This is a genomic window from Varibaculum vaginae (genome assembly GCF_900604285.1).
GTDB classification, from domain to species: domain Bacteria; phylum Actinomycetota; class Actinomycetes; order Actinomycetales; family Actinomycetaceae; genus Varibaculum; species Varibaculum vaginae.
Map to the genome: position 1 here is coordinate 634,387 of NZ_UWNY01000001.1, position 56,504 is coordinate 690,890.

The 56,504-nt window shown below is 51.5% G+C and carries 63 protein-coding genes and 1 tRNA gene (2 of these 64 only partly in view); 54 read left to right on the plus strand and 10 right to left on the minus strand.

What is annotated here, in order from left to right:
* The 7 genes from lysS to EFB02_RS02690 form a co-directional block, all read left to right on the plus strand.
* Positions 1 to 510 carry the end of a lysine--tRNA ligase gene (lysS, locus tag EFB02_RS02660; RefSeq protein WP_122820057.1) on the plus strand. Its footprint begins 1,032 nt before the window's first position, so only the last 510 of its 1,542 coding nucleotides appear in the window; its start codon lies off the left edge, out of view; the stop codon is at positions 508 to 510.
* Between the two features lie 72 nt (positions 511 to 582).
* Positions 583 to 1,770, plus strand: a complete 1,188-nt coding sequence (locus tag EFB02_RS02665) for a cobalamin-independent methionine synthase II family protein (RefSeq protein ID WP_200831529.1) — start codon at positions 583 to 585, stop codon at positions 1,768 to 1,770.
* 19 nt (positions 1,771 to 1,789) lie between these two features.
* A complete protein-coding gene (gene manA / locus EFB02_RS02670) occupies positions 1,790 to 2,974 on the plus strand; it encodes a mannose-6-phosphate isomerase, class I (RefSeq protein ID WP_122820059.1) in 1,185 nt (394 codons plus the stop codon).
* Complete coding sequence (locus EFB02_RS02675) at positions 2,974 to 3,741, plus strand: TIGR03089 family protein (protein WP_122820060.1); 768 nt, start codon at positions 2,974 to 2,976, stop codon at positions 3,739 to 3,741. The genes manA and EFB02_RS02675 overlap by 1 nt, the downstream gene beginning before the upstream one ends.
* Before the next feature lie 130 nt (positions 3,742 to 3,871).
* Positions 3,872 to 4,165 (plus strand): WhiB family transcriptional regulator, encoded by a 294-nt coding sequence (locus tag EFB02_RS02680; protein WP_122820061.1) that lies wholly within the window; start codon positions 3,872 to 3,874, stop codon positions 4,163 to 4,165.
* 4 nt (positions 4,166 to 4,169) lie between these two features.
* On the plus strand, positions 4,170 to 7,616 hold the full coding sequence (locus EFB02_RS02685; RefSeq protein ID WP_122820062.1) for a glycosyltransferase: 3,447 nt from the start codon (positions 4,170 to 4,172) through the stop codon (positions 7,614 to 7,616).
* Positions 7,613 to 8,941, plus strand: coding sequence for a DUF5719 family protein (locus EFB02_RS02690; RefSeq protein WP_122820063.1), 1,329 nt, complete (start codon positions 7,613 to 7,615; stop codon positions 8,939 to 8,941). The genes EFB02_RS02685 and EFB02_RS02690 overlap by 4 nt, the downstream gene beginning before the upstream one ends.
* Positions 8,942 to 9,026: 85 nt before the next feature.
* Here the strand turns inward: EFB02_RS02690 and EFB02_RS02695 are convergent, their stop codons facing one another.
* Positions 9,027 to 9,437 (minus strand): metallopeptidase family protein, encoded by a 411-nt coding sequence (locus tag EFB02_RS02695; protein ID WP_147471017.1) that lies wholly within the window; start codon positions 9,435 to 9,437, stop codon positions 9,027 to 9,029.
* A 71-nt stretch (positions 9,438 to 9,508) separates the two neighbouring features.
* On the opposite strand from EFB02_RS02695, the gene EFB02_RS02700 reads away from it, so the two are divergent.
* From EFB02_RS02700 to hpf, 6 genes are all read left to right on the plus strand, one after another.
* Positions 9,509 to 9,985 (plus strand): DUF3499 domain-containing protein, encoded by a 477-nt coding sequence (locus tag EFB02_RS02700; RefSeq protein ID WP_122820065.1) that lies wholly within the window; start codon positions 9,509 to 9,511, stop codon positions 9,983 to 9,985.
* A 93-nt stretch (positions 9,986 to 10,078) separates the two neighbouring features.
* Entirely contained in the window at positions 10,079 to 10,762 is a 684-nt protein-coding gene (gene mtrA, locus EFB02_RS02705) for an MtrAB system response regulator MtrA (RefSeq protein WP_122820066.1), read from the plus strand.
* Between the two features lie 6 nt (positions 10,763 to 10,768).
* Positions 10,769 to 12,739: an MtrAB system histidine kinase MtrB gene (gene mtrB, locus EFB02_RS02710; RefSeq protein ID WP_122820067.1), complete on the plus strand. Its 1,971-nt coding sequence runs from the start codon at positions 10,769 to 10,771 to the stop codon at positions 12,737 to 12,739.
* Positions 12,736 to 14,517, plus strand: a complete 1,782-nt coding sequence (locus EFB02_RS02715; protein ID WP_122820068.1) for an LpqB family beta-propeller domain-containing protein — start codon at positions 12,736 to 12,738, stop codon at positions 14,515 to 14,517. The genes mtrB and EFB02_RS02715 overlap by 4 nt, the downstream gene beginning before the upstream one ends.
* A gap of 285 nt (positions 14,518 to 14,802) precedes the next feature.
* Positions 14,803 to 15,387 carry a ComF family protein gene (locus EFB02_RS02720; RefSeq protein ID WP_122820069.1) on the plus strand — a complete coding sequence of 195 codons (585 nt, stop codon included), beginning with the start codon at positions 14,803 to 14,805 and terminating at the stop codon, positions 15,385 to 15,387.
* 152 nt (positions 15,388 to 15,539) lie between these two features.
* Positions 15,540 to 16,208: a ribosome hibernation-promoting factor, HPF/YfiA family gene (gene hpf, locus EFB02_RS02725; RefSeq protein ID WP_122820070.1), complete on the plus strand. Its 669-nt coding sequence runs from the start codon at positions 15,540 to 15,542 to the stop codon at positions 16,206 to 16,208.
* A 77-nt stretch (positions 16,209 to 16,285) separates the two neighbouring features.
* Here hpf and EFB02_RS02730 read toward each other — a convergent pair whose 3' ends face one another.
* Entirely contained in the window at positions 16,286 to 17,737 is a 1,452-nt protein-coding gene (locus tag EFB02_RS02730; protein WP_122820071.1) for a threonine/serine exporter family protein, read from the minus strand.
* Positions 17,738 to 17,877: 140 nt separating this feature from the next.
* Complete coding sequence (locus tag EFB02_RS02735) at positions 17,878 to 19,479, minus strand: aspartate:alanine exchanger family transporter (protein WP_122820072.1); 1,602 nt, start codon at positions 19,477 to 19,479, stop codon at positions 17,878 to 17,880.
* 378 nt (positions 19,480 to 19,857) lie between these two features.
* Between EFB02_RS02735 and EFB02_RS02740 the strand changes: the two genes are divergently transcribed.
* The 6 genes from EFB02_RS02740 to ilvD all read left to right on the plus strand — a co-directional run bounded on the left by EFB02_RS02740 (position 19,858) and on the right by ilvD (position 27,748).
* A complete protein-coding gene (locus tag EFB02_RS02740; RefSeq protein ID WP_122820073.1) occupies positions 19,858 to 21,642 on the plus strand; it encodes an acetolactate synthase large subunit in 1,785 nt (594 codons plus the stop codon).
* 5 nt (positions 21,643 to 21,647) lie between these two features.
* Positions 21,648 to 22,160, plus strand: a complete 513-nt coding sequence (gene ilvN / locus EFB02_RS02745) for an acetolactate synthase small subunit (RefSeq protein ID WP_122820630.1) — start codon at positions 21,648 to 21,650, stop codon at positions 22,158 to 22,160.
* A gap of 2 nt (positions 22,161 to 22,162) precedes the next feature.
* Positions 22,163 to 23,188 (plus strand): ketol-acid reductoisomerase, encoded by a 1,026-nt coding sequence (gene ilvC, locus EFB02_RS02750; protein ID WP_122820074.1) that lies wholly within the window; start codon positions 22,163 to 22,165, stop codon positions 23,186 to 23,188.
* Between the two features lie 272 nt (positions 23,189 to 23,460).
* Positions 23,461 to 24,516 (plus strand): 3-isopropylmalate dehydrogenase, encoded by a 1,056-nt coding sequence (locus tag EFB02_RS02755; RefSeq protein ID WP_122820075.1) that lies wholly within the window; start codon positions 23,461 to 23,463, stop codon positions 24,514 to 24,516.
* A 106-nt stretch (positions 24,517 to 24,622) separates the two neighbouring features.
* Positions 24,623 to 25,780 (plus strand): branched-chain amino acid aminotransferase, encoded by a 1,158-nt coding sequence (locus EFB02_RS02760; RefSeq protein ID WP_122820076.1) that lies wholly within the window; start codon positions 24,623 to 24,625, stop codon positions 25,778 to 25,780.
* Between the two features lie 96 nt (positions 25,781 to 25,876).
* Positions 25,877 to 27,748 carry a dihydroxy-acid dehydratase gene (gene ilvD, locus EFB02_RS02765; RefSeq protein ID WP_122820077.1) on the plus strand — a complete coding sequence of 624 codons (1,872 nt, stop codon included), beginning with the start codon at positions 25,877 to 25,879 and terminating at the stop codon, positions 27,746 to 27,748.
* A 297-nt stretch (positions 27,749 to 28,045) separates the two neighbouring features.
* On the opposite strand, the gene EFB02_RS02770 is transcribed toward ilvD, so the two are convergent.
* Genes EFB02_RS02770 through EFB02_RS02780 form a run of 3 tightly spaced genes read right to left on the minus strand, consistent with a single transcriptional unit; the run spans position 28,046 to position 30,770 of the window.
* A complete protein-coding gene (locus EFB02_RS02770; RefSeq protein WP_122820078.1) occupies positions 28,046 to 28,540 on the minus strand; it encodes a GtrA family protein in 495 nt (164 codons plus the stop codon).
* Entirely contained in the window at positions 28,537 to 30,132 is a 1,596-nt protein-coding gene (locus tag EFB02_RS02775) for a xylulokinase (RefSeq protein ID WP_122820079.1), read from the minus strand. Before EFB02_RS02775 ends, EFB02_RS02770 begins: the two co-directional genes overlap by 4 nt.
* A 2-nt stretch (positions 30,133 to 30,134) precedes the next feature.
* On the minus strand, positions 30,135 to 30,770 hold the full coding sequence (locus EFB02_RS02780) for a TetR/AcrR family transcriptional regulator (RefSeq protein WP_160115357.1): 636 nt from the start codon (positions 30,768 to 30,770) through the stop codon (positions 30,135 to 30,137).
* 259 nt (positions 30,771 to 31,029) lie between these two features.
* On the opposite strand from EFB02_RS02780, the gene EFB02_RS02785 reads away from it, so the two are divergent.
* From EFB02_RS02785 to EFB02_RS02795, 3 genes are read left to right on the plus strand one after another with little or no spacing between them, the layout of a single operon-like run.
* A complete protein-coding gene (locus tag EFB02_RS02785) occupies positions 31,030 to 32,487 on the plus strand; it encodes an aspartate aminotransferase family protein (RefSeq protein WP_122820081.1) in 1,458 nt (485 codons plus the stop codon).
* On the plus strand, positions 32,484 to 33,530 hold the full coding sequence (locus tag EFB02_RS02790; RefSeq protein ID WP_122820082.1) for a class II aldolase/adducin family protein: 1,047 nt from the start codon (positions 32,484 to 32,486) through the stop codon (positions 33,528 to 33,530). Before EFB02_RS02785 ends, EFB02_RS02790 begins: the two co-directional genes overlap by 4 nt.
* A gap of 59 nt (positions 33,531 to 33,589) precedes the next feature.
* Entirely contained in the window at positions 33,590 to 34,999 is a 1,410-nt protein-coding gene (locus EFB02_RS02795) for an aldehyde dehydrogenase family protein (RefSeq protein ID WP_122820083.1), read from the plus strand.
* 102 nt (positions 35,000 to 35,101) lie between these two features.
* Here the strand turns inward: EFB02_RS02795 and EFB02_RS02800 are convergent, their stop codons facing one another.
* Positions 35,102 to 35,587 (minus strand): beta-class carbonic anhydrase, encoded by a 486-nt coding sequence (locus EFB02_RS02800; RefSeq protein WP_122820084.1) that lies wholly within the window; start codon positions 35,585 to 35,587, stop codon positions 35,102 to 35,104.
* Between the two features lie 151 nt (positions 35,588 to 35,738).
* On the opposite strand from EFB02_RS02800, the gene EFB02_RS02805 reads away from it, so the two are divergent.
* Positions 35,739 to 35,811: transfer RNA gene (locus EFB02_RS02805), tRNA-Ala, on the plus strand.
* Positions 35,812 to 35,970: 159 nt separating this feature from the next.
* Here EFB02_RS02805 and EFB02_RS08680 read toward each other — a convergent pair.
* On the minus strand, positions 35,971 to 36,123 hold the full coding sequence (locus EFB02_RS08680) for a hypothetical protein (RefSeq protein WP_160115358.1): 153 nt from the start codon (positions 36,121 to 36,123) through the stop codon (positions 35,971 to 35,973).
* Between the two features lie 156 nt (positions 36,124 to 36,279).
* On the opposite strand from EFB02_RS08680, the gene EFB02_RS02810 reads away from it, so the two are divergent.
* From EFB02_RS02810 to truA, 31 genes are all read left to right on the plus strand, one after another.
* Positions 36,280 to 36,567, plus strand: coding sequence for a hypothetical protein (locus EFB02_RS02810; protein ID WP_122820085.1), 288 nt, complete (start codon positions 36,280 to 36,282; stop codon positions 36,565 to 36,567).
* 47 nt (positions 36,568 to 36,614) lie between these two features.
* Positions 36,615 to 36,899, plus strand: coding sequence for a hypothetical protein (locus EFB02_RS02815; RefSeq protein WP_147471018.1), 285 nt, complete (start codon positions 36,615 to 36,617; stop codon positions 36,897 to 36,899).
* A 58-nt stretch (positions 36,900 to 36,957) separates the two neighbouring features.
* Positions 36,958 to 37,254, plus strand: a complete 297-nt coding sequence (locus tag EFB02_RS02820; protein ID WP_122820087.1) for a hypothetical protein — start codon at positions 36,958 to 36,960, stop codon at positions 37,252 to 37,254.
* 12 nt (positions 37,255 to 37,266) lie between these two features.
* Complete coding sequence (locus EFB02_RS02825) at positions 37,267 to 37,554, plus strand: hypothetical protein (RefSeq protein WP_122820088.1); 288 nt, start codon at positions 37,267 to 37,269, stop codon at positions 37,552 to 37,554.
* Positions 37,555 to 37,610: 56 nt separating this feature from the next.
* Entirely contained in the window at positions 37,611 to 37,886 is a 276-nt protein-coding gene (locus EFB02_RS02830; RefSeq protein ID WP_122820089.1) for a hypothetical protein, read from the plus strand.
* Between the two features lie 315 nt (positions 37,887 to 38,201).
* Positions 38,202 to 38,570 (plus strand): 50S ribosomal protein L14, encoded by a 369-nt coding sequence (rplN, locus tag EFB02_RS02835; protein ID WP_122820090.1) that lies wholly within the window; start codon positions 38,202 to 38,204, stop codon positions 38,568 to 38,570.
* Positions 38,571 to 38,990 carry a 50S ribosomal protein L24 gene (gene rplX, locus EFB02_RS02840; protein WP_122820091.1) on the plus strand — a complete coding sequence of 140 codons (420 nt, stop codon included), beginning with the start codon at positions 38,571 to 38,573 and terminating at the stop codon, positions 38,988 to 38,990. It begins immediately after the preceding gene.
* Positions 38,990 to 39,556, plus strand: coding sequence for a 50S ribosomal protein L5 (gene rplE / locus EFB02_RS02845; protein WP_122820092.1), 567 nt, complete (start codon positions 38,990 to 38,992; stop codon positions 39,554 to 39,556). Before rplX ends, rplE begins: the two co-directional genes overlap by 1 nt.
* Positions 39,556 to 39,741, plus strand: coding sequence for a type Z 30S ribosomal protein S14 (locus EFB02_RS02850; protein WP_022864704.1), 186 nt, complete (start codon positions 39,556 to 39,558; stop codon positions 39,739 to 39,741). The genes rplE and EFB02_RS02850 overlap by 1 nt, the downstream gene beginning before the upstream one ends.
* Positions 39,742 to 39,799: 58 nt before the next feature.
* A complete protein-coding gene (gene rpsH, locus EFB02_RS02855) occupies positions 39,800 to 40,198 on the plus strand; it encodes a 30S ribosomal protein S8 (RefSeq protein ID WP_122820093.1) in 399 nt (132 codons plus the stop codon).
* A gap of 13 nt (positions 40,199 to 40,211) precedes the next feature.
* The gene (gene rplF, locus EFB02_RS02860) at positions 40,212 to 40,748 is read left to right on the plus strand and encodes a 50S ribosomal protein L6 (RefSeq protein ID WP_122820094.1); all 537 of its coding nucleotides are present in this window, start codon (positions 40,212 to 40,214) and stop codon (positions 40,746 to 40,748) included.
* Positions 40,749 to 41,120, plus strand: a complete 372-nt coding sequence (gene rplR, locus EFB02_RS02865; RefSeq protein WP_122820095.1) for a 50S ribosomal protein L18 — start codon at positions 40,749 to 40,751, stop codon at positions 41,118 to 41,120.
* A 15-nt stretch (positions 41,121 to 41,135) separates the two neighbouring features.
* Complete coding sequence (gene rpsE / locus EFB02_RS02870) at positions 41,136 to 41,825, plus strand: 30S ribosomal protein S5 (protein ID WP_122820096.1); 690 nt, start codon at positions 41,136 to 41,138, stop codon at positions 41,823 to 41,825.
* A complete protein-coding gene (gene rpmD / locus EFB02_RS02875) occupies positions 41,822 to 42,007 on the plus strand; it encodes a 50S ribosomal protein L30 (RefSeq protein ID WP_122820097.1) in 186 nt (61 codons plus the stop codon). The genes rpsE and rpmD overlap by 4 nt, the downstream gene beginning before the upstream one ends.
* On the plus strand, positions 42,007 to 42,504 hold the full coding sequence (rplO, locus tag EFB02_RS02880) for a 50S ribosomal protein L15 (protein ID WP_122820098.1): 498 nt from the start codon (positions 42,007 to 42,009) through the stop codon (positions 42,502 to 42,504). Before rpmD ends, rplO begins: the two co-directional genes overlap by 1 nt.
* A 262-nt stretch (positions 42,505 to 42,766) precedes the next feature.
* Positions 42,767 to 43,384 (plus strand): VldE C-terminal domain-containing protein, encoded by a 618-nt coding sequence (locus tag EFB02_RS02885; protein WP_122820099.1) that lies wholly within the window; start codon positions 42,767 to 42,769, stop codon positions 43,382 to 43,384.
* Between the two features lie 335 nt (positions 43,385 to 43,719).
* Positions 43,720 to 43,887, plus strand: coding sequence for a hypothetical protein (locus tag EFB02_RS08685; RefSeq protein WP_160115359.1), 168 nt, complete (start codon positions 43,720 to 43,722; stop codon positions 43,885 to 43,887).
* 82 nt (positions 43,888 to 43,969) lie between these two features.
* On the plus strand, positions 43,970 to 44,398 hold the full coding sequence (locus tag EFB02_RS02890) for an LPXTG cell wall anchor domain-containing protein (protein ID WP_122820100.1): 429 nt from the start codon (positions 43,970 to 43,972) through the stop codon (positions 44,396 to 44,398).
* A 117-nt stretch (positions 44,399 to 44,515) separates the two neighbouring features.
* Positions 44,516 to 44,686 (plus strand): hypothetical protein, encoded by a 171-nt coding sequence (locus EFB02_RS08690; RefSeq protein ID WP_160115360.1) that lies wholly within the window; start codon positions 44,516 to 44,518, stop codon positions 44,684 to 44,686.
* A gap of 35 nt (positions 44,687 to 44,721) precedes the next feature.
* On the plus strand, positions 44,722 to 45,489 hold the full coding sequence (locus EFB02_RS02895) for an LCP family protein (RefSeq protein ID WP_160115361.1): 768 nt from the start codon (positions 44,722 to 44,724) through the stop codon (positions 45,487 to 45,489).
* Positions 45,490 to 45,687: 198 nt separating this feature from the next.
* Positions 45,688 to 46,980 (plus strand): preprotein translocase subunit SecY, encoded by a 1,293-nt coding sequence (secY, locus tag EFB02_RS02900; RefSeq protein WP_122820102.1) that lies wholly within the window; start codon positions 45,688 to 45,690, stop codon positions 46,978 to 46,980.
* Positions 46,977 to 47,546, plus strand: a complete 570-nt coding sequence (locus tag EFB02_RS02905) for an adenylate kinase (protein WP_122820103.1) — start codon at positions 46,977 to 46,979, stop codon at positions 47,544 to 47,546. The genes secY and EFB02_RS02905 overlap by 4 nt, the downstream gene beginning before the upstream one ends.
* A gap of 26 nt (positions 47,547 to 47,572) precedes the next feature.
* Positions 47,573 to 48,466, plus strand: a complete 894-nt coding sequence (map, locus tag EFB02_RS02910; protein ID WP_122820104.1) for a type I methionyl aminopeptidase — start codon at positions 47,573 to 47,575, stop codon at positions 48,464 to 48,466.
* Positions 48,467 to 48,723: 257 nt separating this feature from the next.
* Positions 48,724 to 48,945, plus strand: coding sequence for a translation initiation factor IF-1 (gene infA, locus EFB02_RS02915; protein WP_071129423.1), 222 nt, complete (start codon positions 48,724 to 48,726; stop codon positions 48,943 to 48,945).
* Between the two features lie 45 nt (positions 48,946 to 48,990).
* The gene (gene rpmJ, locus EFB02_RS02920; protein WP_024059744.1) at positions 48,991 to 49,104 is read left to right on the plus strand and encodes a 50S ribosomal protein L36; all 114 of its coding nucleotides are present in this window, start codon (positions 48,991 to 48,993) and stop codon (positions 49,102 to 49,104) included.
* A 127-nt stretch (positions 49,105 to 49,231) separates the two neighbouring features.
* Positions 49,232 to 49,609 carry a 30S ribosomal protein S13 gene (gene rpsM / locus EFB02_RS02925; RefSeq protein ID WP_122820105.1) on the plus strand — a complete coding sequence of 126 codons (378 nt, stop codon included), beginning with the start codon at positions 49,232 to 49,234 and terminating at the stop codon, positions 49,607 to 49,609.
* Positions 49,610 to 49,655: 46 nt separating this feature from the next.
* A complete protein-coding gene (gene rpsK, locus EFB02_RS02930) occupies positions 49,656 to 50,054 on the plus strand; it encodes a 30S ribosomal protein S11 (protein ID WP_022864718.1) in 399 nt (132 codons plus the stop codon).
* 160 nt (positions 50,055 to 50,214) lie between these two features.
* Positions 50,215 to 51,216 carry a DNA-directed RNA polymerase subunit alpha gene (locus EFB02_RS02935; RefSeq protein ID WP_122820106.1) on the plus strand — a complete coding sequence of 334 codons (1,002 nt, stop codon included), beginning with the start codon at positions 50,215 to 50,217 and terminating at the stop codon, positions 51,214 to 51,216.
* A 56-nt stretch (positions 51,217 to 51,272) separates the two neighbouring features.
* The gene (gene rplQ / locus EFB02_RS02940; protein ID WP_122820107.1) at positions 51,273 to 51,821 is read left to right on the plus strand and encodes a 50S ribosomal protein L17; all 549 of its coding nucleotides are present in this window, start codon (positions 51,273 to 51,275) and stop codon (positions 51,819 to 51,821) included.
* A 167-nt stretch (positions 51,822 to 51,988) separates the two neighbouring features.
* Positions 51,989 to 52,747: an ROK family protein gene (locus EFB02_RS02945; protein WP_122820631.1), complete on the plus strand. Its 759-nt coding sequence runs from the start codon at positions 51,989 to 51,991 to the stop codon at positions 52,745 to 52,747.
* Positions 52,747 to 53,613: a tRNA pseudouridine(38-40) synthase TruA gene (gene truA, locus EFB02_RS02950; RefSeq protein WP_122820108.1), complete on the plus strand. Its 867-nt coding sequence runs from the start codon at positions 52,747 to 52,749 to the stop codon at positions 53,611 to 53,613. The genes EFB02_RS02945 and truA overlap by 1 nt, the downstream gene beginning before the upstream one ends.
* Positions 53,614 to 53,635: 22 nt before the next feature.
* On the opposite strand, the gene EFB02_RS02955 is transcribed toward truA, so the two are convergent.
* Both EFB02_RS02955 and EFB02_RS02960 read right to left on the minus strand, forming a co-directional pair.
* Complete coding sequence (locus EFB02_RS02955) at positions 53,636 to 55,261, minus strand: glycoside hydrolase family 36 protein (RefSeq protein ID WP_122820109.1); 1,626 nt, start codon at positions 55,259 to 55,261, stop codon at positions 53,636 to 53,638.
* A gap of 32 nt (positions 55,262 to 55,293) precedes the next feature.
* Positions 55,294 to 56,504, minus strand: the 3' portion of a protein-coding gene (locus EFB02_RS02960) for an ABC transporter substrate-binding protein (RefSeq protein ID WP_122820110.1). The gene runs 139 nt beyond the window's last position; 1,211 of the gene's 1,350 nt are visible here — the last part of the coding sequence; its start codon lies beyond the right edge, outside the window; it ends in the stop codon at positions 55,294 to 55,296.

Genomic DNA, 56,504 nt, shown 5'->3' on the forward strand with positions numbered 1-56,504 from the left:
TCGGCGGCATTAGGACAAGAAATCACCCCGCGCACCCCCCGGGAAGAACTGGTAAAACTGGCCCAGGCGCGCGAGATTGAAGTCGAAAAATTCTATTCTCCTGGCAAACTCGTGGAACTGCTGTGGGAAGAGGAAGTAGGAGACGACCTCTATGCCCCCACTTTCGTAGCAGACTTCCCTGAAGACACCTCTCCACTGGTGAAATCACATCCCGAAAAACCCGGACAGGTACAAAAGTGGGATCTGTATGTACGCGGATTCGAGCTGGCTACCGGCTATTCAGAACTGAATGACCCGGTAATTCAGCGCGAACGTTTCGAAGCGCAATCCCTAGATGCCGCTAACGGCGATCCCGAAGCTATGCAAGTTGATGAAGAGTTCTTGCAAGCAATTGAAGCCGGGATGCCGCCAGCCGGAGGTATGGGAATGGGGCTGGATCGCCTACTAATGGCGATTACCGGCCTCGGGATCCGGGAAACCATCACGTTCCCACTGGTAAAGCGAATTTAGATAAACCGGGCGCGCCGCTAGTCCGTCTGCGCCCTCCAAACTTTTATTTCACTAATTAGGAAGAAAATAATTATGCCCGTAAAAACTACCCACGTGGGTTCCTTGCCGCGAACTCCAGAGCTACTTGAAGCCAATAACCTGCTATCGGCCGGGAAAATCAGTCCCCAAGATTTCGAAGAAATCATCGAACGCGCCGCCGCCGAAGTGGTGGCCAAGCAGCGCGAAATCGGGATCGATATTGTTAACGAGGGTGAGTACGGCCATATAACCTCGGGAGCAGTCGACTATGGTGCCTGGTGGAACTATTCCTTCTCTCGCCTCGGGGGACTTACCCAAACCGATGAGGATCGCTGGGCCAAAACCGAGGTTATTCGCTCTGAACCGGGCAAAATCCGGCTCACCACCTTCACTGATCGGCGGGATCGTAACCTGTTCCGGGAAGCCTACGAGGATCCGGATTCGGGAGTACTCGGCAACCGCAACTCAGTCGGCAACCCGGTGATTACCGGTCCGCTGAGCTATATCGGGGCGGATGCTGCCAGGCGAGATGTGAATCTACTGCTCAAGGGGTTGCAGGCTAATGGTTTAGATGCCTCCTCTGGTTTTATCGCTGCTTTATCGCCCGGATCCTGTGCGCGGGTAGAAAACCGTTATTACCGCACCGACGAGGAAGTGGTTTGGGCATGCGCAGAGGCAATGCGTCAAGAATACAAAATCATCACCGATGCCGGGCTCACGGTACAGATTGATGACCCCTCCATCGCAGAGTCTTGGGATCAAATTAACCCGGAACCTACGCTAGAGGACTACAAAAAGTTTATCGGAGTGCGTATCGAGGCTCTGAACTGGGCGTTAAAAGATATTCCCACCGAACTTACGCGATTCCACGTATGTTGGGGTTCTTGGCATGGGCCGCACACCACCGACATACCTTTCGCCGATATTGTGGAGGACGTGCTGCGGGTAGATGCCAAAGGCTACACTTTCGAAGCCTCATCACCGCGCCATGCCCACGAATGGCGTATTTGGCATGAATACCAATTGCCGGCGGACAAGGTGTTAATCCCGGGGGTGGTTTGCCACTCTACGAACGTGGTGGAGCATCCCCAGTTGGTCGCTGATCGGTTGTCGCGCTTTGTGGCGGCAGTAGGTCCCGAGCGGGTAATCGCCTCTACCGATTGCGGCTTGGGCGGGCGCCTGCATTCCTCGATTGCCTGGGCGAAATTGCAGTCCCTGGTGGACGGAGCGAAGCTGGTTTAGCGCTGTAAGGGTTCGTAAAGTGCGGAAGCTTTCCGGGGCGGTCAAGGATTATGCTTGGGGATCTACCAGTGCTATCAGTGACTTTACCGGGATTGATTTTGGGGGCCAACGGGTGGCCGAGCTATGGTTTGGCGCCCATAATGGGGCACAGACCCTGACGGGAGGACGCCCGCTTTCGGAAGTCATCGCCGCAGATCCAGTCGAGATTTTAGGGGCAGACGTCGCGGCGCGTTTTGACGGACAGCTGCCGTTCTTGCTGAAAGTGATCGCTCCCGAGCAGCCGTTATCTTTGCAGGTACACCCGGGTAAAGAACTGGCAGAGGCGGGTTTTCAAGCGGAAGAAGAAGCGGGGATACCCCTCGAAAGTCCGCGGCGAAACTATCGAGATCGTAACCATAAGCCGGAAATGATTTTCGCGCTTACCCCCTTTGAGGCCTTCGCGGGTTTTCGCGCTCCTCGCCGGGCGATCGAGGTGTTGGATAATCTGAATGCCCCACTAGCGCGGGAAATGCTGGAAATTTTACGTGCTCACCCCGGGTATCGGGGATTGCGGGCAGTGGCGCGTAAGCTGCTCGCACCCTTAGATGAAGAACGCCGAGTTCAAATAGAAGCGGTTATTACCGCCTGTCAAGATCGGCTAGATCGCGGCACCTCGCCCTCGCTCAGGGTTGATCGCCAAGCGGTCGCCCTGGCGCGTACCTATCCGTCCGATCCCGGGGCGGTACTATCTTTGCTCCTAAATCCGGTAACTTTACGTGCAGGCGAGGCGTTATTCATCCCTACTGGTGCGGTGCATGCCTATGTTTCTGGTCTGGGGATCGAAGTGATGTCTTCCTCAGATAATGTTCTGCGTGCGGGGTTAACTCCCAAGCATATTGATGCTGGCGAAGCCCTGCGCTGTATGGATTTTCACGGCGCGCCCCCGGTGCGGATTGCCCCGGAAATGAACGGTCGCGGCACTGGTATCTATTATGCGCCAGTGGATGATTTCGAGCTATCGGTATCGGATGTTAACGGTGAGGAATGGATACCGATTCCCGGGCGTGGACCTCGGATTCTACTGGGAATCTCCGGAGATTTGGAAGTGGGAATTGGTGGTTCCCTAGAAACTATCCGTACTGGCGAAGCGGTTTTTATTGCTGCTTCCGAGGGGGCGGTGCGTGCCCGAGGAAACGGAAAACTAGCGCAAGCGGGAGTGCCGTGATGGATGTTCAATATTGCTGGGATAGCCACTGGGTAAGTGCCCTTGCCGGGATAGCTTCTCCTCGCCTTACCTGGTATGGCGAGCAACGCATCGAGCTATCGGGACAGGTAGTAAGCAACTGGGTAATAAAAACCCAAAATCTTTTAGCCGGTGACCTGGCGGCAGAGCCAGGGGGAGTGCTTGCCTTGGGATTAGGTCTTTCCTGGCGAGATCTGCTCTGGCGAATCGCAGGGTGGGGGTTAGGGTTAACCGTTAAGAATCTGACAGATGCAGAGGCCGGCAACCAGGAAATATCTACTGATCCGGATTTAGTTGCTTGCGCAGTCACTGATCCGGAAAGCGGAGTCTGTTTTCTAAAATCTGGAATCGAAACCTTCCTAGTTAGCCCGTCCCCGTTAGCCTGGCGCTATCCCAGTGCTCTACCTGAGGGGTTTCTTGATGGAAACCGGGAAGTGCTTTCCCAAGCTGATCAACTACTTTTTCCTCTACCTGATCAAGCTAGCCTGATAGGCGATACCTCTTTTGAGGTATGTGAGGATGGGCAGCTAATTTCTGATTTTTCTCGCTGGTGTGAACAAAACTGTCCAGGAAACCGAATCTTAATTAAACTAACCACAGATTCTAATCCGCAGTCTCTCGCTCTGGTTGTCGGGCAGATTTGGAGCTACCAGGGGGCTGCGGTAGTCCTAGAGGCAAATTGTGGTGAAATCGAGAAAATTTCTTCTCTCGAACATATTTCCGAAATCGTTGAACTGAACTGCAGGTAGATAGGTATTTTTTAATCTTCGGAGATAGTGGCAGCCTAAAAAATCTATACCATTTTTTCGACTGACTTCCCCTAATGACACGCTTGTAGTTTATACTCTTAGAGAAACCTATTTTTGCGAGGAGAATAATATGTGGAACATATTTGGCGAGGGGCCCATCTCGTCTAATCCGCAATCCTGGCAAATTGGGCAGGATGACCATGGCCCCCTCTCCTGGCAAGAACAAGCATTATGTGCCCAAACTGACCCCGAAGCGTTTTTTCCTGAGAAAGGTGGTTCCACTCGGGAAGCTAAAGCGGTTTGTGAGCTCTGCGAAGTTCGCGATGAATGCCTCAGTTATGCCTTAGAAAACGATGAACGCTTCGGGATTTGGGGCGGTCTCTCCGAACGGGAACGGCGCAGACTGCGGCGCAATGTAGGTTAGTGTAGTGGCTCCCGCCTCTGAATCTTCCGCTCCTTACCGGCACCCCAGTGTCCAGGTTTTTATTACTACGCGGGGACGTACTCCCTATCTTGAGCAAACCTTAAAATCTCTTCGAGCCAGTCGCTACCCCGTATCATCCCTGGTGGTAGTGGATTCTGATCCTAATAGCGACCTCACTCCCTCCGAATTACGTCCCTATGCACCTTTGCATTACTCTCAGGTAAAAGCCGCCAATCTAGGACAAGCCGTATGTACCGCCCGTGCCGACAATCTGGCGGCAGTGGACTATTTATGGCTTTTACACGACGACTCCGCTCCCGATTCCGCCTGTCTGGGCGAGCTTGTCCAGGCATTCGAAAATTCCACCACTCTGGGAATCGCTGGCCCTAAAGCCTTGGATTGGGATAAACCCAAAACTCTGGCCTCGGTGGGTATTCACGCCACGCGCAGCGGGGAGCGCCTTATTCCTTTCGATCCGGGTGAAGTGGATCAGGGGCAATACGACGGTATTAGTGACGTGCTGGCAGTAAGTACCGCGGGACTCTTAATAAAAGCCCAACTCTGGGATCGCTTGCGTGGAACCAGCCCCCTACTCAGTCGTTTCAGTGAGGCTTTAGAACTGGGGCGTCGCGCGCGAATGGCTGGTTACCGAGTTTGTCTGGTACCGGAGGCGCGGATCTATCACGCCCAAGCCGGCCTCTATCGCCTACGTAAATATTTACAGGATCGGAGCCTGAAGGAAACCGCCGCTGAAAAAGATGCCGAAAACAATCCGAGGGGAAGGTTGAAACAGCTCCCCAAGTCCGAAGCGCAGGCCGATGAACTAGATGGGTCGAGTTTGGACTCAAAGGAACAGCTGACGGTGGATAAAGTTTCCTCGCTGTCTGAAGTCTCTAGTGGCGCTGCAGGTAACCTGGCTAAAGAAGACGATTTACTGGAAGAGAAAAATGATTCCGGTGAAAATGACGTGCAAGAGGAAAACGAAGGGGACAACCGGCCAGAGGATCCGGATGCCCCTGTTCCTCATCAACCGGTTTATGTTTATGATCCGGTTCCGGTTACCCCCTTGGCTGCTAGGGCGCCCCGGGAAAAAAGAAAATCTTGGGCGACGCGACGGGCAGACAGCTATATTTATCGCGCGCTAACTATTAACTCGCTGCTCCTACCGTTGTGGGTAATATTTTTGCCTTTTAAATCAGTGCTGCTAGCACTGTATTGGGTGCTGCAATCGCAGGGGCAGCGGGGAGCAGTTGAGATACACTCCGCTAACCGGGTATGGGGGTTGTTAGGGAAGATTTTTTCGGCACGCCGGATTCAGCGGAGGCAGTCCCAGATTTCCCGGCGAGAACTTTCCCGCTTGGAAGTTCCTGCCAGTCAACTGCGAAAAAATCGCCGTCTAATCCGACGGGTAAATCGGGAACACGGACAGACAGCTCTTAAATTAGGGGCAGTAGCTAAAACCCAACTGGAAAATATTTCCTGGCGCGCCCAAATAATCTTCTGGTCATTATCTCTATTTTTCTTGGTAAGTAGCCTACTGGGGATGCGGGCATTCCTGGGAGGAATGCATGGTGGTTTCTGGAGTGTTTTGCCTGGTAACTGGCGAGACTTTTGGTTTTTGGCAACCAACTCTTGGCGCACCCTCTCCACTGGGGTAAGTGGTTCTCCTGACCCGATTACTTACCCGCTACTAGTTGTCACCGCCCCCTTCGCCATTTTCGGCATAGCCCCCACCGCGGTTTTGCAGTGGTTACTGATCTTCTCTCCACTGGGAGCAGCAATCTGCGCATGGATAGCATCGTCCGCATTCACCCGGGTAAATCCCCTGCGGGCTCTGATCACGCTGAGTTGGGGAGCGGCGTTGCCGCTATTGCTTTCTATGCAGGCTGGTAATGTGCCTGCTGTCCTGTGTCACATCTTTTTACCCCTGGTAGTTTGGGGAGTGCTTTCTTATTACGGTTTACGTCGCCCCTACTTCTTGGCGGGAGTATTGGATACCGAGGAATATCTTCCTAACTATTCGCGCAGATCTGCGGCAGGTATCGGAGCGCTCACGCTAATAATAGTAAGTGCCGCCGCTCCCTGGTTCTGGCTGGTGGCGCTAGCTCTTGTTTTGGGTTGCACCCTAAGCGCGAAGATAAAGAAACCTTTGTCCTTCCGAAGGCTATTTTTGCAGCTAGGGGGCGGAGTGGCAATACTGATTCCTGCTTTGCTCACGCTGCTGCCCTCTTTGATCTGGGCGCTACGGACCCACAGTTTGAGCGCTTATCTGTTCCTAACTCCTTCGACTTTTTCTCCGCTATCTATGCGCTCGCAATTGCAGGTTATGGGGCAAGTTTTATCGGGTCTCCCCCTAATTCTGGGAATAGCCTCTTTTGTCTGCGTGCTGTTGGCTGCTATAGGTGCCTTATTTACCGGACGGGAACTGCTGGGAACCCGCATGGCATGGATGTTTACCCTGGTGGGCATCGTAATTGGAATTGTTTCGGTGACTCAAATAGTTGCTCCTGGACAAAGGCCCTGGCCATTGCCAGTATTTTCCCTTTTGCTAATGGGATTATTGGCTGCGACCGCACTAGGATGGGGCGCGGTGCAACCGGTAAAACCCTGGCGTTACCTGTTAGGTAGTCTGATTGCGCTGGCACTAGTTTTTCCACTGGCGACCATAGCTACTTGGGCGATTCCTGCGGTGAATACTCCTTTGAAGGCTGGCGCTGACCGCGCTCCCGTGGCCTTCTCGATATTATCTGCCTCGGAAAAACGAACTCGGATGTTGCTGATAGATCGGGCAGGGCGCAAGTACCGGCTGGCGATGCGCCGTGACGCTGGTCCGGGGATGCTGGCCACCAACTGGGAAATACGGGTAAAATCACCCAAGCAGATTGCCGCTCCCGAAAACCAGATTTTAGCCTCTCTAGTAGCGGGAAATGATCTTCGGGCCGCAAAAATCTGTGCTGATTTAGCGGTAGAACAATTGTTAATTACCAAGCAAGCTGCCGTCGATGGTTTGAACGCCAGATTAGCTTCCTCCAGTTATTTCCACCCGGTCTTAGCCAATGCTGATTACAGCGTGTGGCGTTTAGACACCTCCAAATTCTCTCCGCCGCGTTCGGATGCCCGGGTGCGAATTGCCGCCGGGAAGCAGCAAGAAACAGTACCGTCAGGGATATTAAACGCCGAAAAAAATATTTCTTCCTCCTCAAAACAACGTCAACTTTTGCTGGCAGAAGCACCTTCTTCTGCTTGGAAGGCTCGGATAGGCGGTCACGCCCTGCAATCCCGATCCGAAGGGGGACTGCAGTCCTTTACGATTCCGGCTGGTAACTCCGGAAAACTGGAACTGTATTTTGCTAATCCAGTACGTTACCTCATGATAGGGATATTCCTACTAGTCTACCTGGGTGCGTTCGCCGCTTGCCTTCCGTTGGCAGAAAGGAGCGAGCGAAAATGAATAAACCGGCTCCTAAATCCGTGATTTCGTTGGTTTCCGCGCTAGTTATTCTCTTGGCTGCCGGGGTGCTCTCACTGGTGTTAGTGAGGAATCTCCCTGCCGTTTCTATCTCTGAGGACACTGGTAGCGAGGTGGCGGTACCGGCGGCTGTCCAGCAAGTGGTGTGCCCAGGAATGCCAGGTGGCGACGCGAAGGCCTGGGTGCAAGGAGCTTCGGCAACAGGAGCAGCCGCGGTGTCCGACACTTCTGGCCGAGTCCTAGAGAGGGGGGTCGCGGCTTCAGTGGGTAAATCCGGCTTGAAGCTGCAGGCAAAACCGGTAGCCGGAAAAAATGTGGCCATTGTGGGATATGTTAGCGGCAGTGGAAAAGAAGGCGAAAATGGATTCTACGCGGATCGTTGCACCGCCCCTACCAATCGTGCCTATTTCCTTACCCCCGGAACTACCACTGGGAATGCCTCTACGCTACATCTGGTGAATCCAGCAGGAGCTCCCGTTACCGCCCGGATTCAAATCTGGACTGAACAAGGACCGCTACGAGCCAAAGTGACACAAAAAATTCCTGGGAAAGGCAGTGCATCTCTGATGCTTGACGGACAAGCCCCCGGGTTTACTCGCCTAGGAGTTTTAGTCGAGGCCGGCGGTGCCGGGGTGGCGTCCTGGGTGAACACCACTTTGGCTACCGGAGCCCAAAAAGCCGGTGCTGTGCATGTGTCCCCTTTGGCGGCGCCGGCAAATCAAGTCCTGATCCCAGCAGCTAAAATTACTGGTAAAGCCAGTTTACGGGTGCTTAATCCCAGTCCCACGGTGGCTACGTTGCAGGTGTCGCTTATGAATGCGAAAGGGGAAACTCCGGTTTCGTCTCCCAAAAAACTACAGGTAGCTAGGGGAGCAATTTTCGATATCCCCTTGGGGGGAGTGAAAGACGGGGTAGCGGCAGTGAAACTTAGGTCCAATCAGCCGGTAGTGGCCGCGGTTTTCGGGGAGGAAACTTTTGCCGGAAAAGGAACTCTGGCGGTGTATCCCTCGGCTGCTGCAAGTACTTCGGGTGCAGTACTAGTTAATGAACAAGCCGCAAACCTGGCATTTGTAAGTAATCGGTCTCAAAAAATTATTTTGACTTCCACGAATAAAACCCAAGAGATTGCTGTCAAGGCTGGTCAGGTATCGCAGGTCAAGCTGGAAAATGGAGTTTGGCAGTGGCAAAGCGAGAGTGATTGCTTCATCGGACAGTTAGTGGGGGATCCCTCTGACGCTTTTCGCACCATTGGGATCGGCAAAGCAGTTCGGGAAGTAGCAGCGATCTCGGTGCAAGTTAATCCCTAGATTCTACATACTCTCGATAACTACGGTAGAGGGCGAGCTACAATTTTTAAGGACTATCTTCGAATAAGTTTTCGCGAACCTTAAACTAATCGCGGATAGGAAAAACATCTTCGGGCAAACACCCGATCTCGCTACTTAAATGCTCTGCGAGTACCGATTTTACCGCGTGTTTGATATCTTCCTGGGTGCGGCAACGCCACTGGATGGGTAGACGATAAACCACAATCCGGGTAGCTAGGTTTCCACTCTTATCTGCCGGAAAAAGTCGTCCAAGTACTGCCCGGGTGGATTCCCATTCAGCCGGATCCGAGGGAGGAATGTCTTCCACCCCGAACTCAATACGGCTGACTGCCTGGTGCTTGCGGGCAGCTAGGGTAGCCAGATCCACTACTAGGTGGTCAAATTTTTCTCGTCGCGTCCTCCAAGCTGGAACTACCGGTAGAAAGGTAACCCCCCGGGCACCTCGTCCGTGGCGATCTCGCCGCTTTCGTGTCAAACCCCTCACGAGAACGCACCCTACCGCGAGTTTGGCTTGGGTTTTATTTCCCGCGCCGCTAACGTGCAATTGTGCGGGTAACTAGATCATGTTCCAAAACCGGCTGCAACCAAGTGGCGGCAGCCACCTTAACTTATGTATATAAAGATTCCACGGTAGTTCTTGGTCCTTTGGCAACCCAGGCGGAACCGCACGCCTACGATCTGTGTGCCGAGCATGCTAATACTTTGACCGCTCCCAGAGGGTGGCAGGTAGTGAGGTTAGCCAGTGAGTTCAGTCCAGCAGAACCCAGTGATGACGACTTAGAGGCACTGGCGAACGTAGTACGAGAAGCCTCTAAACGCCGGCACCTTTCCACCTCAAAAGTTAATAAAAATTGGGATGGGCGTCTCAGTCCCGAAGCTACCAGTGGTGGCAGTGTACATCCCGGACACCAGTATGATGCTAACGCTAAGCAAGGGATAGGCCCGGAAGCTCGGCCTATTCCAGAGCAGCGTCGCGGTCATCTGCGGCTGTTACCGGGAGGGTTGCCCGACCAAAACGAATAGATACAGTACAAATGCAGTTACCAGATTCAAAGAAATGAGAGTAGGCGCGGGCAATACCACTAAAAACCGCTTCGGCATGGCACAATAGAACTTATGACCGTGAAAATTTTGGTAGTAGACGACGATGAGGCACTCGCGGAAATGGTGGGCATCGTAATGTCAACCGAGGGCTATAAATCTGTTTTCTGTCACCATGGTGATCAGGCATTTGAAGTTTTCCAGGAAAGTCAACCAGATTTGGTGCTGCTCGATGTGATGTTGCCCGGCAAAGACGGGGTGGAAATCTGTCGGCAGATTCGGGGGGTATCCGATTTACCGATCATTATGTTGACGGCAAAGTCTGATACCGCCGATGTTGTAGCCGGTCTCGAAGCGGGAGCCGATGACTATATCCCGAAGCCGTTCAAACCAAAAGAATTGGTGGCCAGGATTAAGGCAAGGCTGCGGGGGCGTAGTAGCGACGGAGAAGGTGAAGATGTCGACCTGGGGGATTTGCATATTGACGTAGCTGCGCACGAGGTTTTTCGGGGCGGGGTGCGTGTTGATTTAACTCCTTTGGAGTTCGACCTGCTATTAACCTTGGCGCGTTCACCTTGGAAAGCTTTTAGTCGCGAAGAATTATTGGAGGAAATTTGGGGTTACCGCCACGCTAATACCGACACCCGGTTGGTTAATGTGCACGTACAACGGCTGCGCGCCAAGATTGAAGAAGACCCTGAGCATCCTAAGATTGTGCGTACCGTGCGAGGGGTTGGCTACCGCGCCGGAGGCAATTAGGCGTAGATGGATACGCAAACCCCAACTCAGCCAGAACCAGCAAGAGCACCCAGTAGTTTTTGGGGATTGCTACGACAAAAACGGTGGCGACAAAGCCTAGAAGTTCTGGGAAATAAAATCGCACAGTTTCCGGTTGTCCGATTTTTTCTTTCTTCTATCACTGCGCGGATAACTGCAGTAATGGCGTTGGCCATTGCGATTATGATGGTGATTTTGATTGCCTCAGTAACCGCGCATGTTTCAAACGGAATTTTCCAAAAACGCCTAAATATCGTGTTACAAGATGCTTCTTTGCGTACTCAGAGTTTGCAGACTTCTTTAGATTCCCTAGTAGTGGATTCGGTGAGCGGAGTTCAGGACGCTGCCTACACCCTAATTTCTGATCAACGCGATGCGTCTGCGGGTGCCGGTGGAGTGGGCGCGATGTTGTTAAAAGACCCGAATGAAAGCCGGAACCTGGCAATTAACGAGATTATTGACCCGGAACAGCGGGCTCTGATTACTAAGAGTTTGCGGAAAGCAGTACAACAGGAAGGAGGCATCCACTGGCAGTCGGTTTCCCTAAAAAATTCTCAAGGAGACAAAGTTCCCGGAATTGTGGTCGGAACGCGAGTTGTGCTGCCATTAGTGGGTAACTACGAAACCTATCTGGTTTATTCTTTAGCTTACGAACAGCAAACTATCTATTTGGTTAACCAGGTGTTATTCCTGGGTACTGCGGTGCTGTTAGGAGTGATTACAGTACTAATGGCGGCAGTTTCTTACTCGATTTTGTCACCGGCACGGCGAGCGGCGAAAGCAGCTCGGAAAGTTTCTGCTGGTGACTTTCAAATTGAGTTACCGGTTCGGGGTACGGATGAGTTAGCTCAACTATCTCAAGCTCTGAATAATATGGCGACTTATTTGCGGGAACAGATTAGCGACTATGAAGAATTATCAACTTTGCAGCAGCGGTTTGTATCCGATGTTTCCCACGAATTGCGCACACCGTTAGCTACCATCAGGATGGCAGCAGATTTAATTTACGATGAACGTGATCAGCTGTCGGCTACCAATGCCCGTTCCGCTACTATTCTGCATCGTCAAGTTGATCGTTTTGACAAAATGTTGGCGGATCTAATCGAGATTTCCCGAATAGATGCTTCTGTGGCGCAATTGTCACTGTCGGAAATCGACATTTACTCACTGGTAGAAGCAGTGGTGGAGTCGAATAGGGCGTTGGCTGAAAGTATGGGGGTGGAAGTTAAACTGGAAACTTTCGGCGACACGGTAGCGGAAGTCGACCCCACACGCATTACTCGAATTGCTCAAAACTTGGTGGTAAACGCGATCGAGTTTGCAGAAGGCAAACCTGTGCGAATCAGTGTGGCAGGTTCACGTACGGCGGTAGCTTTCCAGGTTAGAGATCATGGGGCGGGAATGACCGACGGGGTTGCGCAACATGTTTTCGATCGCTTTTACCGTGCGGATCCTTCCCGTAAACGCACCACCGGAGGTACGGGACTGGGGTTGGCGATATCTGCCGAGGATGCAGCACTGCATTCCGGGTTGCTCACAGTCTTGTCTTGTCCGCACCAGGGTTCCGCTTTTACCTTGCTATTGCCCCGCCGTCAGGGGGAGGAAATTGAGGACATTCCGGTGCAGGTAGAAAATCAAGACTTGATCGCTGCCCGCCAGCTATGGGCGAAAGATCATCCCGAGGATATTATTCTGTCCGATAGTTTAGAAGAATCATCTTTCCAGGTACATCAGGTTCGCACGGACGTTCCTTTAGGGGACGAATCTATAGGTGCAGATGAGGGTTTCCCCCGTATGCCAGCTGATTTACCTCCAGAGATTTTGGAGGCCACCCCGGCACATCCTTTGCCGCACCTGCCTGAAAATGACAGCGTGATTGATATCCAGGGAAGAATCAGTAATCTAGATTCTCTTCCAAGGCAGACATCAAAGAATGAATCAGGAGGAGAAACTTTGTGAACTGGATAGGCGGTCAGTTCGTGAAACTGGGAATAGGAAAGGCAAGAGTGGGACAAGGTCATTTACCTGCGCCCTCCGCAAAAATAAAACTTTCCTCCAGAAATGGGAAAAACAAGTTTATAAAGTCAATCCTGCTGGCAATACTGGCAGCTTTCACTACTTCTGTGCTTGTTTCTTGCGCGGCACTACCTGATTCCGGGCCAGTTCATAAAGGGGAAGTAAATATTGATTCCCGAAACCCGTTATCCCAGCTAGCTAGCGGTCCGATGGACGGAGCTAGTCCCGAAAAATTACTTGCGGATTTTCAGCAAGCCTGTGCTGCCGGTACCTACGATGACTACGGGATTGCGCGCCAGTTTTTAACTACCGCGCAAAGGCAGAGCTGGAAGCCGCAAGAGCGTGTAACGGTGCTTAACCCCAAAACGGAACTTAAGATTATTTTTGACCCGGAAACAAACGAGGTAACCGGTGTCGGTCAACCAAGTTTGCGTCTTAATAAGGCGGGAATCAGTCAAAAGTTTCGCACGGAAGAAACCATCAAATATTCCCTGGCTAAAGAAAAGGGACAGTGGCGGATTAGTTCTCTCCCTGATGGGGTAGTTCTCACCAGCTCGGCATTTAAGAATGCTTTTGCAAAACGCAATGTTTACTACTGGTCTAGTGACCATCGTTTTTTAGTTCCCGATCCGCGGTGGATTCCCCGTAAAAATGGGGCTCAGCATCTTTTGGAGTCCTTATTTTCTGGCCCCAGCGAGGATATTTCTCCGGCGGTTAGCGCTTTGGAAACAATGAAAAAAATTCCTTCTAACCTGGTAACACTGCAAAGTAATAAAGCTACGGTAGTGCTTCCAGACACGGTTCATTTGCGTTCAGAACAGGAAACAAGCCAACTTTATCAGCAATTGCGAGCTACTTTGCTGAATGTTTCCGGGATCGACGAGGTAGTACTCTCGCAAAATGGCTCGTCGCTTACAGTTCCTAGTGAACAGTCAGCAGCTTCCCCTAAACCCATCATGTTGGGGATAAAAAATGGTGAGGTAGTTGAAGAATCAGAGTCTCGTAGCGGAGTATTCACTTCACCGGCCAATGCTGACGGGGATATCACCTGGCCGACTCCCAGTAATCCCGTCACCGATTTTCACGTTGCAATTCGGGGTAAAAATGAGCTGGTGCGCCTGCAGCGGGGAAAACCGGCGGCGCTGTTATATCGAGGAAAGGATTTGCGTCCCCCCCAGGTAGATGCTTGGGGTTGGGCTTTTACGGGAGCTTCGGCGCAAAAAGGTGCTTTGGTAGCAGTTAACTCTCGAGGTACTACGGTGGAATTGAAACTGCCCACCGATTCCAAATGGAAAATCCCGTTTTTCGCTTTGGGTTCCCCCGGGGTACGCGGCGTCGTGGTATGGCAGGTTGGCTACAGTTTCCAGGCGCAACTAGTAACCGTGCTGCGGGGAGAAGACGGTACTCCTCGGCAAATCGTTCCTGCTCAAGATAAAACTGAGGTTATGAGGGATGTTATTTCGGTTGCTTGGATAAATCCGGGACAGGTAGCGATTTTGCAAGGTGGCACTTCCTCAAAGGTTCAGGTTGTCGGAATTAACTCCTATGGTGAATCTTTTGATGCTCCCGTGAATGCGCAATACCTGGTGCCTAATCCGCCTGATGGCAATGTAGAAGTAGTTAGTGATCGCGGTTTCCGCTTGGGGCATATCGAACAGTCCTGGCGGATACTGGGCTCTGACATTTTCTATCCAGCCTATTCCCCTCTGTTAGCGAACTAGCTATTGCCGTTGCTGGCTTCACTGGGGGGGGCGAGGGGCTTTATCCTCAAAAGGGTAAGCGAGGAGTTTTCCCGTTGTAATTATTTTTAGGGAGGGATTGTAAGTCTTCCCCGGCATCCTTCAAGTATGGGTGCCCATGCGTTTTCCTCTAGCTCCTCCCCAATTTCGACGTTGGTTAGTGCCTCGGTTGTTAAATCCCTCCGTGCCTTTTCCACCTTGGTATTTCCGGAGACCTGTCCCGGTTGTGGGAAGCTCGACACTTTACTCTGTGACCGGTGTCGAGGAATGTTTTTACGTCCTCCCACCAGTGTTAATGCAGCTATTTCGGTGGGAGTAAACCAGGTGTGGACGCAGAGTCTCTATCAGGGACAGGCGCGGGGAGTCGTATTGGCGATGAAGCATTCGCGATCATATTATTATCAACAACTTCCTTTCTTTTTTGGAGCAGTAGCAGCTAGGAGTCTCGCTGCCCATGTTCAGTGCCCCGTCCTAGTTTGTCCCGCGCCCTCAACTTTTCGGATCGGTAAAACTTCCATATCCTCTACCGCCGGCAGGCTGGCCGCTGGATTAGCTGCGGGTCTTATTTCTCAGGGGGTAAATACGCGTCTTTCTGGCTTGTTACAGTTCAAAGTGGGAGCTAAGAAACAGGCGGGACGGAGTTTCCAGGAAAGAGTACGGGGACGGGCAGGCTGTATGCAACTCGGATCCCAGGCAGATTTGGATTTTAGCGAGGAAGTGCTCCTAGTTGACGACGTTATCACTACCGGCGCCACTATTAGGGAAGCGGTTCGGGTAATAAATGAAGCGCAGGCCCGGGTAAATAGCGTGTTCTCGCTTAGCGTAGCCGAATGCAACCTCAAACGGGGTTAAAAAGCGGATTTTTGAGGTAAAATTTTTGTTACTTGAAAAGCCCAAAGGTGGGTGAGAGGGGGGGGTGATAGCTGCAATCACCGCGACCGGAATGAGCCGGTACGCATCAATCTGGGATCTTTGATCCCCATACTGTGCCCTGGAGGACACCAATGGAAATTATCGTTGAAGCACGAAACGCCGAAATCCACCCCAATTTCCGCCAATATGCCGAGGAAAAAGTCGCTAAGGTCGAGCAATTTTATCCTCGTGTTCAGCGGGTGAATGTGGAGCTAACTCACGAACCGAATCAGCGGCAAGCAGATACCTCCGAAAAAGTGGAATTGACTATTTTCGGTAAGGGGCCGATTATTCGCGCGGAGGCCAGTTCCTCTGACCGCTACGCCTCAGTAGACATTGCTTGCGGGAAGCTCTATGAGCGGCTGCGGCGTGCCCGTGATCGGGCTAAGGATCATCGTCGCCATCGGGATTCACAGCGTCATGAAGAGCCTTTTAAGATTGAGGAACTTAATTTGAAGGATGCTGCTAAGGCAGTTACTCCGGAAGATGGCGACTATTCTCCCGATATTCCCCGGGAACGAAAGATTGGGGTGGCCGATGAAAGTCAGCTAGGTGATTCCCCGGTGATTGTGCGGCAGAAGCTACACGAAGCATCGGTAATGACAGTTAGCGAGGCGCTCTATCAAATGGAGTTGGTGGGGCATCCGTTCTTCGTGTTTATCGATTCTGAAACTATGCAACCTTGCGCGGTTTATCACCGCCGTGGCTGGACATACGGGGTAATTCGCCTGGATGCTACGGCGACTCCCCGGGAAAGCTAATTACTTATAACCAAGGAATCCCCGAAAATGTGGTGGTGGGGCGCTGACAATCGTCAGCGCCCCACCACCAGTTTGTATTAACGCATCTGAAAACGGCGTGCTCCGTCATTCCATCCGGTTTTTTCTAGTATTCGGGGCTGTGCGGTATCGCGGTCAATCCGCCAGCCGGGATCGGTTAGCATCCGGGAAATAGCTAATCCTACGCCGATGGAGAGAACAACAAAGAATACTTGGATAAGAGCCGCGGTAGCCTGGGGAATATCGCCATTAGAAAGGTGAGTAATCGCCGCATAAAGAGGAACTCCAGGAATCATAATGACCACTGCGGGCACCGTCAACGAGGTACGAGAGAAACGGAAACCGCTTAGACGAGAAATAAAATGTGCCACGATCCCAATAGTTAAAGCTGCCAGACCCACTGCCGCCTGCGGTAACATTCCTTGTGCTGCCAGGAATAGTCGTCCCACATTAACAAATCCGGCAACTAGGGAAGCGTAGAATGCTATTTTAGGGCGGATTGAAAACAGCACCGCGAAACCGAAGGAAGCCACCAGCGAACAAATAAATTGCAGCAGATAAAGAGAAATTCCGGTAACGGGAAAGGCTTCGGGGGGATCAATGTGCCACTGAAACAAAGTAGCGATTATCCACACCGAAATCCCGGCTGATATCACAAGCATAAGCACATAGGTCATGCGTGAAATCCCGGCTAGAAAATCCATTCTTACCAGATCTAATATTGCAGTTACTAGGGGAAATCCGGGAACTAAGAACAAGACCGCTGAAATGATACCCTGCGGATGGCCAACTGAAACTAAACCAGTCAGTAGCAAAGTTTGGCTAACTCCCATGTAGATTAGGGAAGCGAGCAGGCCGCATAGCATCCACACTCCGAAATGGTTTGCTCGTCGCTTTATCATCGATCGTCGTAGGATCTGGCCACACAAGGCAGCGACCCCAACTACACTGCATTCGACTAGCCCACCCCGGTTTAGGAAACAGAATCCTGCGCAGGCAATACCGGAGGCCAGGCAGTTGATAACTGCAGGGTAGGGAGGCTTGCGATTGATGATTTCATCTATACGTTCCCGGGCTTCTTCGACTAGTAGCCCCGGCTTTAAAGAATTTACAAATAGGCGTAAATCGTCTAGACGTGCGGCATTAGTGCCAAAGGCTCGCTGCTCATGGGACTCAGTACGGAAAGTCCCGTGCGCATAAACCGAGGTAACTATCTCGGAAAAGGTTACTTGAGAGTGTTGTGATTCAATCCCAATGGCATTGGCTAGTCGAGCCATGGAAAACTTAACCAGGTAAGCGCTAGCTCCTGCTGCTAATAGGGTGCGTCCTAGGTGAGTTACTACCCCGGATTGAGCCGCCAACCGGTCACGCAAGAGACGTAACTGATCATGCTCGCTACCATGCGGGTTAAGAACTTCGCCTTTTGAGGCAGTATCCCCGGAAGAAGTACTCAGGGATATGGACTTTTCATTATGGGTGCCGGGGTCATCTGCGGCAGGTGTCTTCTGCATAGAACCATTATCACTTGCGCTACTGCGGAAACCCGGGACGAAGGAGGCAGATTAAGAGCGATTTTTATTACATGGCGTCAGCTAGTTCAAAGCTGGCGCCGTGTAATAAAAATATTTATTTTGTAGATTTATCTATAGGTTTACAGGCCACCCAGGATTTGGGCGATTAGAATCTTCCCGACCATCGCTAAGGGGTAAACCAGGGAATATCCCAGCGCTACCCGAGCGTCAAAGTTGGTGCGGTTATTCGCATAGGCGAGGACGGCTGGCTGGGTTTGTGCCCCCGCCAACAGGCCGGACAAGCGAGTTCCACCCATCTTGAAGCCATAGCGCATTACGAAGAACAAACCGAACCCTACGGTGAGGGTGACCGCCATACCTACCAACAAAATCCCGAGCCACGCACCGGAGGTGAATGCTTTCTCTATCTGACCGCCAGCGTTATAACCTGCTTGGGCTAAGAAGATTAATAGCCCCAGTTCAGCAAGAACCTGACAGGCAGTGTAAGGCAAAGTAGTGGGGAACGGTCCGATGCGACCAACCTTGCCGAAGATTAGTCCTACCAGCAGGGTGCCTGCCGCTGAACCGATAGAGAAGTACTCCCCGGTAGGAGTAAGAATGGGGAACTCGCCAATCAAAAGACCGAGAACCATGCCAACTCCGAGAGCCACCGGGTTGATAGAGGTGAGACCAGTAGTGGAGTCTCCGAAGTATTTCGAAAGTTCTTTCAGGTTTTTTGTAGGGGCAACTACCCGCACCCGGTCACCAAGTTGTAAGACCAGTTCCGGACGTCCCAACATATCGTTATCACCGCGACGAACCCGGGATACTGTAGCTTGGAAGCGTTCTTCCAGGCCAAGCTCGCCCAGGGTGCGCCCAGACAGCTTGGGGTCAGAAATAGTGATCCGGCGGTAGTCCCAATCGGTACGATCGGCGGAAAGGGAAATAGAAGAGTCGTGTCCTAGCTCGGAGATTACTTCTACTACTAGGTTCTGAGGACCAACTACGGTAGCTAAGAAGCCTTTGCCAAGTCTGGTGTCGGGGGTGGGACGCACAATGGGGCCGTCCTCAGTTTCCCGAAGCCGGGAAAAGCGGACGTTTCCATCTACGTGGGCACGAATATCGCGCACCGAGGGGCGGTCGTCGCGCTCGATCCGCACTGTGCGGGAAACCAAAGCAACCGGCCGATCCTTATCGTTCTTGCCGTAGTTCAGTGCCAGGGTAGCCACAATCAGCATTCCGAAAACCCCAAAAAGGTAAGTAATCGAATAGGCTACGGTCGCTGCCTTCTCGTCACCAGAAGCTGCCCCCGCCGCAGCTAGAGCCGGGGTATTAGTGATGGCACCGGCGAAAGTCCCACCGATAGTAGCCGCCTCCATCCCGGCGATCTTGCCGAGTATGTAGGCTACCACGCCACCTCCTGCCAGGACTGCGAAAGTAGCACCCATAATTCCCAGGGATTTCCTTAGGGAGGCGAAAAAGGAATTACCGGAGTTTATCCCGATGGCAAAGGCAAAGAGGGCAAGCCCCAATTTGCCGAATGTGTGCGGGATGCTCGCAGCCATATTCTCTACGCCTGCAGAAGTACCCCAAGCAGAGATACCTATAGCAAGGAAGAGGACGGCGGCCGCCCCCAAACCGATTCCTTTGATCCGGAAATGACCCAGGTACATCCCAATCCCGATCAATCCGAAAAGTACTAGTACCGGCTGTTCTGCCAGATACTGGAAAACTGTATGCACGCTGCCTCCTTTGAAAGCCTCACAATAATATCTATCATTTCACAGCCGCAAAGAATGCCCCAGACCAAAGTCCATTTCACCGGCGAATTTAGCTAGGGGTAACCGCGTTTTCGGTCAAACCCCAGGTCTAGCGTCTCCGCTAGAACGGTATTGCTGTATCAAAAAGTGAGACGCCACCGCTCTCGGGAAGTGTGGTGCGTAGGGTTTAGCTTGTTATGACGAAACGAATTATTAGCCTAGTCGCCCTAGTACAGCTGGTACCGGGGAGGGCTAGACGCGTCTAAAATCGTTTCGAGACGTAGCAAGCCCTAGGTAAAAACACCTAGGGCTTTTTTATTTAGAAAAATCGAGGAAACATCTACCAGAACGGGGATAACGATGAGCAACAAGGAGCAATCACCGGGCGCGGCTCCTCCTCTCAAAAGAATGAGTGGCGCCGGGGCAGTGGTCGCTACCCTAGAGCACCTGGGGGTAACCGATGTTTTCGGTTTACCTGGCGGGGCAATCATGCCGGTTTTCGATGCGCTCTATGATTCGCCAATCAACCTGATCGTGGTGCGTCACGAGCAAGCCGCCGGACATGCGGCGGAAGGTTACGCACTGTCTAGCGGCAAAACCGGAGTGGCAATCGTAACTTCCGGGCCGGGGGCAACTAACCTGATGACTGCCTTGGCTGATGCCCATATGGATTCGGTACCGTTGGTGGCAATCTCAGGGCAGGTAGCCGCCAGCGCGATCGGTACCGATGCTTTTCAAGAAGCCGATGTGGTGGGGGTATCGATGCCGATTACCAAACACAATTTTTTGGTGACTGATGCTGCCGAGATACCCGCTACTATAGATAAGGCCTTCCATCTGGCTTCCACCGGGCGCAAAGGGCCGGTCCTGGTAGATATCGCTAAGAGTGCTCAAGTCGGCGAACTCGATTTTTCCTGGCCGGTAACAGTCGATCTGCCCGGCTACAAAGTGGCGAGCAAACCAAACGCCAAGCAAATAAAAGCAGCAGCCAAATTGATGGCACAGGCAGAACGCCCCGTCCTCTATGTAGGCGGGGGAGCGCTGGCAGCCGAAGCCACGGAGGAATTACGGGAACTGGTAGAAGTAACCGATTTTCCGGTGGTGCTTACTTTGACCGCGCAGGGTGCATTCCCCTCCTCGGATCCCCATTGCCTCGGAATGCCGGGAATGCATGGTTCGGTGCCGGCGGTAACCGCTTTGCAACGCGCAGACGTGATGGTGGCGCTAGGGACGCGTTTCGATGACCGGGTTACTGGTCGTCTGGATGCTTTCGCCCCTGACGCCAAAGTGATTCACGCTGATATTGACCCCGCCGAAATCTCGAAAAATCGAGTAGCGGACATACCGATCGTGGGAGATCTGCGGCAGACCCTACAGGGACTACTGCCGAAACTTAAAGAGGAAATGCAGCGTAATCCGCATGATATTTCCGGTTGGAAACACCATTTGGGTTATATCTGTGAGCGTTACCCGCTCGCCTATGATGAACCAGCTGATGGTCTCCTCCCTGCGCAATACGTGGTTAAACGTATCGGGGAAATGGTGGGTAAGGATGCTATTTATTGCACCGGCGTGGGGCAGCATCAAATGTGGTCGCAGCAGTTTTTGCCGCACGAAAATCCACGTGGCTTCCTCACTTCCGCCGGTTTAGGCACCATGGGGGTAGCAATTCCCGAGGCACTCGGGGCGCAAGTTGCTAACCCCGGGGCACAGGTATGGGCGATTGACGGGGATGGTTGTTTCCAGATGACCAATCAAGAGCTCGCGGTCGCTACCTTAGAGAATTTGCCAATCAAAGTGGCGATTATTAACAACTCGGTACTGGGAATGGTGCATCAGTGGCAAGAACTATTCTTTGACTCGCGTTTTTCCGGCACCCTGTTGCAGGACGGTGAAGGTGGCAAAGACATTCCCGACTTCGTGAAATTGGCGGAAGCCTATGGGGCGCTGGGGTTGCGGGCGCGCACTAAAGAACAAGTTGACCAGGTAATCGCGCAGGCCATGGAAACTAATGATCGTCCCGTGGTGATTGATTTTCGAGTCTCTACCGATTCTCAAGTCTGGCCGATGGTGCCGGCTGGGGAATCAAATAGCAATGTTATCTACGCAGGCGGGCAGGGCCCGGTCTGGGAAAATGAGGAGTGATCGTGATGGGTAATCGCCACACCCTTTCCATTTTGGTGCAAAACCAGCCCGGCGTCCTCGCGCGGGTAGCTGCCCTGTTCACCCGGCGGGCTTTCAATATTCATTCCCTAGCCGTGGGAGAAACCGAAGAACCTTCGATATCTCGGATAACTGTACAGGTAAATGCGGAAGATATACCTTTTGAACAGGTAACTAAACAGTTAAATAAGCTGGTAAATGTATTGAAAGTGGTGGAGCTCCACCCACAGAACTCGGTGACTCGCAAGTTTGTACTGTTTAAAGTACAGGCAAATGCGGAAAACCGTTCCCAGGTGCTACAGATTGTGGATCTATTCCGCGCTTCAGTAGTAGACGTTCACCGCGAATCCCTGGTCATCCAAGCTGCCGGGGTGCAATCAAAGCTAGAGGCGCTGATGGAGACATTAGCGCCTTACGGTATCAACGAAATTGTGCAATCGGGAGCGGTCGCCATTGGCCGTGGCCCCCGTTCAATCACAGATCAACTAAAGGAGAAGTAACAATGGCTGAAATCTTTTACGACACTGACGCAGATATGGCCGCACTTGCGGGTAAGAAAGTTGCCATTATCGGTTACGGCTCGCAAGGTCACGCTCACGCTCTAAACCTGCGCGATAGCGGGGTGGAGGTAGTCGTAGGGCTGCGGGAAGGCTCGTCCTCGGTAGCTAAAGCTAAAGAGCAGGGGCTAGAGGTCAAATCGATTGAGCAGGCTACCGCCGAGGGCGACATCGTAATGGTGCTGGCCCCTGATCAGGTACAGCGGATGGTTTACGCCGAAAAAATTGCCCCGAATCTGAAACCGGATGCCGCGATTTTCTTCGCCCACGGTTTCAATATCCGTTTCGGTTATATTCAACCGGGGGCAGGTCACGATGTATGCATGGTGGCTCCGAAAGGCCCCGGTCATAAAGTACGTGCCTCCTATGAGGCTGGTTACGGTACCCCGGCGGTTATCGCGGTGGAACAGGACGAATCCGGTAACGCTTGGCAGGTAACGAAAGCCTATGCGAAAGCACTGGGGGCGACCCGGGCAGGGGTAATCAAGACCACCTTTACCGAGGAAACCGAAACCGATCTTTTCGGGGAACAGGCAGTACTCTGCGGCGGGGTATCGCACCTGATTCAAGCGGGTTTTGAGACTTTGACCGAGGCCGGTTATCAACCGGAGATTGCCTACTTCGAGGTCTGCCACGAGATGAAACAGATTGTGGATCTGATCAATGAAGGCGGAATCACTAAGCAGCGCTGGTCCTGTTCGGATACCGCCGAATATGGTGACTATGTGTCCGGGCCGCGGGTAATTACTGAACAAAATCGCGAGGCCATGCGCGGAATTTTGTCCGATATTCGTGATGGTTCTTTCGCCAAGCGTTTCATCAATGATCAAGACAACGGAGCACAGGAGTTTAAACAGATGCGTGCAGCAGAAGAAGCCCACCCCATCGAGAAAGTTGGGCGCGAACTACGTGCCATGTTCTCGTGGAATCAAACTGACGATGACTACCAGGAAGGGCAGGCGCAGCGCTAAGGGCGGACTTAGCCTGGTCAGCACAGCAATAACTGTTGTTGCCGGTTCCCGAAAAGATGTGAGCCAATGGGTTATCTGCTGCTATCCGAATCGGACACGTTGTCTTTCGGTAGTTTTGTAAGTAATCCTTGTTTGTGACAGTGATATGGGCAGACCCTTGTGAAGTTATTTCGCTCCGTTATTCCCGAGCGAAGCAAGGCTCACCGGGGTTCCCCGAACACTTTTCGGGAGCCGGTCAACGGTAGTAGCGCGGAGGAAGGTTAGTGACAACTATGGGTAATACCATTAAGCTCGCGGTTATTCCCGGGGACGGGATTGGCAAAGAGGTAGTGGCCGAAGGTCTAAAGGTCATGGATGCTGCCCTGGCTGGTAGTGGGATTAGCGTCCAAAAAACCGAGTTCAACCTGGGGGCTGCCCGTTATCTGGAGACCAGAGAAATTCTGCCCGCGGCCGAGCTGGAAAGTATTAAAAAGCACGACGTGATTTTGTTGGGGGCGGTCGGAGATCCTGCGGTGCCCTCGGGAGTGTTAGAACGCGGCCTGCTGCTCAAGCTGCGTTTCAGTCTGGATCATTACGTGAATCTACGTCCGGCTCGTTACTATCCGGGGGTTCCCACTCCGCTGGCTAATCCGGGTGAGATTGATTTTGTAGTAGTGCGCGAAGGTACCGAGGGTTTGTACTGCGGTAACGGCGGAGCGATCCGGGTGGGTAGTGATCAAGAAATCGCTACTGAAGTTTCCGTTAACACTGCTTTTGGAGTTGAGCGGGTGGTGCGCTTCGCCTTTGCCCAGGCTGTCAAACGTCGCCGACACGTTACCTTAGTACATAAACATAATGTGCTGGTTCATGCCGGGCATCTGTGGCGACGGATGGTAGAGCGGGTAGCCGAAGAATACCCCGAGGTTACCTGGGATTATGCCCACATTGATGCCGCCACTATTTATCTCGTGCAAGACCCGGGACGGTTTGACGTAATCGTTACTGACAATCTATTCGGTGATATTTTGACCGACGAGGCAGGCGCGATTACCGGCGGTATTGGCTTGGCAGCCTCGGGAAATATTAATCCCGACCGCACCTACCCTTCCATGTTTGAGCCGGTACATGGTTCTGCTCCCGATATCGCGGGTAAAGGTATTGCGGATCCTACTGCCACGATTTCTTCGGTAGCGATGCTGCTAGAAAATGAGGGTGCAGGGCAGCAGGCGGAAAACATCCGCGCCGCGATTTCGGCCGATATGCGCGAGCGCGCCCTCGCTGCCGAGCAAGGTTGCCCCTTGCAACGCAGTACCAGCCAGATTGGAGATGCGATTGTTGCCCGCCTCTAGGGTGGAACTAAAATCTGTCCTCTGTCGAGAAAAACTGGTCACCAAGTGACCTTGAAAAAAGTTTAAACCCCAAAATAGGCTCTCAGGAGCCGGAAAGAACACAATAATGAGCGAGAATGGTTTAACCCATGTGCCAACCCAGTTGGAGGCGGCATCGCAAGTTCCGCTACCAAGTGCGGATCGGTTGGCGGGGCGTTTTGTTTTACAACCTAACCAGCATCCAGCTAGCGAAGACGAATACCGAGAGATTATGGATTCCTTGTCTTTTGGCAGAAAATTTGGCGATCATATGGCGGTTGCTGACTGGAAAACAGGTTCGGGGTGGAGCGGACATCGCGTCCAGGCATTCGAAAACTTGAGTATTTCACCGGGGGCGGTAGTGTTCCATTACGGCCAAGAAATTTTTGAGGGTCTAAAAGCCTACCGTCATAAAGATGGCTCTATCTGGGCTTTTCGACCCCGTTACAATGCAGCACGTTTGAACGCATCGGCGCGGCGGCTGGCGCTACCAGAAATTCCGGAAGAAGACTTTGTGGCGTCGGTAGTTGACCTGGTACGTGCCGATAAACGTTGGGTACCGACTGCCCCCAACACATCCCTCTATCTTCGGCCCTTCATGATCGCAACCGAGTCTTACCTGGGGGTACATTCCGCCAATGAGGTGAAATATCTGGTGATTGGTTCTCCGTCTGGCTCCTATTTCTCGGGGGGAGAAGCAAAAGGGGTATCTATCTGGGTTGACCGTAAATACCATCGAGCTGGTCCGGGTGGCACCGGGGAGGCTAAATGTGGGGGTAACTATGCGGCCTCGCTGTTGCCCCAAAATATGGCGGCTCAAAAAGGTTACGAACAGGTATGTTTCTTAGATACTACCCATACCAACTTGGAAGAACTGGGGGGCATGAACGTGTTTGTAGTGCGTAAAGACGGCTCGGTACACACCCCGCGTCTTACCGGAGTAATCCTCGAGGGTGGAACTCGTTCGGCAATCTGCCGGTTGCTGCGTGATAGTGGCACTCCGGTTTTTGAACGCGATATCTCCCTAGAGTCGCTGGTAGCAGATATTCGCTCCGGTGAAGTGAGTGAAGTATTTGCCTGCGGAACCGCGGCGGTAGTAACTCCGATTGGGCGGCTCGGTTCTGATGATTTCGAGGTGGAAGTGCCTTGCGGACCGGTAACCGCCAGCATTCATCAGCGCCTAGTAGACATTCAAAATGGGGAAGCACCCGATCCTTACGGATGGACTTATCAGCTTTGTGACTAGCTGTGATGAGGGCGCGAATTCTGCTGTATAGGCATGACTGTGCCCTCATCCTGGTAACTTTGCCCCCGCACCGTAGAAAATATTTTTGGGAGAAAAATGGCTTATCCACTTCGTTCAAGAACTTCGACTGCCGGCCGCAATATGGCAGGCGCCCGCTCGCTATGGCGAGCCACCGGCATGAGTGACAGTGATTTTGGGAAACCGATTATCGCCATTGCTAACTCCTTCACCCAATTTGTGCCGGGTCACGTACACCTAAATCAGGTGTCTCCGCTGGTGGCACAGGCTATTAAAGCTGCGGGCGGGGTGGCGAAAGAGTTCAACACCATTGCCATTGATGACGGGATAGCCATGGGGCATCAGGGGATGCTCTATTCTCTGCCCAGTCGGGAAATCATCGCGGACAGCGTCGAATATATGGTGAATGCCCATTGTGCGGACGCCCTGGTTTGTATCTCCAACTGCGACAAAATCACCCCGGGAATGATGATTGCCGCCATGCGGCTAAATATTCCCACAGTGTTCGTGTCCGGCGGCCCCATGGAGGCGGGGCGAGGAATTGACCCCAAAATGATTGTGGGGCCGGCTAAAAGCGGGCACGGCAATCTGATTACAGTCATGAATGCTACTGCTGACCAGGATATCTCTGATCAACAGCTCACCGAGATTGAAAAAGCGGTCTGCCCCACCTGTGGTTCTTGTTCAGGCATGTTCACCGCTAACTCCATGAACTGCCTGACCGAGGCACTGGGATTGGCGCTGCCTGGAAATGGGTCTACCCTGGCGACACATGTTGCGCGGCGGAAACTATTCGCGCAGGCTGGAACACTAATTGTTCAGCTTTGTGCGCGTTACTATGGGCAGGAGGAAGACGCAGTTTTGCCGCGGCAAATCGCTTCCCGAGAGGCGTTCCTGAACGCCATGAGTCTAGATATGGCAATGGGGGGATCCTCCAATACGGTGTTGCACCTGCTGGCAATTGCCCGGGAAGCGGGAGTTCATTTTGACCTGGAAGATATTTCCCGCCTGGGGCGCAGCGTGCCCTGCCTGTGCAAAGCCGCCCCTAACCACAATGATTACCATATGGAGGACGTGCATCGCGCCGGAGGGATTCCCGCTCTACTGGGAGAACTAGACCGGGCGGGTCTGCTTGAGCACGAGGTCACCTCGATTCATGCGCCCTCGTTAGAAAAATGGTTAGCCGATTGGGATGTGCGTGGCGGCTCTGCTACCGCTAAGGCTAAGGAATTATTTAGGGCAGCACCTGGGGGAGTTCGTACTACCGAGCCTTTCTCGACTGCTAACCAGTGGAAAGAGCTAGATACCGATACGGTCAGTGGTTGTATCCGCGATACCGCACACGCCTATTCAGCAAACGGGGGACTGACGGTTTTACGGGGAAATCTGGCAGAAAAAGGCGCCATTATTAAAGCCGCCGGAATAGACAGCGACCTGTACCATTTCCGCGGTAAAGCCATCGTGATGGAATCCCAAGAAGAAGCGATCGAAAAAATCTTAGATCACAGTGTTAAGCCTGGTCATGTAGTAGTAATTCGGTACGAAGGGCCGGCAGGTGGGCCAGGGATGCAAGAAATGCTCTACCCGACCTCTTTTTTAAAGGGGCGGGGTTTGGGCAAAAAATGTGCCCTAATAACTGATGGTCGTTTTTCCGGGGGCACCTCCGGGATCTCGGTGGGGCATATTTCTCCCGAGGCCGCCGATGGGGGCTTAATTGCTCTAATCGAGGACGGGGATGAAATCACTATCGATGTCAACACTGAATCTTTGACCCTGGAAGTTTCAGAAGCAGAACTGGCGCGCCGCCGCGAACAGATGGAGCAGCGTCCTCATCCGTACACTCCGCGCAACCGTAAACGCACAGTGTCAGACGCCCTGAAACTCTATGCTGCCTGCGCTTTAAGTGCCGATCAAGGTGGTGCGCGCGATGTAAGTCGGGTGACAGGTTAAAGTTCTGAATGCCAATAACCTCCGGTATTACTGAGCTGGCTGTCAAAAAGATGCGAATGGGGGCTTGAGTCGAGCGAAGCAAGACTCACCGGGGTTCCCAGAGCGCTTTTGGCGGCCAGCGTCACGATACCATCGTGCGTTACGCAGCCAACCATGACTACAGCAGTAACGACTGAGTAACTGAGCTGGGAGCTGGAAAGATACTCGAGGGGGCTTGAGCCGAGCGTAGCAAGGCTCACCGGGGTCCCCCGAGTGCTTTTCAGCACCCAGCGATAACCTATCCCTGGTGTGGTTCAGCTACTTACGTGCTAGGTCGTTGGTGTTTTCGGTGCCCCGGAACACTACCCACTTCCACCAGGCGAACTCGCCAATGAAGTTAAGTACCATGGTTACGCCTTTGATGATGAAGTCGTTGACGCCTGCGTTGGCGGCCAACGCCCCCAGCCACATAGTGACGGGGATAAAGAAGGCGTAGAAAACCGCCACTTTGACCATAGCAATCGGCACGTTATTAGCGGATTTGAAGGTGTAACGTCGGTTGAGGGTGAAGTTGTAAATCACCGATAAAGTAATGGAAAAAAAGTGGGTCCAGGCGTAGGGCAGGGGACTTAGCCATTCTAAAAGGGCGAAGCTAGCTGCCTCTACCACCCCGGCAGAAATAGACAGCAAAGTGAACTTTAGGGCTTGAATAGCAGCGTCTTTGCCTTTAGCGGCCTCACCGGGCAGAGCTACTTTTGCTGGTATTACTGGTTCACCCTCTGTTTCCGGGGGGAGGTTTCCTTCCGGTGTCATCGAATCGCCTCCAATCGCGCAAAAATCTTTCTATTTGCTGGATAAATATCTTTAAATGTCGCAAACATCTGGTCGTAGCGATCTTTGTGTTCGGGATTCGGACGATAGGAGGCGGTAACCGGAACTAGGGAAGAAGCCTCCGCTAAGGAAGGTATTTCTCCTATTCCCGCTGCTACTACTAGCGCGGCTCCTACCGCTCCCACATCTTGCGGATTGGCTACTGTATCTACGGGTTTGCCGCTAATATCGGCGAGAATCTGGCAGGTTACTGGGCTTAGTGCCCCGCCGCCTACGAACCGCAACCGGGGAGCGAGCTTGACTTTCTTTTCTTGGGTTTCCAGGAACCAGCGCACGTGGTAGCACACGCCTTCTACGACTGCACGTAGTAGCTCAGTTTTTCCGGTTTCTAATCCAATTCCGATAAAGGCTCCGCGGGCATTGGGGTCTTCGAAGGGGCAGCGGTTGCCGTGTAGCCAGGGTGCAAATAGCACTCCACCGGCTCCCGCAGGTGCGGATGCAATTACGGTTGACATGTATTCGTAGAGGGAATGGAACTCACTTTCAGGGTCTTCCGCCACATCTTTCTTGTCAAGGTAGATGTTGATTTCATCTTTGGCAAGGTGGTCACGAACCCACTCGAGGCATTTTCCGGCAGTTTCCATCTCGGCAAAATAGTTGTATTTTCCGCTGATCGCTCCCACGACGGTGGCAATCATGGCGGAAGTATCGATCGTGATCTTGTCGGTGACGGTTTCCACCCACCCGGAGGTTCCCATATATGCATGGGTGTCGCCCTTCCTAGCGGCACCGGCGCCTACCGGGATTAGGGAAGCGTCTCCTCCTCCGGAAAATACTGGCACCCCCGCTTTTAGCCCGAGTTCGTGGGCCTGCTGTGGGCGAAGTTCGCCCACAATATCGGTGGAGGCCACGATAGGGGGCATTAGCGCCGGATCGACCTCCAACATTTTGAGCATCGCGGGGCTGAAACGTTTTTCTTTCGAGCGAATATCGTACAGCAGGGTGGAAAAGGCGCTATCTTCGCTCATAGTAAACCTGCCGGTCATCCGAGCAATGATCGCATCTTTAACGTCTAGCCATTTGTAGGCTTTGGCAAGTTCCTCAGGGCGGTTTTCTTTCATCCAATGATATTTCCAGACCGGGTCTTTCGCCGAGGCAGAAACCGCTCCGGTATGGTAAAGACTGCGTAGCAGTTTTAGCAGGTTAATACCGGCTACCCGGGGTGCCTGGCCAGCGATTTTTCGCATCTGTCCGCCCCCGCGCTGATCCATATAAGACATTGAGGGGTGTACCGGACGGGCATTTTTATCTAGCAGCACTAGAGACTGCATTTGAGAACAGAAACTGATTCCTTTGATTTGCGCCAGCTCCGCCTCCGCCTGGGCTTTTATTTGCGCGGTAGCATCGGCCATAGCCTGCCACCAGTCATCGGGGTTTTGTTCAATTCCGCCCCCGGAAACCACATGCAAGTTATAACCTTTGCTGGCACTGGCTATAGGGCGAATCTGGTCGCTAACTTCAAATAAACAGGTTTTAACTCCAGTAGTTCCCACGTCATAGGTTAAGCAGTACATTGTTATCTCTTTTCTAGGGTCGACCAAAGGATTTCCGTCATCTGTTCGGCGAATTCTTCCGGCGGTGCCACTTTGTAAAGTCGAGCACGTCCTTTGAAATAGGGGGTAGATAAGGAATATTGCATTATGATCATCGCGCTATCCACGGTGAAGGCCAGAACCTCCGCGGGTAAATCCGTGCGGGTTTCCCCGCGTTCTTGACCCTGTTTTATTAGTTTAATCAGTCCCGATGCCGCATAACTTTCTAGTTCACGGGCAATATCGAGGATCAATTCCCGGTTTCCGGTAGCGGCAATTTCATGGTAAAGCTGCTGGTATTCAGGGTATTCCTTGCAGGCGTTGATCGTTAGAAACATCATTTTACGGATTTTTTCTCGCGCGCTGATTTCTGCTTCTAAAATCGCGGCGATATCAGTTTCGATAATTCCGGCTCCTAAGTGGATGACATATCGGAAAAGGTTTTCTTTAGTTTTGAAGTATTGGAATAGGGAGCCCACCGCTATCCCCGCGGTTTTGGCGATTTCATTTGTGTTCGCAGCTTCATATCCTTTTTCGGCAAACTCGGTTACGGCGGCGTTAATAATCCGCTGCGCTTTCTTAGGATCTAACTGTTGGAACCGCTGCGTTGCCCATTCCATTATTAATTGCCTCTTTCTGGTGAGTGAGCCCTCACTTATCTGGCGCGATAGTAACATGTTCTCGCCTACTCTAAGGGTAATTTAAAATATTCCGCAGATTGTTAGGGAATCAATTCCTGCTGAACAGGTTATTGCCGCTGCTTAGAGTAATCTGGAGGAAAGGAGAGGTGAAGGTTTCTCATTGACAGACCTGCACCCAAAGATTAACCTAGGTCACGTTGTGGTGAGTAAGCGCTCACAGTGTCCAGCGGGGGTCAGAATGGATATTAATCGTCCGGGAGCGCGGCAGGTAACGCGCGAGCTAGATGAACTGATTAAACAGCCGATTTACTCGATTTCACCGTCGGCTTTGCGGGAGTACGAGGACGAATATTTTGCGAAAAAGTGCACCAAGTCTCGGCAGATGATTGGGGAAGCGCAAGCGGTAATTCCGGGCGGGGTGCAACACAATCTGGCGTTTAACCATCCTTTCCCCCTGGTATTTACCGCTGCTAACGGTAATAAGCTGACGGATCTAGATGGTAATGAGTATCTGGATTTCCTGCAGGCGGGCGGCCCCACAGTCCTGGGGTCAAATCCCCCGCAGGTGCGAGAAAAAGTGATCGAACTGCTCAATACCTGCGGCCCCGCGACCGGACTTTTCCATGAATACGAGTATCGCCTGGGCGCTCTAGTGCGTGACCTGATTCCCTCTGTGGATATGTTCCGGGCTTTCGGGTCGGGAACTGAGGCCTGTATGGCCTCTATCCGGGTGGCACGTTTGGCCACCAAACATCGCCACGTCCTGAAAATGGGAGGCGCCTATCATGGCTGGTCAGACCAGCTAGCTTACGGTATTCGGATTCCAGGATCAAAGTTTACCCAGGCCAGTGGGATTCCTTTGCGGTGTATGTCGCTGACTGACGAGTTCTTTCCCGGTGACCTAGAAGATCTAGAACGCAAACTGAAACACAAGAAACTCACCGGTGGCACCGCCGCGATTATGATCGAGCCGATCGGGCCGGAGTCCGGTACTCGTCCTATTACCCAAGAATTTTTACGAGGGGCGAGGGTGCTGGCCAACAAATACGGAGCGTTATTGATCTTTGACGAGGTAGTGACCGCCTTCCGGATTTCAGAGCATGGGGCGCAAGGTTACTTCGGAGTAATGCCTGACCTGACTGTATTCGGTAAAGTGATCGCTGGCGGCTACCCCTCCGCGGGCGGCCTGGGAGGACGCAAAGAATATATGCGCTACCTCGCCGCCGGTATCCAAACCGGAGATAAAGTTAAGAAAGCTCTGGTCGGGGGAACCATGACCGCAAATCCGCTATCTTCACTGGCCGGTTACTACACCATTAAAGAGATAGCGGAGACTTCAGCTTGCGACCGCGCAGCCAAGATGGGGGATCGTTTAACCGATGGGCTCCGCGCCCTCATTAAGCAATACCGCTTGCCGTTTGTGGCCTTCAACCAGCGTAGCGTGTGCCACCTGGAGACCGTGGGAACTATGCATTTTGCGATCAACTGGAAGAAACCCTGGGAGATCCCCGCGATTTTGAAAGCCACCAGTCAGCGCAAGAAAGAAATGGAGCATATGGGGGCAGCCTATATGGCGGAAGGTATCGTGACTTTGGCAGGTTCGCGTCTTTACACCTCCGCGGCTTATACCGAAGAGGATATCGATAAGGCACTTTCCGCCTTTGAGCGGGTATTCCAAAAGGTGGTAACACTATGAACTGCGATGAAGGCGCTAAGCGGGCAAAACTAGTCGAACTGTCGCATCAGCTGCTCTCCGATGGTCTGGTGGTGCGTACCTGGGGTAACTTTTCGGTGCGAGGCAGCGCGGACGACTTTTGGATTACTCCTTCTGGGCGTCGCTATGAAACCATGACTGAGCAGGAGTTGGCTTTATGTACTGGCTCTAAAGAATGGTCTGGACCCTATAAGCCTTCCTCCGAGTATCCGATGCACGCCCTCACCTATCGATTATTTCCGCAGGCACGCTGGGTGATTCATACTCATCAGCCCTATGCGTCTGCCCTGTCTCTTGCGAAAAAAGATTTCCCACTGGATGAGGAAGCGCAAGTCGAATTGGGACAAGAGGTATTGCCAGTGGCTCCCTACGGGCTGCCCTCGACCAAGAAGCTGCACCGCGGGGTGGAGAAAACTTTGCAGCGTACCGGGGCACAAGTCATTTTAATGAAAGCCCATGGCGCCATGATCTGGGCGGAAAGCGCTGACCAGGCGAGGCGGCTCGCAAATGCTTTGGAAAAGGTAGCTAAGGATCTGTATCAGCGGGAGCTTTCCTGCCTTCCGCCATTGCCTGCGCGTTCGCTTACTTCCCGGCGCGAGGGGGAGGGGGATGACCTGGTTTGGGTTGATGAGCAAGGTTGTTCCGCCACGCCCGATGCAGCGACGCAAACAAATCACTTGCGGATTTACCGGGAGCGTCCCGATGTAAGCGCTATTATTACCTGCCATGACGGACAAGTAGCTGACTTTTTGGGAGGAAAACTTCCTGCTTACTTGGATGATTTTGCTCAGATTATTGGGATTAGCGCTGACGGAACCACCCGGGGAAATGCGGTGCTCACCAACACGGCGGCCTATTGTCTCGGCGCAGATCTGGATGCTGCTCACAGCGCTCAGATAGTGCTGGCAAAGAACGCATTAGCGGCGCGCTATGCCCGAGTATGCGGGGCGAAACCTTTGAAAAAAGTGGAGGCACTGTTGATGCGGGAAATCTATCGCCGTAAATATTCGAAACAGGCTGGTTGATAACAAAATAATAGGGAACCGGGCAGGAAGTAGGTACTTTAGGGCAGAGGGAGACAGGTGTGAGTGATACTCAAGAGCAAGCAATTAGGCAGGCGGTAGAGGAAGCTCGTACCTGTTTTAACCAGGGAATTACGATTCCGATATCCGGGCGGCAGAAAAATCTCACTGCCCTGTTACGGGAAATAGAAAAATCGCAGGCAGAAATTTATCGCGCCCTCAAGCTGGACTTAAATAAAAGTCGCGCCGAAGCCTATATGAGCGAAATTTCTTTGGTGAAAGCAGAAATAAAACATTTGCGGCGTCGCCTGCCCTGGCTGGCAATGTCTCGTCCAAAAATACCTGCCCTGTCCCAACTGCCCGGGTGGTTGCAGGTGCAACGCGAACCCTATGGGGTGGTGTTGGTGATGAGCCCCTGGAATTATCCTTTCCAACTTACGATGGAACCCATTGCCGCTGCTATCGCCGGAGGAAATACGGTGGTAGTCAAGCCCTCTGCGTATACGCCCCGTACCTGTGAGGTGATTGAAAAAATCTTGCGGAGCGCCCTCCCACCCGGAATGGCGAGCGTTATCTGTGGTGGCCGCGCCGAAAACACCGCTCTTTTAGAGCAGCGATTTGATCATATTTTCTTTACCGGCTCTCCGGCGGTAGGACGGGTAGTAATGGAGGCGGCATCCCGCTATTTGACCCCGGTAACGTTGGAGCTGGGCGGAAAATCTCCCTGTTTTGTGGATCGCACCGCCAATATTGAAAAAACCGCGCGCAGGATTCTGTTCGGAAAACTACTTAACGCGGGGCAAACCTGCGTCAGTATCGACTATGTTTATGTGCACGAGGAGGTGCGAACGCAGTTAATTGCGGCTTTACAGGCGGGAATCTCGCAGGCTTTCCCCAGTGAAAAATACCGAAAATCTGCGTTCGTAAAAATTATTTCTCCCAAGCATTTTTCCCGCCTGTCGGGGTTGCTCGCGGAACAAAGAATATTAGGTGCGGATGGGGAAGGTTGCGTGGAGGATTTCCTTGACCCGCAAACCCGGCAGATCAAGCCGGTGATCGTGGATAATCCTTCCTGGGATTCTCCGGTGATGTCGGAAGAAATTTTTGGTCCGATTTTGCCGGTTCTTCCTTTTACAGATCTGGAAGCAACTTTGGCGGACTATGAAGAGCGAGAACACCCCTTGGCGCTGTATATCTTTACGAAAGATCGCAGGTTTGCCCGGCAAGTGATGAGTAAAGTGAACGCTGGGGGAGTGTGTATCAATGACACTTTGCTGCATATGAGCTCTTCGAAGGCGCCTTTTGGGGGCGTAGGTAGCTCGGGGATGGGAAATTATCACGGAGACTGGTCGTTTAAAGCCATGACCCGGGAACAAACGGTTCTCCGTAAATCTTGGCTTTTTGATATTCCGGTGCGTCACCACCCCTATGGAGAGAAATCTTTGAAAATCCTGCGCTCCCTGTTGCGTTAACCCTTAGGGGAGGAGGGGGACGGTAGCAGAGATAGCAGAAATATTGATTTTTTATCCCGGTTACCCATAGTGATGGCGACTTGCAGGAGCGTCGCTGGTTACCTAAGGTTTTACTTCCTCTAGACGCGCAGTCTTTACGTCGAGGACGAATCCGCGAACAGTCCCGCCAACGAAGGGGCTGTCTAACAGCTTCTTAATATCGTTTCTAACTGATTCCCGTACGTCCTTGAAGCCTCCTGGTCTCCAGGTTGGGCGTTGTCCAGTGTCTTTTTCCAGCTCAGCCAGGAATTCTTCATCATCAGTTTTCGACATTCCGCAGTCGGTATGTTGAATCAACATCACGTACTCGGTTCCCAGGCTACGTTGCGAAGCGGTGAGAGTGCGGATGGTGTCGGGGGTGACCAGGCCGCCGGCATTGCGGATCACGTGGATTTGTCCAGGCTCTACCCCCAACATAGTTTCTACATCAATCCGACAATCCATGCAGGTTATTACCGCTACTTTCATTTCTGGTAGGTGGGGGGCTTCCCCGGGAAACTTTTCGGCGTAGGCAGCCTCGTTTTCTAGTAACTGCTCAATAGGATCCATGGGTTCTCCTGTTTTTCTGGTTGTTAGTTAAATTGTAATAAATCTGCCTGGTTTACGGTGATGTAATTAAATTAATTTTCTTGAGCGCAATCCCACAGCTTTAGGGTTTGCAAATTTGGTTGTTACCCGCTTAGGCTTTTGAGAGTACCTAGGGGCTATGGCGCAGTTGGTAGCGCGTCTCGTTCGCAATGAGAAGGTCAGGGGTTCGAATCCCCTTAGCTCCACTTCGTTGGCGTAATCCCGTCAGGGATTGCTGGCACAAAATAGAAGCCTCAGGTTTATCCTGGGGCTTCAACATTTTATAAGCTTAGGGATTAGAACCCGGGAGGGCTGGCGTGGGGAGGTTGCGAACGCGGGTTGAACGTTCTCCCGTGCCAGTGGTTTTAAAGTGCGTTGCGGGTCTGGCTCGGTAAAAGCACTCCGGGGACCCCGTGACCGGCTTCGCCGGTCAAGCCCCTCTCGTATCTTTTACCGGCCGCGACCCTTGCTCGCACCGTGAAGTCAGATTCCACCGCACCTACTCGGATAAAACTCATCTCCGCACCCTCATCGCTCCAAGTTTTCGCCCTAATGGGAATTCGCTGGGGCCCTTTTGGATTTTGTTGCTGAGCATATTTGGTTAGTGCGTTAATCTGCGTAGAAGATTACTGATATTCAAGGTAGATGCGGGGAGTAGCGCTTCGATAACGGATATGGATGACCATGACGAGGATTTCTTGCCCAGTGCGGAAGAGCTTGATGAAATTTGGGACTTCCTGATTGCACAGTCTGAGTTAGATACCCCTTTCGGCAGGATTGTTAAAGTGAAACTGGAGAGTTTCCCTCCGGAACCTACGACCATTTTCTGGGTTTGCCTTCTCCAGGCGATTAATAGAAAAGTCCCGGTTCCTAGCAGTATTATTGAGTATTACCGGGGCTTTATGGATAAGGATCAAATTGACGAAATGGATTTGAGCAAGCTTACTGTTGCTGATGGGTAAGTAAAAAATGATTCTTCTGGATCCGGATTTATAGCCAGTGACGGAGGGTGATTGGAGTGGAGGATCGGCGTGAGGTCATGTCTGATGGTTCGGTTTATGTAGAGCCAACTCCCGAAGAGGAAAAAGACATGGAAGACATTGCTGTCCGTTGGAAAGAGTTAGTCCCCGATTTTGCAAAGGATGTCGATGCCATCCGGATGGAAGTGCACGGAGAACCAACCACTGTCCTAGAAGCGCTCTTAGGTTATTGCTATTGGCATAATGTCGAGGTTCCGCAAGAAATACGAGATAGATGCCAGCACTACATAGACCTGGAAATCTTAGAAATCTAAAATATAGTCCAAAAACTAACCTACAAGCTCGGTGGTGAATGCGGGGGACGGCGCCAGAATGACGGATATTGATTACCATGATGAGGATTTTTTACCCAGTGAGGAAGAAATGGATGAAATCTGGGACTTCCTGATTGCACAGTCTGAGTTAGATACCTCTTTCGGCAGGATTGTTAAAGCGAAACTGGAGAGTTTACCTCCGGAACCTACAACTGTCTTTTATACCAGCCTTGTACGGGCAAGTAATAATAAAATTCCGCTTCCTAGCAGCATTATTGAGTATTACCGGGGCTTTATGGATAAAAACCAGATAGACCAGATGGATCTGAGCAAGCTTATCGTCGCCGACGAGTAGGCGGGGTGAAAAGTGACTTTTAAAGAAGCAGCTTTAATACCTAGTGAGGAAGAGCTAGATGAAATCTGGGACTTTGTTATTAACCAGTCTGAAATAGATTCACCCTTCGGCAACATCGTTAAATCAGAACTAGAACTTTTACCTTCGGAACCGGATACCATTTTTATTTGCTCCATGATGGAGGCCATCAATCAAGACGCCCCGGTTCCCAGGGGAGTCATTGATTATTATCGCCATTATATGGATCAAGACAAGCTAGATCGTATGGATTTAGAAGATCTAGTTGTTGCTGATGGGTAAGTAAAAAATGATTCGTATGGATCCGGATTTATAGCCAGTGAAGGAGAGCGCGTGGGATGGAGGATCGGCGTGAGGTCATGTCTGATGGTTCGGTTTATGTAAAACCAACTCCCGAAGAGGAAAAAGACATGGAAGATATTGCTGTCCGTTGGAAAGAGCTAGCTCCTGATTTTGCAAATACCATCGATGCCATCCGGATCGAAGCTCATGGGGAACCCACGACTGTCCTAGATATACTCATTGCTTATTGTTACTTGAACCAGATTGAGGTTCCGCAAGAAATACAAGATAGATGCCAGCACTACATAGACTTGGAAATCTTACAGCCCTAGAGATAGAAAGCTGTGTGGACAGTTACGACAACTAGCTAATGCGGGTAGGGCGTTTCCTTCAAGGGGTCGCACGAGGGTGCAGGTGAGGAAACTTACAGCATAAATAGAGCTGCGAACTTTCCTTTAGCTGCGCATCTGCACTAAGCTAAAAGGGTTGCGTTCCGCCCTGGAAAGTCACGGCAGAGACCTGGTGACCTGCAAAAGCAGATCATTTTGAGTCTGCCACTTTCGTGGCCAACTGGGGAGCCGGCCTCGCCGGGCAACAGGAAGAAACAACCTAATGGGTGCATTGTGCCCAGGTTTTAGGAGAACACGATGATTCAACAAGAGTCGCGACTGAAGGTCGCTGACAACACCGGCGCAAAGGAATTGCTTTGCATTCGGGTGTTGGGCGGCTCCGGGCGGCGCTTTGCAGGTATCGGTGACACCATTGTCGCCACTGTAAAAGATGCTATTCCCGGTGGCAACGTCAAAAAAGGCGAAGTTGTTAAAGCGGTAATCGTGCGCACTCGTAAAGAGCGTCGCCGCCAGGATGGTTCCTACATCCGCTTTGATGAAAACGCTGCAGTTATTTTGCAGCCGAGTGGAGAACCGCGTGGCACGCGTATCTTCGGCCCCATTGGCCGGGAACTGCGCGACAAGAAGTTCATGCGCATTATCTCTCTGGCTCCGGAGGTGCTGTAAATGGGAGCGAAAATAAAGAAAGGTGATCTGGTAGAGGTCATTGCTGGCCGTACCAGTGACGAAAAGAAACTGGCCAAGCGCAACGAGCGTCGCGCGGAAAAGGGTCTGCCTGCCCTCAAACCGGGGGATAAAGGCAAGCAAGGCCGGGTACTAGAGGTATTCCGCTCCAGCGACCGGGTACTGGTAGAGGGCGTAAATATTCGTACTCACCACTCTCGTCAGGGGCAAAACCAGCAGGGACAGGCGACCGGCGGTATCGAATACCGTGAGGCACCGATCCATATTTCTAATGTGGCTCTGGTTGATCCCAAGACTAAGAAGCCTACACGGGTTGGTTTCCGTGAGGAACAGGCAGAACGCGGCGGCCGTCTGCGTACGGTTCGGGTGCGTTACGCGAAGCGTTCCGGGGAGGATATCTAATGGCTGATGCAAAAACTGTGGCTCCGCGCTTAAAGGTGCGCTACCAGGAAGAAATCCGTAAATCTTTGGAAAAAGAATTCGGATACAAGAACGTTAACCAAATTCCCGGCCTGGAAAAAGTGGTTGTGAATATGGGCGTAGGTGAAGCCTCACATGACTCCAAACTGATGGAGGGGGCGATTCGTGACCTGACCGCGATTACCGGACAAAAGCCGGTTGTAACTCGGGCTCGTAAATCCATTGCACAGTTCAAACTGCGCGCTGGGCAGCCGATTGGTGCTCACGTGACCATCCGCGGGGATCGGATGTGGGAGTTTGTAGACCGTTTGGTCTCTACCGCTCTGCCGCGTATCCGTGACTTTAGGGGGCTAAGCCCCAAGCAATTCGATGGCCGTGGAAACTACACTTTCGGCTTAACCGAGCAGGCCATGTTCCACGAAATCGATCAGGATTCGATCGATCGCGTGCGTGGTATGGATATTACTCTGGTTACCACTGCTAACAGTGACGAAGAGGGGCGGGCGCTCCTGCGCGCGCTGGGCTTCCCGTTTAAGGAGGAACGTTAATGGCGAAAACGGCGCTGAAGAATAAAGCGAAGCGTAAGCCGAAGTTCAAGGTGCGTGCCTACACCCGGTGCAACCGGTGCGGTCGTCCCCATTCGGTGTATCGCAAGTTCGGACTATGCCGTGTCTGCCTACGTGAGCTCGCCCTGAGGGGCGAACTGCCGGGCGTCACTAAGAGCAGCTGGTAAAACTACTACGTTGCAGGTCTGAAAAAGAAACCGCAGCGAGGAAGGGTTAGACCCCAAAATGACTATGACAGATCCCATCGCAGATATGCTGACGCGTCTGCGTAACGCCAATGCGGCGCATCTGGATAAAGTGTCTATGCCTTCATCTAAAATGAAGGCGGGAATCGCAAAGATTCTTGAAAATGAAGGCTATATTGCCAAAAGTGAAGTCACTGAGGCTCGCGTGGGCAAGACTCTCACTTTGACCCTGAAGTACGGAAGTAAACGCGAACAGGCAATCACCGGCTGTAAGCGTGTTTCCAAGCCGGGTCTGCGTAAATACGTAAAATCTACTCAATTGCCGAAGGTCATGGGAGGCCTGGGGGTAGCGATTCTGTCTACTTCCTCTGGTCTGATGACTGACCGTCAGGCACAGGACAAGGGCGTAGGCGGGGAAGTCCTTGCCTACATCTGGTAAGGGGGAATAAGTTATGTCACGTATTGGCAGGAATCCAATCTCCCTCCCCTCCGGGGTAGAAGTAAAGATCGACGGCCTGAACGTTTCAGTTAAAGGCCCTAAAGGGCAGTTAGATCGTTCGTTTACCGGGCCGCTAAAGATTCGGGAAGAGGACGGCAAAATCCTGGTGGAGCGGGAAACTGAAACCCGTGAAGCTCGCTCTTTGCACGGTCTTACCCGTTCACTGATTTCCAATATGATCGAGGGGGTAACTAATGGTTACTCCAAAGAGATGGAAATCGTGGGTACTGGTTACCGGGTATTAACTCGTGGCAGTGATATTGAACTGCAGCTGGGTTTTTCGCATCCCGTACCGTTTAAAGCTCCCGAAGGTATCGAATTTAAGGTTAATAGCGCACTCTCTTTCACTATCTCCGGCATTTCTAAGGAGCTAGTGGGCGAAACCGCCGCGAAGATCCGCAAGATTCGTCCTCCGGAACCCTACAAGGGCAAAGGTATTCGTTACAAGGGCGAATTCGTTCGTCGCAAGGCCGGAAAGGCGGGTAAGTAAATGTCATATACCCCTAAAGGTAAAGGCAAATTCGTCGCTCGCAAACGCCGTCATATTCGGGTTCGTAAACGCGTATATGGTACGGCGCAGCGCCCTCGTCTGGTGGTTACTCGGTCTAACCGCCACATGGTTGCCCAGGTTGTCAATGACGATTTGGGTCACACCGTGGTTTCAGCTTCCACCCTGGAAGCGGAGCAGCGAGGCGAGAAGATGAAGAAAGTTGATGCGGCTCGCCAGGTTGGCGAACGTATCGCCAAGCGTGCCCTAGAGGCAGGTATCACGGCTGTCGTGTTTGATCGCGGTGGCAATAAGTATCATGGTCGCGTCGCCGCGGTGGCTGATGGTGCCCGCGATGGCGGTCTCAAGCTGTAGAGGAGAGGGAAAATCATGGCTGAAGAAAATAAAAATGCCGATTCCCGGGAATCCCGTGGCAAAGGCCGCGAAGACCGGGGGCGTAAAGGCCGCCGCGACAACCGTCGTGAGCAGGAAAAGAATCAATACCTAGAGCGCGTAGTTACCATTAACCGTGTTTCTAAAGTAGTTAAGGGTGGACGTCGTTTCGCTTTTACCGCGCTGGTAGTTGTCGGTGACGGTGAAGGGATGGTCGGTGTCGGTTACGGCAAGGCTAAAGAAGTTCCCCAGGCTATTTCCAAGGGTGTCGAGGACGCGAAGAAGAACTTCTTCCAAGTACCAATGATCGGGCGCACTATTACTCACCTGGTACAGGGAGAAGAGGCCGCCGGTGTGGTGCTGTTGCGTCCAGCTTCGCCCGGTACCGGTGTAATCGCCGGTGGTCCGGTGCGTGCAGTTATGGAATGTGCGGGTGTTCATGACGTGCTGACCAAATCGTTGGGCAGTGCCAACGCCTTGAATATCGTGCAGGCCACGGTGGCAGCTCTAAAGATGCTGCAACGTCCGGAAGAGGTTGCAGCTCGTCGTGGACTACCTGTTGAACGGGTAGTTCCAGAGGCGATGCTGCGGGCTCAAGCGGAAGCACGGGCAGAAAAAGCCGAGAAAGCGAAGAAGGACGAGGCAGAGAAGGCTGCTGCCGGTGTCGCTGAAGAGGTGAATGCCTGATGAGTAAGCTCAAGATCACCCAGGTTAAAGGCCTGGTTAATACCAACCAGAACCAGCGGCTGGTTATGCAGTCGCTGGGTCTGCGCAAGATTCACCAGAGTGTGGAACATCAGGACAATCCGGCTATTCGCGGACAGATCCGTAAGGTTGCTCACCTGGTGCAGGTAGAGGAGATTGGTTAATGGCTGAAGATACTAAGGTAACCGAAGCAGAAGACACGGTGAAAGACGGCGTAATCCGCCTGCATGATTTACGCCCGGCTCCCGGCTCTAATAAGCGTCGTAAGCGCGTAGGGCGCGGCGAAGGTTCGCAGGGCAAGACTTCCGGGCGGGGTACTAAAGGTACTGGCGCTCGTAAGAATGTCCATCCTCGTTTCGAAGGCGGTCAGATGCCATTGCATATGCGCCTGCCGAAGTTGCGTGGATTTAAGAATCCCTTTGCTACTGTCTATCAGGTAGTAAATCTGGATCGTCTACAGGAACTGTTCCCCGAAGGAGGAGCGGTTACAGTTGATGATCTAGTTTCTAAGGGTGCGGTTCGTAAAAACTCTTTGGTGAAGGTTCTGGGTACCGGGCAAATCTCGGTGAAACTTGAACTTGTGGTGGATGCCTGGTCTGCTAGTGCCAAAGAAAAGATTGAAGCTGCTGGCGGTTCACTCAGCAAGCGGGAGCAAGATTAGTTTGCACCTGGCTGCTTGATGTAGCTGGCGAATTCGATAGCTAGATAATCCTGGGCGGGGAGAAATTCTCCCCGCCCAGGATTAATTTTTCCCACTTTCTCTTGTATGAAACTCCGAGCGCTATCAGGGATTGTGACTTTAAATTATTGCTATCGAAATACTTGACAGCCCCGACCCCTAATTATTTATACTCGTAACATATTTGTTATGAAAACGTTATGTACCGACTAGCTTGCTAGTGGACGGATCGTCAGGAGAAAAATTGCGTAAAACCTGGTTGATGGCACCAGTCGTGGTTATGGCGTCCTTTGGTTTAGTGGCTGCAGATTCTGCTCATCCCTCTGCTGTAGTCAATGATGAAGGCGTTGATGTTTCTAAGATTGCCAGCACGATGTTGCAGGAAAATCTGTACAACCAAGCGGTGTCGGTCGATGATGGCGTTAAGGTTTCCTCCGATAAGATTAGTGCGATTTCTGCGGGAGCATCTAGTGCGGTTGTAACTAAAGCTGAAACTCCTCACTGCACCACACCAAGTGGGGAAGCTGGTTTACAAGCCTGGCCTCGCCAGGTGCGAACCATGATTTCTGAGCGTTTCGGGGTTACTAATATCGGAGGTTATCGACCTGGGGATCCCCAAGATCATGGCCGGGGTCTAGCTCTAGACGTTATGGTTCCGGTGTCCAGTGCCCTGGGGGATACTATTGCTAACTGGGCGATAAACAATAGCTCGGATCTGAATGTTAAGTACATTATCTGGAAACAACGTATTTGGATGCCCGGGGGAACCTGGAATGGTATGGAAGACCGTGGCTCCACGACCCAAAACCATTACGATCACGTGCATATCAGCTTTAATGTTGGCTCCGGTCGCTGCCTATAGGATTGTCGCTGTATCACGCTAGGCAGGGTATCCCTCCCTTTTTTACGGTTGGCAAAGAATGGATCCACTGTCTGGCCAAGGGGTTCTTCTGATGGCGATCGAGTCTCGATCATTAAAATGTCATTTGAGCTTTTTGGCCTACGCCTCGCCAAATTATGTCAGATAGCGAACTATTTTATGCGCAAATAAATGGCGTTTAGCAGATAAAACAGGTTTTTTTAAAAAACTCTTGATTTTTTCTCATTGGTTATGCAAAGCAATGTTTGCGGTTGGTTTCAAAATAGTTACATAAACTTGCCCACCCCATCTTTCTAAGGGAAGGAATACTACTAGATATGAAGAAAACACAGAAACTAGCCACAGCGGTCGCCGCTTTTGCGCTTTCTTTCGCCATGGTGCCCTCCGCAATCGCGGCACCTGCTGGTTATGGAAACCCCACCCGGCGAACTACTCGGATCCTGCTGGCAGTAGCTATGGGAGTCTCCCAGCGCAGGGAGATGTAACCCCCAATGGTACCTCTGCGAAATATGGTGACTACACCTTCAATGGCGATTTGTCGGCTACCCGCGATGGAAAACTGTCAGCTTGGACGAGCTAAAGTATGGCGACCTTTTGGTTCTCACCACCAAACCTGTGGTAACCACCGGTGCCAGCGGGAAGTCTTTTGACACCATTCAAAATGTAACCTTGCATTCGAATCCGGTGAATTTGGGTAACAAGTTTGTTCCTGCCGGTAAGACCGCCACTTTCACCCACAAGTTGGGATGTGAACTCGAGGTCGGCAAGCATACTGCGGAATTGACCGTTTATCCTAAAGGTGAATCCAAGGCCGTTGTTAAGGATGCAGGTTTCTCCGAGTTCACCATCAAAGATAAAGCTGAAAACTGTGGCAAAATCGGTAACAACTTTGCAAATGTAAATACTGGTGCTGCAGCATCAGTAGCGGCGGTAGCGGCCGGTGCTCTGGCTGCTGCTGGAGCTGGAATTGTTGCTCTCCGTCGCCGGTTCAGCTAATAGTTTCGACTATTGTTAAATAACTAAGCAATTTAATGGCTGAGGCACTCAGGTGCCTCAGCCATTAAACTTTTATCTATTTTTATATTTTGTCTGCTGAAATAGAAGATGGTTGTTATGTCCCGCACCCCTCTTACTAGTAGAAGTAAACGGGTACTAATTGGTACGCTCATTACGGCAATACTCATGATGTTGCTGCTGGTTATGGAGCTGTTTTTACTGTCCAGACAGGTAGATCGGGTTGTTTTGCGCAACCCAGTGGCCATGGATCTGAAACTTGGCTGCTAGTAGCCAGTGATTCTCGCGCTGACGCTCCCAGCTACTTGCAGTCAGACGAAGATGAGCAGGCACAAGGGGAACGAGCCGACTTGATCTTTTTAGCTCGCAAAGCAGGAGATAAGCTAATCTTGGCGGCATTGCCAAGAGACATAGATGTCAACTATCAAAATAATCCCTCTACCAGACTCACTTTGATGCTAGTTTTCGGTCCCACTCGTTTAAACGCGTCATTGTGTAACGATATTGGAGTTCCAGCTAACCACTATATGCAGATAGATATGAGTGGTTTTGTAAAGCTAACAGACGCCCTTGGGGGAGTGGAGATTAACGTAACCCACCCCATACGCGACAGGGATGCGAAACTCAATCTTAAGTCAGGTAAACAGAATCTAAATGGCAGGCAACTATTAGCTTTTGTTCGTGCTCGCAGCTACCAAGAGTTTATTGATGGGAAATGGAAAACGGTTAGCGCGGAAAAAGGTGCGAACATGAGGATGGAGCATGCCAAAATGGCAATCCACGAGATCGAAGACAAATTGAATCGCACTAAGAATCCTCTCATCTGGAGAAAGGCGGCTTGGAGTGTAGCTCACGGTATAAAGATTGATGAGAATAGCTCTTGGAGTCAGGTACTAGCTTTGGTAAATGGGAATTTAGAGTTTCATACTATTGATTCGGAAATAGTATCCTCCGATAAACTACACAGAAAGCTCTCTCCTAAGGGAGAGCAACAGTTAAGAGATTTAGGTTTCAAAAAACCCTGCAAACTTTATCATCGTGAGACTACCACTGAGTTCAACTTTGAAGGATAAAGATATTGGTAGTTACGATGAGCATTGAAAATACGAGAAAACCGGTTTTCGTAGAAGCGGAAAACTAGATAGCCAGAAAAGGCGCCCGAAATTCCTTACCCTAGCCTATGTGCCATTACCGGCTAAAATTGTGTAGGCTACTAAGGGTTATAGATTCATCTTTTCTGTGCCGTTGAAGAACATAGTGCTGGAGGCAGCTTGCTTAGCGTATTCGTACAGGCGTTTAAAACGCCGGATCTTAGGAAAAAGCTCCTGTTCACCTTGGCAATTATGGCGCTGTACCGGATCGGATCCCATATCCCCTCTCCGGGGGTTAACTATCCGAACCTGCAAGCCTGCCTAAAGAACAATGAGCAAAATGGTCTCCTCGACCTGGTTAACCTGTTTTCCGGGGGAGCATTGCTTTCACTATCAGTGTTCGCCATGGGGATCATGCCTTATATTACGGCCTCGATTATTACCCAACTGATGCGGGTGGTGATTCCCCGCTTCGAGGATTTGCACCGCGAAGGGCAAGCCGGGAAAGCCAAAATGACCCAATACACCCGGTATTTGACCATTGGACTCGGGGTACTGCAGTCAGTGACCATTATCTATATGGCGCGTTCCGGACAACTGCTACAAGGCTGTGCCCCCAGTAAACCGATTATTCCCGATCAATCGGCAATTAACTATCTGATCATGATGATTACCATGACCGCCGGTACCGGTCTCATCATGTGGCTGGCCGAACTGATTACCGAGAACGGTATCGGTAATGGTATGTCCTTACTGATTTTCACCGGTATCGTGGCGAATATGCCCGCGCACCTTCAGTCAATTGGAGCCTCCGGTGGGGTATGGAAGGTACTTATTATCATCGGCCTAGTAGCCTTGATTACCCTGGCTATTGTGTTCGTAGAACAGGCGCAGCGGCGCATTCCGGTACAGTATGCCAAACGCATGGTGGGTCGGCGAATGTATGGTGGATCCACTACTTACATCCCTATGAAGATTAATATGTCGGGCGTTATTCCCGTGATTTTCGCAGCCTCGCTGTTGGCCATGCCGCAAATGATTTCCCGTTTCGGTAAACCTACCGCAGGCTGGGTCAAATGGATTAATGATAACTTCCAGCATGACTCTCTGATTTATTTAATCTGCTACGCTCTGCTAGTGCTGGGATTCGCTTTCTTCTATACCCAGATTACTTTCAACCCCGAAGAAATCGCCGATAATATGAAGAAGTATGGCGGCTTTATTCCTGGAATCCGGGCAGGGGCTCCCACAGCTGACTACCTCCACTATGTGATTAGTCGGATTACTACTGCCGGCGCACTGTATTTGGTGGTGGTAGCCATGGTGCCGATCGTAGCGCTAATCCCGCTGAAGGTTACCCAGATGCCCTTCGGGGGAACTACCCTATTAATTATGGTGGGTGTAGGTCTGCAAACCGTACAGCAGATTGATGCTCAGCTTCAACAACATCACTACGAAGGATTCCTAAAATGAAAAAACGCCTATTAATTTTGGGTGCACCTGGCGCAGGTAAAGGTACCCAGGCACAAAAGATTTGTGAACTGCTTGATATCCCAACTTTTTCTACTGGAGCGATGCTACGCAGCCAGATGAAGGCCGGTACCGAGCTAGGTAAAAAAGCTAAGGAACTAATTGATCGGGGCGAGCTAGTACCGGATTCAGTGATTAGTTCCCTGGTCGAGGCAGAGCTCCAGTCTCCGAGCTACCGCGAGGGTTTCCTTGCTGACGGTTATCCGCGCAACCTGGAACAGGCTCATTTTATGGATCGGGTTCTCAAAGATATGGGAACTCAGCTAGATGCGGTGATCAATTTGGATGTCCAGTTAGAGGACGTGGTGGGACGGCTACTTAAACGTGCCGAGATTGAACACCGCTCTGATGATACTGAGCCGGTGATTCGGCGTCGCCTCCAGGTATACCAGGAGCAAACCGAGCCTTTGGTTCGCTACTATCGTGAGGCTGGCCTGCTAATAAATATCGATGGCAATGGTTCTATTGACCAAGTTTGGGATAACATTGCTTCCCAGCTGCAAAAATAGCTAAAAAGGGAAGAAGCTGGGTACCTATGCTATTTGGGCGGGGTATAGAAATAAAGAATCGACAGCAGCTTGGTTATATGCGTCAGGCGGCGCTAATTGTCAACCAAATTCATGAGGCCGTTTGGGAATACGCTCGGGCGGGGGTGACTCCCCGCGAAATAGATAAAATTTCGGCGCAGGTAATCGCGGATGCGGGTGCTCACTCTAACTTTTTAGGGTATTTTGATTACCCGGCAACCATCTGTATCTCGGTAAATGACACGGTAGTGCACGGGATTCCTGGTGATGTCCCCTTTGAGGTCGGGGATTTAGTTAGTTTCGACTGTGGATGCTATCTAGTACGAGACGGCAAGCAGTGGCACGGTGATTCCGCCTTCTCGGTTATTATCGGTGAAGAACCGGCGCCGAAGCCGGAGCCTTCTATTTCTGCCCATGAATACGCGATGTGTTCAGAAAAAGAGCAGCTCCTAGAAATTACTCGCTATAGCACCTGGGCGGGAGTGGCGGCTATGGATCGTTCGCGTGCCCGGGTGAATGATATTGGTGCCGCCATCGAGGACGCAGTAGATTCTTTCGGTCAGCGTTTGGGCTGGACCGCGGGAATAGTGGAAGAGTTCACTGGGCATGGGATTGGTACTGCCATGCATCAGGCTCCTGACGTGGTCAACTTCCGTGCGGCGGGGAGATCGGCAGTGATAAAACCAGGAATGGTGTTGTGCGTGGAACCGATATTGACTCGCGGTTCGAATCAAGTCGTAACTATGGCTGATGAATGGACTGTGAAAACCGTAGATCACGCTCTCGCCTGTCATTGGGAAGCGCAAGTCGCAGTATTAGAACGGGGGATTTGCGTCCTTAATCAGCCTGATTTTGGGAAAGCTGCATTGGCTCCTTTCGGGGTGGAACCGCAAGAGCTGTAAAGGTAGCTTTAGGCTTCTTCCTGCTCCCGGATATTAGCTTGTAAAGAAGGGAAACAAGGAAACCTACTGGAAAAAATCTATTTTGCAACCAGCGACACGCCTAAGATCGTAGAGGCGAAATATGCGTGACCGATTTAACCCTTTATCAGCTTTAGGTTTGCCCCGTTACTAACGTAAAGTTGACTATTGGGTTTGTGGCTAGAGGGGTAGAGTATACCCGCTGGTCATCCTATGTGGACAAGGTTAGTGAAGGATAGATGGCTAAAAAAGAAGGCGTTGTAGAGGTCGAAGGTACCGTGGCAGAGGCACTCCCGAATGCGTATTTCCGGGTAGAACTCGAGAACGGTCACAAGGTGCTAGCGCACATTTCGGGCAAAATGCGTCAGCATTATATCCGAATCTTGCCAGAGGATCGCGTGGTAGTAGAGCTCAGCCCCTACGATTTAACCCGCGGCCGAATTGTTTACCGATACAAGTAAAACAGTGTTGGCTACGGATAATTCCGTCGCCGCAAGAGGGAAGTTATGAAGGTTCAACCCAGCGTTAAGAAGATCTGTGAAAAATGCAAGGTGATTCGTCGCCACGGCGTTGTCATGGTGATTTGCGAAAACCCTCGGCATAAGCAGCGTCAAGGCTAGCCGAGAATAATAAAAAGCGTGCCACCAGCATCTTTCTCTATGAAAGATGACCCTAGGTCCGGAGGCCTAGGCCGCAGTAGCGGAAGGTAGCGCGACGGCCTCCGGAAACAATGTGGAGAGAAAATTAATGGCAGCACGTATTGCCGGTGTTGATCTTCCTCGCGAAAAGCGTCTGGAAGTGGCACTTACTTACATTTATGGCGTTGGGCGCACGCGCGCTCAAAAAACGCTGAAAGAAACCGGGGTTTCTCCGGATGTGCGTGTAAAGGATATTTCGGAAGAAGATCTGATTAAAGTACGCGACTTTATTGAATCCAACTACAAGGTTGAAGGCGACCTTCGTCGTGAGGTCCAAGCCGATATTCGCCGCAAGATTGAGATTGGTTGTTATCAGGGCTTGCGTCACCGGTTCCATTTGCCGGTACACGGTCAGCGAACCAAGACCAATGCGCGTACCCGCAAGGGGCCGAAACGCACCGTTGCCGGTAAGAAGAAGGCTGTATAAGTAAGCGCAGGCACCACCTGCTGGATCTGAGGAAAAGAAGGAAGATATGGCTGCTAGTTCTATAAAGAGCCGTAAGCCGCGTCGGGCTGCGCGTAAGAACGTTATTCAGGGAAAAGCGTTCATTAAGTCCACATTTAATAACACTATCGTTTCGATTACCGATCCCTCCGGAGCCGTTATTTCCTGGTCGTCTGCCGGCCAGATGGGTTTCAAAGGATCGCGCAAATCAACTCCTTTCGCCGCGCAGATGGCAGCCGAAGCTGCCGCTCGGCGCGCTCAAGAACACGGTATGAAAAAGGTTGACGTGTTCGTTAAAGGACCGGGGTCGGGTCGCGAGACTGCTATCCGTTCCCTGCAGGCTACCGGGCTTGAGGTAGGGTCCATTCAGGATGTTACTCCTCATGCCCATAATGGTTGCCGGCCTCCGAAGCGTCGCCGCGTATAACGCGTCCTAACTAAAGCAGAAAAAAGAAGATAGTAAAACACTTCTGTGGGTCTCCAGGCCGTCATTTGGGGGATTCCGCAGTCTTGTCTAAGAAGCTGACCTCAGGTCAGAACGTTCGTTCCAGTCATATGGCGGGCTGGGCGGCAGAAAGGACAACACGTTGCTTATTTCACAGCGACCCGTGCTATCGGAAGAAGTGATTAGCGAACAACGCTCCCGCTTCACCCTTGAACCCCTAGAACCCGGATTCGGGCACACCCTAGGAAACAGCTTGCGGCGTACCCTACTTTCCTCCATCCCCGGAGCCGCAGTTACCTCTATTCGGATCGAGGGGGTGCCGCATGAGTTCCGCACCATTCCGGGAGTAATGGAGGATGTCTCCGAGATCATTCTGAATATCAAGCAGATTGTGCTGTCTTCCGAGAATGATGAACCGGTGGTTATGTACCTGCGCAAGGCAGGAGCAGGACAGGTTACGGCAGGGGATATTACCCCTCCGGCGGGAGTTGAAATTCATAACCCAGATTTGTATCTGGCGACTCTTAATGACTCCGGTAAGCTGGAGATTGAGTTAACAGTAGAACGTGGTCGTGGCTACGTGTCTGCTGATCAGAACAAGTCGGATGGTCATGAGATTTCTCGAATTCCGATTGATTCGATTTACTCTCCAGTGGTTAAAGTCCGCTACAAGGTTGAAGCTACTCGTGTGGAACAGCGCACCGACTTTGACCGCCTGATTGTAGATGTGGAAAGCAAACCGGGACTAGCTCCTCGGGACGCACTTGCTTCTGCAGGCAAGACCCTGGTGGAGTTGTTCGGACTTTGCCAGGAATTAAACATCGAGGCCGAGGGTATCGAGATTGGCGCTCCCCAAACCGATCAAGCGCTAGCTCAAGATTTGGCGCTCTCTATTGATGACCTGGGTCTGCAGTCGCGTTCTTATAACGCCTTGACCCGTGAAGGCATTAACACGGTGGGGCAATTGGTTGCCCGCTCTGAGGCGGATCTAATGGATATCCGGAATTTTGGTGCCAAGTCGATCGAAGAAATCAAGGCGAAACTCGCCGAAATGGGAATGGCGCTTAAGGATTCTCCGCTGCCCACTTCGGTCAGCCTAGATGACCTGGCTACCCCCAGTTCGCTACAGTTCTCTGATGACTAAGTCGGGTTTTCTCGGCGCTGAAACAATAAAGTTTTTTAGAAAGTAAAGGAAGAAAAATGCCTAAGCCATCTAAAGGTCCCCGGCTAGGAGCCGGCCCGGCACATGAGCGCAAAATTCTTGCGAATCTGGCGAAGTCGCTAATCGAGCATCGTTCAATTCGCACCACGGAAGCTAAAGCTCGTCGTCTGCAGCCCTACATTGAAAAGCTGATCACCAAGGCGAAGAAGGGTGATATTCACAATCGTCGGATGGTTGCCCGTAAACTGAGCACCCAGGTTGATAAATACACCCGGGGATTTGACGCGGTCTACACGCTGTTTGACGAGGTAGTTCCCGATTTAGATCCGAACCGTCAGGGTGGATATACCCGGATTGTGAAACTGCCTGCTCGCCGTGGGGATAATGCTCCTATGGCCGAGATCTCCTTGGTTACCGAGAAGCTAGAGGCGAAAGCTAAGGTACAGCCCACTAAGGAAGAAGTCGCGGAGCCTGAGCAAGCTGAGGAATCTAAAGAAGCCGACAAGGTCGAGGAAAGTGACAAAGAGAACTCTGAGGCAGCAGAAGCTGAAGAGAGTGCGGAAGCCGCAGATTCTAAAGAAAAATAACCTGGCTAATATCGGTGGGTAACTCCACTGGTTTTTAGCATCTACTTGGTGCGGGCAGTTGGTAAATGGTGGCCAACTGCCCGCATTATTTTTTAGTTAGTCTAGAAAATGATTCTTGGGATCAGCGAGTAAACATCTCTAGGTAAGCTAGGAATATGGGAAAGCAGATTAAAAATCCCCTTACGTTGTCGGTGGACTGTGGGGGAGGGGGGATTAAGGCCTCGGTAGTCGATAAACGAGGCACTATGGTGGCGCCCTCTCTGCGTATACCTACCCCTTACCCGTTGCCTCCAGAAAAATTAATTGAAATCGTCAAGAGTTTCCGTTCCGAATTCCAAGTTGGTGCTAACCGAATCACGCTGGGAATGCCAGGGATGATTCGTCATGGGGTAGTCATTTCCACCCCCCATTATGTTTGTAGATCTGGCCCACGCACTCGGGTGCTGCCGGAAATGGTTGCAGCGTGGAAAAACTTTGATCTTGCCCGCGCCTTGCTAGAACAAACTGCGTTACCTTCTCTGGTGCTAAATGACGCCGAAGTAGCTGGTGCCGGAGTTGTATCTGGTACCGGGATGGAAATGATTATTACCTTGGGAACCGGTTTGGGCAATTCTATTTGGGATGGGGGACGCTTGGCTCCTCATATGGAGCTTTCCCATATGGTTGCCCGTTGGGGATTGCTGTTTGACGACTATGTAGGTGAGCCTGAACGGGTACGAATGGGGGATACTCACTGGTCGCGACGGGTACGCCGAGTGGTGGGTGTGCTTCGAGAAGCGATTATGTGGGATCGGCTTTACTTAGGTGGGGGAAACTCCTCACATATCGTGGAATCTGTACGCAAAACCCTGGGAGAAGAAGTAGTTATCGTGCCTAATGATGCCGGTATACGCGGCGGGGTGCGTGCTTGGGATTTGGTGACCTAATGAGCTCGCTGATTCGTTTACGCCTAGACCTTGCCTATCGCGGGCAACCCTTTCACGGTTGGGCACGTCAACCCGGTTTGTTGACAGTTCAAGGTCGACTCGAGGAAGCACTATCTCTGATTACGCGGCAACCAGCACAGCTTACCGTGGCCGGTCGTACCGATGCGGGGGTAAATGCGCGCGGCCAGGTAGCACACTTAGATGTGCCAGTGGAGTTTTGGATTTCCCTGTCGAGAGGACGCAAAGAGGACGATCAGGTACGCGCATTACGGCTGCGTTCTCGCCTAGAAGGCTTGGCAGGACGCGGTTTAAACGGTGCTTTGGCAGTTAAACAGATCAGCGTAGTTGCGACGGATTTTGATGCCCGATTTTCGGCGCTTTCCCGCACCTATCGGTACCTTATCTGCGATAATGCGCGGGCAATAGATCCGTGCCGGTTAGATATCGCACGCGCATCCACGCCTTTGAATGCGGAAAAAATGCAAGTGGCAGCACAAGCGCTTTGTGGGGAACATGATTTTCTTCCCTTTGCCAAGCCTCGCGAGGGGGCAACAACGGTACGCACCCTCCATTCCTTTAATATTTCCCGCCCCGAAACAGGAATAGTGCAGGCTTTGATTTGTGCGGATGCCTTTTGTCATTCGCAAGTTCGGTTTATGATGGGTGCCTTAATCGAGATTGGACGCGGAAAGTACAGCACCAATTGGATAGCGGAACTATTGGCTGCGGGAGTGCGCGATCAACGGGTACCGCTTGCCGATGGACGGGGGTTGACCCTTTGGGAAGTTAACTATCCGCCTGCCAGCCAGTATGCTGCTCAAGCTCAAAAAGCCAAAGTTGTGCGCACCCTTCCAAACGTACTTTAAGGCTATCGTTTTTAAGACTGATTTATTTAGCTAAAATGCGATCAGAAATTCGTCCGGAAGGATACAGCCACGGAGTGAAATCAATATCCTGGTTTTCGATACGGAAGTGAAAACGAGAAATCTGTTCAGCTGAGGGAGGCGTTGCAAATTCCTTACAGAGGTCTTTTACCTGAGCTATTTCAGATGGTGTTAACCAGGTATAGGGGTCAGAACAGCTAAACACGCCGCAAACTCTGGCTAGTTTCTGGGTGACTTCATTTGCTTCGGGGCTTAGGAGAGAACCTCGCGAACGGGCGAAACAAACATCTGGATCTAGTGCTACCAATTCCTTTAACCAATAACGGGACAGAGAATTTAAGGTGGCATTGCGAACAGCTGGTCCGGAGGGATCACGTTTACGCTCTGTGTTATCCCAATAGGGGGCAGTATCGGGACTCACTCTCATGCCGTCAACGAGACCTAATGAAGGTCCGATTAACGCTCCGGAAGCCATTAGGTAGGCCTCGGGAAGTGTTTCCCGGATTATTTTTAATCCTTCTTGGTAGGCCTGTTCGCGAGGAATTGCTCGATATCGCTGACCTACTATGGCAGCTGCGTTAAGAAAATCCAGCTTGAAATAGGTGAATCCCCATTTAAAAATGGTTTTCAGAATTTTTCTTAACCAAGTTTTTGCGCCCGGGTGGGTACAGTCCAGTCCGTAATAGTAATTTCCCCAGTTATAACCTGCAGGTTGTAAGTTTCCGGAAAAATCGTGAATGAAATATTCTGGATGCTCCTGGACTATTGTGCTGTTATCAGCAGCAATAAATGGTGAAACCCAGATGCCAGCCTCCATATTGTGGGCACTGATTTTGCTTGCCAGATTCGCAAGTCCTTTAGGAAACTTTTGGTTGGGTTCCCATTCTCCAATTTTTGCTTGCCAGCCATCGTCGATTTCGAATACATGGTATCCGCTGGTAGCTGCGGGGCGAATCTCGCTTTCAATAATTTCTTCGTTGATTTCTTCAAACCAGGAGTACCAGGATGACCAGATTGGACCGGGATATTTACATAAATCTGTAGCTTTAGTATCTAAAGATTCTCCGAGGGCGGTGCAATAGGCTCTAAAAACATTCAGCTCTTTGCCAACTCCCACCCACCAGGTGAGGTTCCTATTCTTATTACATTTGGTGGGGAACGCAGGCGCGGATTTTTCGGTTTTATCAGGTAATTTTTTCCCGCTTAGAAGAGTGTTTCCAATTTCGAAATATCCAGATTCTCCTCCTAGGGCGCCGACTAGCAATATGAAGTCTGTTTTGGGGTCAAATTTGATTGCGGTTAATAAATAGGATTGGTGAATTTCCGGATTGTCCGAATATCCATCCTCGGCTGTTAATGAACGCGGAGGATTATCCCAGACTCGGTAGGGAGGTTTGTTGAGCGACCACCACGAGGTCGGAGACCAAGAATTCCAGCCATGTCGATAAAACTCGGCATCTTTGTAAGCGGGGTAGGTTATTTCAATTTCAGGGCAGAAAAACTCCGCAGTTTTGCAAGACGCCTCCCCTCTGAGGGGCGTCTTAGCTACCTCTCCCAAAGTGTTAACTGCAGAGCAGCCAGAGTCCTCTGCCGGGAAAATAAGCTTCCCTTGCCGGTAGGTTATCTTCATGATCCCGTTCCTCGTGGTGGTCGTTTAGTAACTTACTTTTCCGCTAGTAGCTCATTTATTTTCTTGTTTAACGCCGGGAGAGCCTTAGCGGGATCTTCGCTTCCGCGTTCTATGCCTTCGAAAACTTTGTTAGCTTCGGTATTAATCTCTTCAGCTTTAAAAGTTATCGGGTAGTAGACCAGGTTCTTCGGATCTTTAGTGATATTTAAGAAGGCACTAACATCGACTCCGTTAGCCTCGTGTGCTTTAGCTGCGGCCTCTGATTGGCTAGTTATTGAGGGGAATACTATGGCTTTCTTCGCGATAATGGTCTGGCATTCCGCGGAAGTTAGGAATTTGACCCACTGCCATGCCTTATCTTTATCTTTCGCGTTCTTAGTAATAGATGGGGCTAGGCCATTAATAATGGTTCTCTGTCCCAGGGGACCTTTGGGGAGAGGAGCAAACTTGAATTCTTGAGTCTTTGATTGTGACCAAGTATTAATTCTCCAAGAACCGTCGGGGATAATCGCCGCTTTGTTTTGCTCCATCATGGGCTCTAAACCAAGATCGCCAGCTTTTTCAACCGGGGTGACATAGCCAGCTTCAATCTGCTTTTGCCACCAGCTCATAGCTTCAATTAATTTGGGCGAATCTAGATTGTAGTGGCGGCCAAACGGGTTCTTATCTAAGTAGCTGAAACCATTAGAGAGCGCAAACCATGACCAGGGGCCTTGGCCTACTACTCCAGAATTAGTCTCCAATCCCCATCCGTAAGTTTCCACGTTGTTCTTATCAAAACCCGCTTCATCCCCACGTTTTCCATTCTTATCGATGGTTAGGTGAGCAATGGTCTTACCAAAAGTACCGCCGTCTTGGGGATTCCAGTCCAAACTCTGCAAACTAGCTTCATCGATTCCGGCGTCTTTGACGTCTTTTACGTTATAAACGAGCGCGATAGTGTCCCAGTCTTGTGGAATCCCAAAAGTTTTGCCCTCATAATTCCATAGAGATGCCAGCTCGCCAGTGTATTGACTCAAATCAATCTTATCTTTTTCGATATACGGTTTGAGGTCAGTCAATACGTCTTTAGCTGCTAATTCAGGGTATTGAGCTACGTGGTTGGTGATAACATCCGGGGCTTCTCCCGAAGATAGCTGAACCGTCAGGTTCTTCCAATAATCGTCCCATCCGGTTTGTTGGATATCTACGGTAATTCCGCTCTTCTTCTTGAATTCGGCTGCGCACGCCTCGTAGGCGGGTT

Coding starts and splice junctions, on each gene's coding strand:
- EFB02_RS02665 (WP_200831529.1), top strand. CDS start 583: ATGCCCGTAAAAACTACCCACGTGGGTTCCTTGCCGCGAACTCCAGAG.
- EFB02_RS02675 (WP_122820060.1), top strand. CDS start 2,974: ATGGATGTTCAATATTGCTGGGATAGCCACTGGGTAAGTGCCCTTGCC.
- EFB02_RS02680 (WP_122820061.1), top strand. CDS start 3,872: ATGTGGAACATATTTGGCGAGGGGCCCATCTCGTCTAATCCGCAATCC.
- EFB02_RS02690 (WP_122820063.1), top strand. CDS start 7,613: ATGAATAAACCGGCTCCTAAATCCGTGATTTCGTTGGTTTCCGCGCTA.
- mtrA (WP_122820066.1), top strand. CDS start 10,079: ATGACCGTGAAAATTTTGGTAGTAGACGACGATGAGGCACTCGCGGAA.
- mtrB (WP_122820067.1), top strand. CDS start 10,769: ATGGATACGCAAACCCCAACTCAGCCAGAACCAGCAAGAGCACCCAGT.
- EFB02_RS02720 (WP_122820069.1), top strand. CDS start 14,803: ATGTTTTTACGTCCTCCCACCAGTGTTAATGCAGCTATTTCGGTGGGA.
- hpf (WP_122820070.1), top strand. CDS start 15,540: ATGGAAATTATCGTTGAAGCACGAAACGCCGAAATCCACCCCAATTTC.
- EFB02_RS02730 (WP_122820071.1), bottom strand. CDS start 17,737: ATGCAGAAGACACCTGCCGCAGATGACCCCGGCACCCATAATGAAAAG.
- EFB02_RS02740 (WP_122820073.1), top strand. CDS start 19,858: ATGAGCAACAAGGAGCAATCACCGGGCGCGGCTCCTCCTCTCAAAAGA.
- ilvN (WP_122820630.1), top strand. CDS start 21,648: ATGGGTAATCGCCACACCCTTTCCATTTTGGTGCAAAACCAGCCCGGC.
- ilvC (WP_122820074.1), top strand. CDS start 22,163: ATGGCTGAAATCTTTTACGACACTGACGCAGATATGGCCGCACTTGCG.
- EFB02_RS02755 (WP_122820075.1), top strand. CDS start 23,461: ATGGGTAATACCATTAAGCTCGCGGTTATTCCCGGGGACGGGATTGGC.
- EFB02_RS02760 (WP_122820076.1), top strand. CDS start 24,623: ATGAGCGAGAATGGTTTAACCCATGTGCCAACCCAGTTGGAGGCGGCA.
- ilvD (WP_122820077.1), top strand. CDS start 25,877: ATGGCTTATCCACTTCGTTCAAGAACTTCGACTGCCGGCCGCAATATG.
- EFB02_RS02770 (WP_122820078.1), bottom strand. CDS start 28,540: ATGACACCGGAAGGAAACCTCCCCCCGGAAACAGAGGGTGAACCAGTA.
- EFB02_RS02775 (WP_122820079.1), bottom strand. CDS start 30,132: ATGTACTGCTTAACCTATGACGTGGGAACTACTGGAGTTAAAACCTGT.
- EFB02_RS02780 (WP_160115357.1), bottom strand. CDS start 30,770: ATGGAATGGGCAACGCAGCGGTTCCAACAGTTAGATCCTAAGAAAGCG.
- EFB02_RS02785 (WP_122820081.1), top strand. CDS start 31,030: ATGGATATTAATCGTCCGGGAGCGCGGCAGGTAACGCGCGAGCTAGAT.
- EFB02_RS02790 (WP_122820082.1), top strand. CDS start 32,484: ATGAACTGCGATGAAGGCGCTAAGCGGGCAAAACTAGTCGAACTGTCG.
- EFB02_RS02800 (WP_122820084.1), bottom strand. CDS start 35,587: ATGGATCCTATTGAGCAGTTACTAGAAAACGAGGCTGCCTACGCCGAA.
- EFB02_RS08680 (WP_160115358.1), bottom strand. CDS start 36,123: ATGAGTTTTATCCGAGTAGGTGCGGTGGAATCTGACTTCACGGTGCGA.
- EFB02_RS02810 (WP_122820085.1), top strand. CDS start 36,280: ATGGATGACCATGACGAGGATTTCTTGCCCAGTGCGGAAGAGCTTGAT.
- EFB02_RS02820 (WP_122820087.1), top strand. CDS start 36,958: ATGACGGATATTGATTACCATGATGAGGATTTTTTACCCAGTGAGGAA.
- EFB02_RS02830 (WP_122820089.1), top strand. CDS start 37,611: ATGGAGGATCGGCGTGAGGTCATGTCTGATGGTTCGGTTTATGTAAAA.
- rplN (WP_122820090.1), top strand. CDS start 38,202: ATGATTCAACAAGAGTCGCGACTGAAGGTCGCTGACAACACCGGCGCA.
- rplX (WP_122820091.1), top strand. CDS start 38,571: ATGGGAGCGAAAATAAAGAAAGGTGATCTGGTAGAGGTCATTGCTGGC.
- rplE (WP_122820092.1), top strand. CDS start 38,990: ATGGCTGATGCAAAAACTGTGGCTCCGCGCTTAAAGGTGCGCTACCAG.
- EFB02_RS02850 (WP_022864704.1), top strand. CDS start 39,556: ATGGCGAAAACGGCGCTGAAGAATAAAGCGAAGCGTAAGCCGAAGTTC.
- rpsH (WP_122820093.1), top strand. CDS start 39,800: ATGACTATGACAGATCCCATCGCAGATATGCTGACGCGTCTGCGTAAC.
- rplF (WP_122820094.1), top strand. CDS start 40,212: ATGTCACGTATTGGCAGGAATCCAATCTCCCTCCCCTCCGGGGTAGAA.
- rplR (WP_122820095.1), top strand. CDS start 40,749: ATGTCATATACCCCTAAAGGTAAAGGCAAATTCGTCGCTCGCAAACGC.
- rpsE (WP_122820096.1), top strand. CDS start 41,136: ATGGCTGAAGAAAATAAAAATGCCGATTCCCGGGAATCCCGTGGCAAA.
- rplO (WP_122820098.1), top strand. CDS start 42,007: ATGGCTGAAGATACTAAGGTAACCGAAGCAGAAGACACGGTGAAAGAC.
- EFB02_RS08685 (WP_160115359.1), top strand. CDS start 43,720: ATGAAGAAAACACAGAAACTAGCCACAGCGGTCGCCGCTTTTGCGCTT.
- EFB02_RS08690 (WP_160115360.1), top strand. CDS start 44,516: ATGTCCCGCACCCCTCTTACTAGTAGAAGTAAACGGGTACTAATTGGT.
- EFB02_RS02905 (WP_122820103.1), top strand. CDS start 46,977: ATGAAAAAACGCCTATTAATTTTGGGTGCACCTGGCGCAGGTAAAGGT.
- map (WP_122820104.1), top strand. CDS start 47,573: ATGCTATTTGGGCGGGGTATAGAAATAAAGAATCGACAGCAGCTTGGT.
- infA (WP_071129423.1), top strand. CDS start 48,724: ATGGCTAAAAAAGAAGGCGTTGTAGAGGTCGAAGGTACCGTGGCAGAG.
- rpmJ (WP_024059744.1), top strand. CDS start 48,991: ATGAAGGTTCAACCCAGCGTTAAGAAGATCTGTGAAAAATGCAAGGTG.
- rpsM (WP_122820105.1), top strand. CDS start 49,232: ATGGCAGCACGTATTGCCGGTGTTGATCTTCCTCGCGAAAAGCGTCTG.
- rpsK (WP_022864718.1), top strand. CDS start 49,656: ATGGCTGCTAGTTCTATAAAGAGCCGTAAGCCGCGTCGGGCTGCGCGT.
- rplQ (WP_122820107.1), top strand. CDS start 51,273: ATGCCTAAGCCATCTAAAGGTCCCCGGCTAGGAGCCGGCCCGGCACAT.
- truA (WP_122820108.1), top strand. CDS start 52,747: ATGAGCTCGCTGATTCGTTTACGCCTAGACCTTGCCTATCGCGGGCAA.
- EFB02_RS02955 (WP_122820109.1), bottom strand. CDS start 55,261: ATGAAGATAACCTACCGGCAAGGGAAGCTTATTTTCCCGGCAGAGGAC.